We start from the raw sequence: 54,529 nt of genomic DNA, 5'->3' as shown, positions 1-54,529 counted from the left end.
GCGCTCCTTGGTTGGTCACGCGCGATCGAAGTGGCCGCGCTGCACACCTGAGGTGAACGTGGACCACTCCGAGGGGGTGAAGATCAGGGCCGGACCGGTCGGGTTCTTCGAATCACGAACCCCCACAGCATCATCGAGGAACGCAATCTCGACACAGTCTTTGCTCGCGCCTGAGAAGCTTGACTTGAACCACTTAGCCCCGGACAGGTCGTTGCTCACGGCGTGTGCTCCTTGATCAGTGCTACCGACTCGGCTTCGGTCAACGCTACACGATCTATCTCCCGGAGAGCCCGAGTATATTTCTGCAGCTCCGCCTCACGTTCCAGGTAAAGATCCCCGGCCCAACCTTCGACATAGACGATCGGAGGCGCGGAGAGCCCGGACAGCAAGACCGGAAACTCCAAGAGAGTGAACGAGCCGACGTACGCCCCAAGATGACTGGATGCGTTGAACGGAACGACTCGAACGGACACGTTGGGCATCTCGGCCAGTGCTGCGAGTTGCCCAAGCTGCTCCGCGATCACTGCCGGCCCTCCAACCTGTTCATGAAGGATGGCCTCGTACAGCAGCGCGGTGATTCGAAGATGCGGGTCTTTCAATCGTTCTTGGCGATGGGTCTGCCATTCGATTCGTCGTTCCAGTTGCTCACTGGGCATATCGGGTCGTTCTGCCCACCCCATCGCGCGTCGGTATGCAGGCGTTTGGAGAAGACCAGGCACGATGGTTGTTTTCCACAGCGTCAGACTGCTTGCAGCATCCTCCAACGCCAAGTAGTGGTTGAACCCGCTGTCCTGCGCGTCCGCATACGCCCTCCACCAGCTGGCCGTCACCTTCCCCTCTCGCGATGCGCGAATCTCCTTCACCAGATCCAGGCAGATGCGCCGCTCCTCATCGGTCGCCCCATAGCTGTCGCACAGTGCGTTCACTTGCAGGCTGGTGATCCGCGTCGTCTGGCCCTCTTCGATGCGGCCGATGGTCTGATGCGACGTTTCCGCGATGCGCGCGGCCTGGGATTGTCCCATTCCCTTGGCATTTCGCAACCGCCGCAGTTCACGCCCCAATGCTCGTTGCGCGAGTGTGCTCCCTGACCCCATTCGTTAGCTCCCCTATCGATTGTGTCCCGGTTTTCTGGACAGGTCCCCACTGGACAGGTTGCTGGTAGACGAGTTCAAACAATCGGTACGGCGACGAATACCCGAAATCCCCACCATTCGACTACAACTCGCGGCCGAGTCGATGCAACCTCAACGCCGACAACCACTTTCACATCGCAGGGGAAGTATCCACCATGGGACTGCTCAACCACGATCGAATGCCGATCATGACCGTCTCCTACGCGCACATCATCATGCAATTGCATATCGACTGCGCTTTGTGCGTATGCCCAGTCAAACAGCAGGCGAAGCAGCTGCTCATCGAGGCAAAACACCTCGTGCCGGATTCGGGTCGGGAGTGACGCGGATGTTCTGGGAATTCGTTCTGCTGATCAGTATTCCGCTGACGGTCATCGTGCTCGCGGTGTTCTGGCCCGAGCAGATTTCCAAGCCGGACACACGATATTCGGTGCGCGCCATTCTCGACCGCATCGCCGACGAAGACCGAGCGCGAAAGGCGAAATACCGTGACCGATACCGGGACTGACGAACACTTTCGCACGGTGGCCGGCCCATCGTCGGTGTGGTGGCGGGTCGGCGACCACGGCCGAATCGAGATCACCCACCTCGCCGATCGCGAAACACCCATCGATACCGCACGTTTCGCGCACCACGCGGCCACCCCCTACTCCTGCGACGGGGTGATGTTCACCGTCACGCCGACGCTCGCGCAGGCCCATTCACTCCTGCCGGAATACCACCCCCTGTGGTGCGCGGTGAGCGAGGAGTTCCGGCGTCGATTCGCCTCCTGACCGCCGGGCGTCTCATGCGGCCACGAATCCGCAAACCGAACTACAGTCCGGACACCTGTCCGAGATCTTGGGGCCGGGCATACACTGACCCATAGGTGAACCGGCACCCTCGACGCGTAAAGGAGATTCCATGTCCCAGAAGGTTCGCGGCGTCATCGCCCGCAGTGTGGGCGCCCCGGTCGAGATCGTCGATATCGTCATCCCCGATCCGGGCCCGCACGACGTGGTGGTGCGGGTGCAGGCCTGCGGGGTGTGCCATACCGATCTGACCTACCGCGAGGGCGGCATCAACGACGAATTCCCCTTCCTGCTCGGCCACGAGGCGGCCGGCGTGGTGGAAACGGTCGGCGACGCCGTCACCCACGTCCAGCCCGGCGACCACGTGCTGCTGAACTGGCGCGCGGTGTGCGGCCAGTGCCGGGCCTGCAAGCGCGGCAAGCCGTGGTACTGCTTCGACACCCACAACGCGAGCAAGCCGATGACGCTGGCCGACGGAACCGAGCTGACCCCGGCTCTGGGCATCGGCGCCTTCGCCGACAAGACCCTGGTGCACGAGGGACAGTGCACCGTGATCGACCCGGAGACCGATCCCGCCGTGGCCGGACTGCTCGGCTGCGGCGTGATGGCCGGACTGGGGGCGGCGATCAACACCGGCGGGGTGAGCTTCGGCGATTCGGTCGCGGTCATCGGCTGCGGCGGCGTCGGTGACGCGGCGATCGCGGGGGCCCGGCTGGCGGGCGCCACCACCATCATCGCCATCGACCGCGATCCGCGAAAGCTGGAGTGGGCCAAGGAACTCGGGGCCACCCACACCCTCGAGGCCGGTGATGACGTGGTCGAGCGGGTGCAGGAATTGACCGGCGGTTTCGGCGCCGACGTGGTGATCGACGCGGTCGGGCGGCCGGAAACCTGGAAGCAGGCCTTCTACGCGCGCGATCTGGCCGGCACGGTGGTGCTGGTCGGCGTGCCGACGCCGGATATGCAGCTGGAGATGCCGCTGATCGACTTCTTCTCGCACGGCGGCTCGCTGAAGTCCTCCTGGTACGGCGACTGCCTGCCGGAACGCGACTTCCCGATGCTGCTCGACCTCTACCGCCAGGGACGGCTGCCGCTGGAGCGGTTCGTGAGCGAGCGCGTGGCCCTCGACCAGGTCGAGCAGGCCTTCACCACCATGCACCACGGTGACGTGCTGCGATCGGTGGTGACGCTGTGAGGATCGATCGCGTCGTCACCTCCGGAAAGTTCGAATTGGACGGCGGCAGCTGGGATGTCGACAACAACGTCTGGGTCGTCGGCGACGACCGTGAGGCCGTTGTGATCGATGCCGCCCACCAGGCCGAGCCGATCATCGCGGCCGTCGGCGATCGCACGGTGCGCGCGATCCTCTGCACCCACGCCCACAACGACCACATCAACGTGGCCACCGAGCTGGCCGAGGCGCTGCGCGCCCCGATCCGGCTGCATCCGGCCGACGAGGTGCTGTGGAGTGCCCTCTACCCCGACACCCGCTACGAACCGCTGCACGATCGGGAGCGAATTCCGTTGGCGGGCAGTGAGATCGAGGTCCTGCACACACCGGGCCACTCCCCCGGCGCGGTGAGCCTGTACCTGGCCTCGGAGAAGACGGTCTTCACCGGTGACACCCTGTTCCAGGGCGGTCCCGGCGCGACGGGTCGCTCGTTCTCGAGCTTCCCCACGATCATCGAATCCATCCGCACCCGCCTGCTGAATCTGCCCGCGGATACCACGGTACTGACCGGACACGGCGACTCCACCACCATCGGCACGGAGGCACCGCACCTGTCGGAATGGATCAAACGCGGTCACTGAAAATCACTGCCGCACAGTCATTTGCGCGACGAGGGCCGCACGAGCGATCGTGCGGCCCTCGGTCGTGAACGCCCTTACCGCGGCGGCCTCACTCACCCCTTGACCAGCGGGACCAGGTAGAGGCGGGCGAAGGCGGCCAGTTCTTCGTCGTTGTGGAATTCCCCGGCGCAGTACGGCGCGAGGATGAGGGAATGCACTATGCGGCAGAGCAATTCGGCGCGGGTGAGCAGGTCGGGGGCGTCGGGCAGTAGCCCACGATCCACCGCGCGCTGCAAGACCGCCGCCGTCGCCGAGACGCACATGGCGAAGGTCGTGGCGCCCTCGGCGGTCAGCTTCATGATGACCCGCTCCGGCTCGAGGGCCATCATGCGCTCGACGAGCGGGTTGGTCCGCCAGCGGGTGAGAACGGTGACGAAGACGTCGGTGACGAGGTCCTCGACGGTGTCATGGCGCTCGGGAATCTCGGCGACATCGGTGAGCACGGCGGTGACTTCGCGGTTCACCACCGCCTGCACCACGTCGTCGCGGGAGCCCATGCGCCGGTAGACCGTGACCCGGTCGACGCCCGCTTCACGGGCGATGTCCTCGATGGTGGTCTTCTTGACGCCGACCTTCTGGAACCGGACCAATGCCGCGTCGAGGATGCGCGCTTCCACGCCATCGGCGACATTGTCCCGGGTAGAGGCCGTTTTCGACGCGCTGATCACACTGTCCACGCTAACAGAGGGACCACCCTTTGCAACATTCTCGAGGAAAATGTTGCGCGCAACATTGCAATAGAAAATGTTGCGCTGTACGTTCCGTGTATGGCTTCGACAGCTGGCGCGACGAGGCGCCCCTACCGCGACGAGGCGCATGCGATCAACGCGCGCGACGTGCACTTCGACTTCGCCACCGTGCCCATGCACTACATCCCCGGTGAGGCGCTGGCCACCCACATCGTCAACGTGATGCACCTGCTGCTGCCGGAAGGTGAGCGGGCGATGGCCCAGGCCCTCGCAGAGTCGTTGCCCTACATCGACGACGAACGGCTCCGCGAGGAGGTGACCGGATTCGTCGGACAGGAGACCATGCATGCCGCTACCCACGAGGCCGCTCGCACGCACCTGCGGTCGATCGGGCTGGACGTCGACTCCTACATCGGCGCGATCGGCTGGGCCGTCGATCGCATCCTCGGCGACCACGGACTGACCGGCCGCGCCAAAGAGGAATGGCTCAAGGAACGGCTCGGACTGTTCGCCGGCATGGAGCACTACACCGCCGTATTCGGCGAATGGTTGCTCAACGCCGAGGTGCTCGAGCAGAAGGGTATGCATCCGGCCATGCTCGATCTGGTGCGCTGGCACGGCGCCGAAGAGGTGGAGCACCGCAGCGTCGTGTACGACGCGTTCATGCACGTGGACGGCAGCTACGCCCGCAAAGCGCGGACGGCGCTCGTCGCGAGTGCGACGCTGCTGCCGCTGTTCGTGCTGTCGGCCGCGTACATGTATCGCAAGGACCCTTCGCCCGACAAGGGCCGGTTCTGGGGATGGCAATTCGTCAGCGCGACCCGTCGCAAGGTGATCCCGAGCTGGACGACGTTCTTCACCGAGATCCCGCGCTACCTGCGGCCGGGATTCCATCCCTCCCAGCTCGGCCCGATGGATACGGCGTTGCGCTACCTCGCACACTCGCCCGCGGCCAGGGCGGCACAGCGATGACCCGCGCGGCGACCAGCGTGCCCGCCGGGCTGCGGATGCTCGGCGGCGTCATCGACGTCTACAAACACGTGTTCGTCTCGGGACCGGCCGCCACGGTGTTGTCGCGGCCGAACCCGGTGCGGCGCAACGGTTTCGACCTGAACATGGTGGTCGAGTCCGTCGAGCGGGAAGCCGACGACGTGGCCTGCTTGACGCTGCGCGCGCCCGGCGGTGACGAGCTGCCGAGCTGGCGTCCCGGCTCACATCTGGACGTCTTCCTGCCGTCCGGCCGGCAGCGGCAGTATTCGCTGTGCGGCGACCCCGCCGACCGGAAGCGCTACCGCATCGCGGTCCGCCGCATCGCGGACGGGGAGGGCGGTTCCCGGGAGATCCACGAGACGCTGCGCGTGGGCGACCCACTGCGAATTCGCGGTCCGCGCAACGCCTTCCCCTTCGTGGAGGCGCCGTCCTACCTGTTCCTCGCGGGCGGCATCGGGATCACCCCGATCCTGCCGATGGCCACAGCGGCCGGCGCGCGCGGACAACTGATCTACACCGGCCGCACCCGCTCCGCCATGCCGTTCCTGGCCGAACTGCCGGCGCACGCGGAGATCCGGCCGGACGACGAGTGCGGCGTGCCCGTGGTCGCGGACCTGATCGCGCGGGCCGAGCCCGGCGCGGCTGTCTACGTCTGCGGGCCGCCGCCGATGCTCGCGGCCGCCCAGCGCTGCATGTTCGAGCTGAACCCCACCGGCTCCCTGCACACCGAACGGTTCTCGGCACTGCCCGTCACCGACGGGAAGCCGTTCCGGATCGAGCTGGCCCGCTCCCGCCGGACGGTGCGGGTGGAGGCGAACGAGACCGCGCTGAGCGCGATTCGGCGCGTGGCGCCGGACGTGACCTTCTCCTGCCGCCAAGGATTCTGCGGAACCTGCAAAACCGGCGTGCTCTCCGGCGCCGTGGACCACCGCGACCGCCTGCTGCCCGACGCCGAGCGCGGCGACCGGATGCTGATCTGCGTCTCCCGCGCGGCGGGCGACGATCTCGTGCTCGACCTCTGAGCGCTCGACGTCCGACACCGAGAAGGGACAACGTTGTCCGAACAAGCGCATGCCACGCCGATCGCGGTACTGCACGGAAGGAACCTGCGATGAACACACCTCGCGAGCACATCGGCATCGCCATCGTCGGCGCCGGATTCGGCGGTATCGGCCTGGCCGTCAAACTTCGTGAGGCCGGTTTCCACAATCTGGTGATCCTGGAACGCGCGGACGACCTCGGCGGCACCTGGCAGGCGAACACCTACCCCGGCTGCGCGTGCGACGTCCCCTCGCACCTGTACAGCTATTCGTTCGCCCCGAACCCCGACTGGTCGCGCACCTACGGCAAGCAGCCCGAGATTCTCGACTATCTCCGCTCGGTGGCGGAACGGTTCGATGTGGCCCGGCACATCCGGTTCGGCACCGAGGTGCTGGACGCCCGCTGGGACGAGGACGAGTCGGTCTGGCGGATCGAGACCTCCCGTGGCTCGCTCACGGCCAATTTCCTGCTGTCGGCCGCCGGGGTCTTCGCCGAAGCGAAGTATCCGGCGCTGCCGGGCCTGGAAACGTTCGCCGGCACCGCTTTTCACTCGCTGCACTGGGATCACGACCATGACCTCACCGGCGAACGGGTCGCGGTGATCGGCACGGGAGCGTCCGCGGTGCAATTCGTGCCCGAAATCCAGCCGAAAGTCGGCAAGCTGCTGCTCTTCCAGCGCTCCGCGCCGTGGATCGTGCCGCGAATGGACCGCGCCACGCTCGGCGCGGAGCGGCTGGTACTGCGCACGCTGCCGATGGCGCAGAAGGCGATTCGCGGCGGCTGGTACGCCACCATCGAGGCCTTCGGCCTGATCTCGCTGGTGGACAAGCGCTTTCGCCATCCCTACGAGGCCCTCTCCAAGTGGCATCTGCGGCGGCAGGTGCGCGACCCGGAGCTGCGCGCGAAACTGACCCCGGACTACGTGATCGGCTGCAAACGCGCGATCTTCTCCGACGCGTACTTCCCGGCGCTGGACCGGCCGAACGTCGAGGTGGTGACCGAGTCCATCGCGGAGGTCCGGCCGCACTCGATCGTGCTACGTGACGGCTCCGAGCACGAAGTGGACACCATCATCTTCGGCACCGGTTTCAAGCCGATCCCCTCGGTCTTCGAGCGCTACCACGGACGCGACGGGGTGACGATGGCGCAGCTGTATCATCAGCAGCCGCAAAGCTATCTGGGCATCGCACTGGCCGGATTCCCCAATTTCTTCTGCACGCTGGGCCCGTTCGGGGCGACGGGCAACCAGTCGGCGATCTACATGATCGAATCCCAGATCGCCTACATCGTCGACGCTCTGCGCACGATGCGCCGCAAGGGCGCGCGCCGGGTCGAACTGCGGCCGCAGGTCCAGGAGCGCTTCGTCGAGGAGATGCGGGAACGCAGCACCTCGACGGTCTGGCTCACCGGCGGATGCCAGACGTACTACACCACCCCCGACGGCCGCAACGCGGGCCTGTACCCCAACTGGAGTTTCGAATACCGCCGCCGCACAGCCGGTTTCGACGCCGAGTCCTACGCGGTGAACGCATGATCGGCCTCGGAAGACTGCTCGGGCCGGTCGGTCTCGGCGGCGAGCGCTACGACGTGAACGGACGGGTGGTGCTGATCACCGGCGCCGGCCAGGGCATCGGCCGGGAACTGGCCGCCATCCTGCACCGGCGCGGCGCGCGGATCGCGGTGGTGGACATCGATGCCGCCGCGGCCGAGACCGCCGCGCGTGATCTCGGCTCGCGCGCGCTCGGCGTGGGGGCCGACGTCGCCGACCGGGAGGGTATGGAGGCCGCTGTCGCCTGGGTGATCGACCATTTCGGCCGCCTGGACGTCGTGGTCGCCAACGCGGGGGTCGTGCCCGAGGCCGCGACCCTGCGGACGATGACCGGGCCCGCGTTCGACCGGGTGATGGCCATCAACCTCACCGGCGTGTACAACACCGTGCATCCCGCGCTGGATCAGATCGTCGCCAATCGAGGACACGTCGTGGTCGTCTCCTCGTGCGCGGCGTTCGCACCGGGGATGGCCGGATCGCCGTACATGATCAGCAAGGCCGCCGTCGAGCAGTTGGGCCGCGCCCTGCGGGTGGAACTGGCCGGGTTCGGCGCGAGCGCGGGCGTGTCGTATTTCGGCGTGGTGGAGACCGAGATGACGCGCAGCACTCTCGATCGCGATCCCCTCGGCCACGAACTGGACAGCCTGCTGCCGTGGCCGCTCAACGTCCGGATCAGCGCGACCGAGGCGGCCACCGTGATCGCCGACGGCATCGCCCGCCGCGCACCGCGCACCGTCGCGCCGCTCGGCTGGCAGCCCTACGCCCTGCTGCGCGGCGCGGTGAACGTCGTGCTCGACAGTCGACTGGCCAACGACGCGCGGATGCACGACCTGGTGCGGCGCGTCGAACAGCGGACCCGGCCATGACCGGCCGGAGCGGCGAAAACCGTTCCGAACACGAGGAATTCGCCACGGCCGGCCTGTTCCCGGGAGACCACACCGTCACCGCGGCGCCGGCCTCGCCCCCCGCTCGGGCACTGCGCCAGATCTCGGCACTGCTCGGGGTGGGCAACGTCCTCGCCGCCGTCCCGGTCGACCGGCGCACCCTCGCTGCCGCACGCCTGCTGCTCGAGCACGGTATGCGCGCGGCCGCGCCGGTGCTCGGCGGGACCGGCATCGACCCGGTGGACGACGGCCCGGTTCCGGGCGAATGGGTGCGCGGACCGCGTGCCACCCGCGACGACGCCGCTGTGCTCTACGTACACGGCGGCGGGTTCGTGGCCGGCTCGCCCCGGTCCTACCGCGGCGTCGCCTCGCGGCTATCCACGGCCACCCGGCTGCCGGTCTTCACGCCGGCCTACCGGCTCGCTCCCGAGTATCCGCATCCGGCCGCGCCGCAGGATGTCGCGGCGGCCTACCGATGGCTGCTGACCCAGGGCTACGATCCGGACCGCATCGTGCTGGCCGGCGATTCCGCGGGCGGCTATCTGGCCGCGGACTTCGCGATCACGCATGCGGCGCAGGGTAATTCGCGCCCTGCCTGCCTGCTGCTGTTCTCGCCGATGACCGATCTCTCCCTGGATACCGCCGCGCGCTCCGTCCATCGGGACACCGTGCTGGGCCCGGCCGTCGCCCGCGCGGCCGTCGCGCAGTTCACCGCGCGACCGCAGCGGCTGCGGCCGGTCGCGGGAACGGCTCTGCCGCCGACCCTGATTCACGTCGGCGGGGACGAGTTCTTCACCGCCGACGCCGTCGCCCTCGCCACGGCGCTGCGGGCCGCCGGCGCACACTGCTCGCTGCACACCTGGCCCGGGCAACTGCACGTGTTCCACGCGCTACCTGCCGTCGTGCCCGAATCCCGATCCGCCTACCGCGCCGCGGCCCGCTTCGTCGCCGCCCATCTCGATCCCGCCGGGGAGACAGCGGCGGCGACCGCCGCACCGGGCCGATCGGCGCGGTCAGTAGGCTGACTACTCCACGTCACCTCCGGGAAAGAGACCATGTCGCAGTTCGAGAACGTCAGCGTGGCCACGAAGGCCAATGTGTACTTCGACGGCAAATGCGTGAGCCACGACCTCACGCTGCCCGACGGCACCAGGAAGTCGGTCGGCGTGATCCTGCCGTCGACATTGACCTTCACCACCGGCGCTCCGGAGATCATGGAACTGGTGGAGGGCGAGTGCGCCGTGACACTGCCCGGCGCGACCGAGCCGACGACCTACCGCGGCGGCGAATCGTTCTCCGTGCCCGGCGACAGCTCGTTCGACATCGAGGTGCGGGAAACCCTGCACTACGTCTGCCACTTCGGCTGAACATCCGATAACCCCGCAGCCCCGAGAACCGCTGCCACGCAAGGGTTTACGAAGGAGGGCCGCACGAGCGATCGTGCGGCCCACCCGGCGGCACGGGCCGCCGATGCTCCCCTGCCACCCCGATGACCTTGTCCATTTCCCGCCGGATCGCCGTCGTTCACGACGGTAAGGTCCGGGCCATGACACCGGACAACAGGACCGTGGTTCAGGCTGCCTGGCGAGCCTTCGCCAGCCACGACGCCGAGCAGATCGCAGCATTCTTCACTCCGGACGCCGAATGGCTGGCGCCGGCCGGCAATGCCACCGCGGTCGCCTTGGACGCTCCCAGCCACATGATCGGACGCGAGGCCATCACGGAGTTCATCGCGAACGGTTTTCCCCGCCTGTTCGTCGCCGACGTCGCGCTAGATTTTCACGGCTTCTACGCCGAGGGCGACCGGGTGATCGTGGAGGAGACGATGACTGCCACGCTGGCGAACGGAAATCGCTACAGCAACGACTACTGTTTCGTGTTCGAATTGCGCGACGGAGTGATTCACCGGGTTCGCGAATACATGGACACCGCGCGCGGACACCGTGACGTCTTCGGTGAACCGGCGGTCACCGGCTGACAGCTTCGGTCACCGTTCCCGATCGTCGACGCCGACAAGCGCGAGGGCGCACCTCGGTGATGATCAAGGCCGGGTGTCGAGCAAGGGGCGGATCAGCTTCGCGCCCTTGGCGTCGAGCCAGTCCCGGAAGGTCATCAAGCCCGGGTGCAGTGCGCGCAGTTCGTCGACGTCGACGTCGGGGATGCTGCCGTCGCCGCTGTTGAGCAGTTCGTAGCCGCGGGCGAATCGTTCGTTGATGCGGCACAGTTCCTCGATCGGGCGCTGGATGTACGGGACCGGCCGCCCGAGGGCGGCGCCGACCTGCGCGGCGACCTCCGGCGGCGTGAGCACGTCGCCGACGAGTTCCAGTGTCCGGCCGCGATAGTCGTCCGGATTCCGCAGGGCGAGCGCGGTGAACGCGCCGATATCGTCGAGCGCGATGAATTGCTGACGCACGTGCGCGGCGGCGGCGGTGCGCAGCGCGCCGTCGCTTATCCCGACCGTCGCGGACTGCGTGATCAGATTCTCCATGAAGGAACTCGGCCGCAGCACCGTGGCCGAGACACCCGACGCGGCGATGTACTGCTCGATCTCCCATTTGGTCGGCTGGCCGCCGCGATCGGCACCCAGGCCAGAGCTGTAAACCAGGTGGGCCACACCATATTTCACCGCCGCGTCGGTGACGGCCTTACCTGCCTTCACCTCGTCCTGCTCCGGGGTCAGCGGCCCGGGATGCACGCTGTACACGCCGTAGGCGCCGTCGACGCAGCGGTCGATCGTCGCCGGGTCCTCCAGCGAGCCCGCGATCACCTGCGCGCCCGTTTGCGCCAAGCTTCGCGCCCTGTCGCTGTCGGGGCGACGAGTCAACACCCGCACCTGCCATCCGTCGGCAAGGAGACGATCGGCGACCGCCCCGCCTTGCTGCCCGGTCGCGCCGATGACGAAAACAACCTGTTCCATGAGCCCTCCGTAAGCGAATCTTCGGATCTACCGCGCCGCCGAGCCGCAGTAAACGGAGACCGTTCTCCGCTTCCGCTCACTATACGGAGAGGAGTCTCCGTTTAGCAACGGTGGCGGCTACGATCGAGCGATGGGTAAGGACGCGGGGCAGGTTGCCAAGCCACTGCGCGCCGACGCGCGCCGCAACCGGGACCAGGTACTGGCGGTCGCCCGGGAGATGCTCTCGGTGGACGGCTCGTCGGCGTCGTTCGACGAGATCGCGCGCCGAGCGGGCGTCGGCGTCGGCACCGTGTACCGGCATTTCCCCACGCGTTCCGCACTGTTCGAGGCGGTCGTCGTCGGCCGGGTGGAGGAGTTCACCGAACGAGCACGCCTGCTCGCCGGCACCGATACCGCGCCGGAGGACGCGTTCTTCGACTACTTCACCCACCTCGTCGGCGAGGTCGCCCTCAACCAGGCGCTGTGCGAAGCGCTGGATGACGACGGCGGCACGGCCGTAGCGATCCCCGACGAACTCCGGCACGACTTCATCCGGTCGTTCGACACCCTGCTCTCCCGGGCGAAAGAGGCAGGGGCCGTACGACCCGACATCGATGTCGCCGACGTGCTCGACCTGGTCATCGGCGCGGCGACGGTCGAACGCCGCGCCCGAGCGCGCAACGCGCCGAACCCTCTGATCGCCGTCGTGCTCGACGGCCTCCGCGCGCCCGATCACCGCGCGCCTGCGTGACCGACACCGGTTGCCGGACCACTGCGCCGGGAATGACGCTGGGCCACAACGCATGTCGCGCACACGACCGAGGGCCGCACGAATGATCGTGCGGCCCTCGGTTGTCCCCCAGCCCTTTTCCCCGGGTCTAGGAGTATTCGACCTGCCAGTGTTTGATGCCGTTGATCCAGCCCGAGCGCAGGCGCTGGGGGTCGGAGATCTGGTGCAGGTCGGGCATCACGTCGGCGATGGCGTTGAACATCAGGTCTATTTCCAGGCGGGCGAGGTTGGCGCCGACGCAGAAGTGGGCGCCCGTTCCGCCGAAGGCCAGATGCGGGTTGGGATCGCGCAGCACGTCGAAGTCGAACGGCTTGTCGAAGGCCGCCTCGTCGAAATTGGCCGAGCTGTAGAACAATCCGACCCGCTCACCGGCCTTGATCAGCTGCCCGCCCAATTCCACATCCTCGGTCGCGGTGCGCTGGAACGCGGTGACCGGAGTCGCCCAGCGCACGATTTCGTCGACCGCCGTGCGCGGACGCTGCTGCCGGTACACCTCCCACTGGTCCGGATGGTCGACGAAAGCCTTCATCCCGTGCGTGATCGCATTGCGGGTGGTTTCGTTTCCGGCGACGGCGAGGAGAATGACGAAGAATCCGAATTCGTCCGAACCCAATGCCTCGCCGTCGATATCGGCGCTGACCAGTTGGCTGACGATATCGCCCGACGGTTCCGACCGGCGCGCCTCGGCCATATTCCACGCGTAGCCCAGAATTTCGGCCGAGGCGACCGCGGAATCACCGTATTCCGGATCGTCGTAATTGAGCATCTGATTCGACCAGTCGAACAGCTTGTGGCGATCGTCCTGCGGGACGCCCAGCAGTTCGGCGATGGCCTGCAACGGCAATTCGCACGCCACCTGTTCGACGAAATCGCCGCCGCCGGATTCCTTGGCGGCGCGCACGATTCGCTCGGCCCGCTCGGTCAATGCCGCCCGCAGGCTCTCCACGGCGCGCGGGGTGAAACCCTTGGAGATGATGCGGCGGATCTTGGTGTGCTTGGGCGGATCCATGTTCACCAGCAGCGCACTGGTCACCGACAACTGCTCCGGCGTGGCGAAACCGGGCAGCCGGATGATGGAACCCTTCTTCTCCGAGGAGAAGACGTCCGAGCGGCGCGAGATCTCCTTGATGTCCTCGTGCCGGCTCACCACCCAGTAGCCGGCATCCTCGAACGGGTAGGACTGCTCCTCACTCTGGGCGTTCCACCAGACCGGCGCGGTGCGCCGCAATTCCGCGAATTCGGCGACCGGACTTCTCTCGGCCCACAGTCCCGGGTCGGTGAAATCGAATCCGGCCGGTATCGACGGAGCAGCCACAGTTCCTCCTCGTGTCCGCTGCACTGCGAATCATGGATTTTTCGAAACGTGTTCTTCCTTGATTAGAACACGTTGCATTGCAGCGGAAAAGAGCTGCGGATGCGCGCATTCCGGAAAAACAGAAGTTATGACAAAACTATTTCGAGCATACGAAAAACCGCCCGATCGGCGGGATTTCCCGATCGTCCGGACGCGCATCGCTCTACGCTATCGGTCTGTATCGCACTGTTCGGTCGGCGAAAACCCGAGGCACCCGGGAATTCAACGGCGGGTTTCGTTCATCCGCTCACCTCGGTTCTCCGGTCGCGATGCAGACGCGGCGCGGCCCGCCCCGCCGGCAGCGGCAGATCGAGATAGGTGCGCACGCCCGGTTCGGCCGCCACGACATAGGGGATCGCGTTCACACAGTTCAGCGCCGTGGCGACGATCGAGGGATTGCGCCGGGCCCCCTCGGCCGGATCGTGGGCGTGCAAGCCGGACAGCGTCAGCACACAGCCGGGGTCGCCGCGCACCTCGACCTCGAACCGCTGACCGTTCGGCCCGAAGCTCCACGCCGGGTCGAAGTTCCGCTCACCCATGAACCAGTTGACCGCCGCCGTGATCACCGGTTCGCCGTCGACCGTGCCTTCCCACCGAAAGCGCTGGGCCGCAACCTGTCCCGGCTCGATGACGCCGATCGGTGAGTCGATCGGCGCGGTGGCGACCGCGATGTCGTGCGTGGTGCGGATATCGGGATCCAGATCGAATCCCAGTTCGTCGGCAATCATCCACACCGACTGGCTGTAGCCGCCGGCCAGCATCGCCGCGACGGTGCTTCCCGCGGCCTTCTCCGGATCGGCGCCGAACATCATCCAGTGCCGCACCACATCCGGAGCGCCGTAGGTGCGGATATCGGAGAATTCCTCGGCTCGGACGCCGGTCACCGAACCCGACAGCGCGGAGACCACCAGCGGCAACCGTTCGGTGAGGCCGCCGGGGTGAATTCCGGTGCCGTGCAACGTGACTCCGCCCTCGGCGCAGACCGCGTCGAACTTCTCGCGGTCGCGCTGCCGGGGATAGAACCAGCCCAGCGGGGTCACGGCGTTCTTGCCCGAACGCAGGATCGCGCGCAGCACCGAGGTATCGGCGAAGACCGGGCTGTAGATCACGCAGTCGGCGTCGAGGGCGAGCAGGGCCTCGGCGTCGGTGGTGGCGGTGACGCCGATGGGCTCACGCCCCACCAGGGTGCCGAGATCGACGCCGTCCTTGTCGGGGCTGTGCACCCAGGCGCCCACCAGTTCCAGCTCCGGATGGTCGAGGACGCCTTCGATCGCGGCGCGACCCACTCCACCGGTCGCCCACTGGATCACCCTGATCACGAACGCTCCCCTTCCCGGACGGCCGCGCCCATCACTGGTCCCGCACGATCGAGAGCGCCTGGGTCGGGCAGTACCGCACCGCGTTCTCCACATCCGCGCGGTCGGCCTCGTCCACCTCGGGCCGCACGATTTCGACCTTGCCGTGTTTGGGCACGTCGAAGTAGTCCGGCGCCTCGGCCTGGCACATCGCGTGGCCCTGACACAGGTCCAGATCCACTTCGATACGCATCAGCTCTGTGCCTCCTTATCGGCCTGGTCCGGCTCGCGCAACGGGGCTTCCGGCTGCACCTCGACCAGCACCAGATGCGCGCCGCGCGGTGTGTTGACCACCGCGGCGATCGCGGCGGCGAGGTCGGAGGCGCGCAGGAAGAAGGGGTGGCGGGCGAAGCCCCATTTCACCCAGTCGTCGAGCAGTGGGCCGACCTGCTCGGGTGCGGCGTTCATCCCCATTCCGGTCTGGGTCGCGCCCGGCCGCACGATCGAGGCGCGAACACCGGTGCCCTCCAACTCCATTCGCAGCTGGCGGGCCATCGCCTCGAGTCCGGTCTTGGCGGCGTTGTAGGCGCCGTTGCGGGGGCGGACCTGGTCGGCGCAGTCGGAGCCGATGAAGACGAAATCGCCGCGGCGCCGGGAGATCATGCCCGGCAGGATGCGATGGGCCAGCCGTTGCGCACCCACCAGATGGACGTCGACCTGCTTCAGGAAGGTCTGCGGTTCCATTTCGTAGGCCAGACCGAATTCGATGTCCCCGGCGCCGGATACCGCGACCTCGATGGGCCCCAGCGCCTCCTCGGCCGCGGTGACGAAGGCGTCGACCGAGGCATCGTCGGTCACGTCGAGCGAACCCGCGAAGGCGGTGCCGCCGTTGGCGGTGATCTTGTCGGCCAGTTCGCGGCAGGTCTCCACCCGGCGCGCACCGAGCGCCACCGGGAATCCGGCCTCGGCCAGCATGATCGCGGTCGCGGCGCCGATTCCCGACGACGCCCCGGCGATGAGAACCGGTCGCACATCCGGGTGCGGATCGAAACGCGGCATACTATGAAACCTCCACGGTGACAGGGAGTTTCGCGAACCCCCGGACATTGGTCGAATGCACCCGCTCCATGGCGGACTCGTCGATCGAGTACTCCCGGACGCGGGAAGCGAACTCGCGCAGGGCGACAACCGTCTCCAGCCGGGCCAGATGCGCGCCCAGGCAGAAGTGCACGCCGCCGCCGAAACTGGCCAGCGCGCTCTTGTCGGTGCGTTCGATGTCGTAGCGATCGCCGTCGGTGAAGACCGCGTCGTCGCGATTGGCGGAGCCGATGAGCAACACCACCTTCGAACCGGCGGGGATCACCCCGTGTTCGAACGGCACATCGACGACCGAGGAGCGCGCCACCATCTGACTCGAATTGTCGTAGCGCAGCGTCTCCTCGACCCAGTCCGGCACCAGGTCGCCGTCGGCGACGACCTTGGCGAACTGTTCGGGGTTGCGGCCGGCCCAGTACAGCGCGTTGCCGAGCAGTTTGGTGGTGGTCTCGTTTCCGGCCACGACCATGAGGAACATGAAGCCGATGATCTCGTCGTCGGTGAGTTTGTCACCGTCGATCTCCGCGTCGAGCAGCGCCGAGGTCAGGTCCTCGGTGCGGCTGCGGCGGCGCTGGGCGACCATGTCGGAGTAGTAGACGACCAGATTCAGCGAGGCCTCGATGGCCGCCTCCGGCACGTCGAGCACACCCTCCTCGCGATGCACCACCAGGTCGGCCATCCGGCGGATCTCGGCGCGATCGGGTTCGGGCACGCCCATCATGTCGGAGATGACGTCCATGGGCAGCTTGCCCGCGAAATCCTCGATCCAGTCGAAACTGCCCTGCTCGAGCGCGGGTTCCAGGTGCTGCAACGTCAGTTCCCGGATCCGATCGCCCATACCTGCGATCCGGCGCGGCGTGAAGCCCTTGTTGACCAGCTGGCGCATGCGCAGGTGGCGCGGATCGTCCATGGCGAGAAAAGACATGGTCTTGTGCGCGTGCGGGCCCCACGCGGCCGGGTCCAGGGAGACGCCGTTGGCGCTGGACAGACGGGTGGCGTCGCGGAATGCGGCCGTCACGTCGGCGTGGCGCGACAGCGCCCAGAAGTCCAGGTCCGGGTTGTAGTACAGCGGCGCCTCCGTGCGCAGCCGCCGATACACCGGATACGGATCCTCGTGGAAGCGGTAGTCGTAGGGATCGAATACGACCGGTTGCGCAGATGCCACAGTCATCACACCCACCTCTCGAAATATAACGCGTTCACATGAAGCCTCATCCGCACACCGCCAACCGAGACACAGGACTGGACATGTGTCTGGACGCTACCACCGGACCGGAATCCGGACAATGGGCGAGCTCGAGCGCCACCATCGGCTTCACGATCCCTCGCCGAACAGCGGCCGCAGCTCGGCCACCGACCACGGCGGAGTTTCCGCATGGTCGCGATAACCGATCGACTCGAGCTTCGGCCGGGCGAAGCGACCGACGAATCCGCCTGCCGCAACGAAGATCTCGCCCGTCGCGGTGGCGAGGTCGGAGGCGAGATAGACATACAGCGCGGCCGCGTAATCGGGCGGCGGCGCGTCCAGCGACGACTGCGCGGTGAACTCGTCGAGCAGCCCCCGCTCGCGCAGCTCGGCGATCTTCGCCTCGTATTCCGGTCCGGTGGACAGTCGCGTCCTGGCCCCCGGACAGATCGCGTTCACCCGGATACCGTGCTCTTTCAGCTCCGCGGCCATGGCCAGCGTCAGGCTCGCGACCGCGCCTTTTCCGGCCGGATAGCCGGTACCGCCGTAGTCGCCGAGATAGGCGAACGAGCCGGTGTTGACGATCGAGCCGGCGCCACGAGCCACCATCAGCGGCGCCACCGCGCGGCAGGTGTTGAACACCGTGGTCAGGTGGGAATCGAGCTGGGCTCGCCAGTCCGCGGTGGAGATATCGAGGATCGAGGAGTGCGCGGGTTCGGCGATGCCGGCACAGTTGACGAGAACGTCGACGGCACCGCAACTTTCGACGCACCGGCTCACCAGCGCGTCCGCGATCGTTTCGTCCGCGGCCGAGCCCGCGACCGCGACGGCACGACCGCCCGCCGCGCGAATGTCGTCCACCACCGCGGCCACCGCCGCCTCGCTCCGGGAATTGACCACCACCCCCGCGCCCTGGCGCGCCAGTTCGACGGCGACGGCCCGGCCGATGCCGCTGCCGCCGCCCACCACGATCGCCGCCTTACCGGCCACCGCCGCATCTCCGGTCATCGCCGGTACCGCCTCTCGCCGATTCGATCGGTCTGCAACACGTTCTTGTATTCACAGCTCCGTCCAAACTATATTCCGTACAGGTGTCCAGACAGCCCTATCGGAGAGGCGAATGACGAAACTGCTCCCCCCAGGCGAGGGATCCCGGCTTCTGATCGACGGCAAACTGGTCGCCGGCGGCGCGGGGGTGTTCGCGACGGTCAATCCGGCGACCGAGGAGATCCTCGGCCAGGCCGCCAATGCCGACGCCGCCGATATGGACGCGGCCATCGCCGCCGCCCGCGCGGCCTTCGACAACACCGAGTGGTCGCGCGATCACGCGTTCCGCGCCCGGTGCCTGCGGCAACTGCGCGACGCGCTGCGCGACAACATCGAGGAACTGCGCGAGATCACCATCGCCGAGGTGGGCGCCCCGCGCATGCTCACCAGCGGCCCGCAACTGGAGGGCCCGATCGGTGACCTCGGCTATTTCGCCGACCTGGCCGAAAGTTACGAGTGGGTCAGCGATCTCGGCGTCGCGAAGCCGATGGGAATCCCGACGGCGCGCACGCTGCGCCGGGAGCCGATCGGCGTGGTCGGCGCCATCACGCCGTGGAATTTCCCGCATCAGATCAACTTCGCCAAACTCGGCCCCGCGCTGGCGGCCGGGTGCACCGTGGTGCTCAAACCGGCTCCCGACACCCCGTGGGTCGCCGCGCTGGTCGGCACGGTGATCGCCGAACACACCGACATTCCGGCCGGCGTGATCAATATCGTCACCTCCGACGACCATCAGCTCGGCGCCCAGCTGGTCACCGATCCGCGGGTGGACATGATCTCGTTCACCGGATCGACGCAGACGGGCCGGACCATCATGGCCGGTGCGGCGCAGAGCTTGAAGAAGGTCTTTCTCGAACTCGGCGGGAAGTCGGCCTTCATCGTTCTGGACGACACCGATGTGGCCGCCGCGGCGAGCTACGCGGGGTTCACAGTCTGCGTCCACGCCGGCCAGGGTTGCGCGCTCACCACTCGCCTGCTGGTTCCGCGCGAGCAGTACGACACGGCGGTCGCCGCGGCGGCGAAGTCGATGGGCGGCATCGTCCCGGGTGATCCGAACGAGCCGGGCACCGTCTGCGGGCCGGTCATCTCGGCGCGGCAGCGCGACCGCGTGCAGCGCTACATCGATATCGCACGCGCCGAGGGCGGCACCATCGTCACCGGCGGGGGCAGTCCCGATCGCGACCGCGGGTTCTTCATCGAACCCACCCTGATCAGCGGACTGTCCAACACCTCGACCGCGGCGCAGGAGGAGATCTTCGGCCCGGTGCTGGTGGTGATCCCGCACGACGGCGACGACGACGCCATCCGGCTGGCCAACGAATCGCCCTACGGGCTCTCGGGCGAGGTGTGGGGCACCGACCAGGCGCGAATCGACCACGTGGTCAACGGTGTCCGGACCGGAACCCTGGGCGTCAACGGCGGTATCTGGTACAGCGCCGACGCCCCGTTCGGCGGATACAAGCAGTCCGGCATCGGCCGCGAACTGGGTGTCGCCGGATTCGAGGAGTACCTCGAAACCAAGCTCGTCGCCACCGCCCAGAAATAGACAGCACGCGACCTCGTCGCGAATTATCGACAGGAGAAGACAACTCATGGCTCGTTTCACCGATCGCGTCGCGATCGTCACCGGCGCGGCCCAGGGCATCGGCGCCGAATACGCGAGGGCACTGGCCGGCGAGGGCGCCACCGTCGTCGTCGCGGATCTCAACGAGGACAAGGGAAAACAGGTCGCCGAGGAGATCAGCAGCGGCGGCGCCACCGCGGTCTTCCATCCGGTCGACGTCTCCGATCCCGAATCGGTCACCACCCTGGCCGACTACACGCAGAACGAGTTCGGCGCGATCAACCATCTGGTCAACAACGCCGCCATCTACGGCGGGATGAAGTTGGACCTGCTGCTGACGGTGCCGTGGGACTACTACAAGAAGTTCATGAGCGTGAATCTCGACGGCGCGCTGAACATGACCCGCGCGGTGTGGCAGCACATGTCGAAGGGCGGCGGCGGATCCATCGTGAACCAGTCCTCCACCGCCGCATGGGTGTATTCGAACTTCTACGGCCTCGCCAAGGCGGGGGTCAACAGCCTCACCCAGCAGCTGGCGGTCGAACTCGGCGGATCCAACATCCGCATCAACGCCATCGCGCCGGGACCGATCAACACCGAGGCGACGCAGACCGTCACCCCGGGCTCGATCGTGAACGACATGGTGAATCGCCTGCCGCTCAAGCGGATCGGCACCCCGCAGGATCTGGTGGGGGCATGCCTGTATCTCCTGTCCGACGACGCGGCGTGGGTCACCGGGCACATCCTCAACGTGGACGGCGGGCAGATCATCCGGTAGCAGGCGACGCCCGTCCCCTCGACGGGCGTTCCAGCGGGCCGGTGGCAGCGGTCGGTGCGGTGAACCGGGACGGGCCGCTTCACCTTTCGCGATCAGAGGTCGGCGCTGCCGTGACGGACGGTGACCGGCTCGGCCAGGCGCTTCTCATCGCAGACCTGCTGCAGAGTCTCCAGGGTTTCGTCGAGTCCGGGGCCCAGCCGCGGGCCGGGTGTGAACGTGGCCGGCAGATGGCGCATGCCCTGGATCACGCCGATCGTGTCGTAGTGCACCGCGCCGCCGGGATCGCACCGGAAATCCGGCAACCGATCGAGCACCGCGACCAGCATGCGCTTGAACACCGTGCGCGCCACATTGGAACCGATGCAGCGGTGGACGCCCAGACCGAAGCTGAAGTGGCGGTTGCCCTTCCGATCCAGGTCGACGGTGTTCGGGTCCGGGAACAGTTCCGGGTCGCGGTTGGCCATCGCCCACGACAGCCACAGCCGCTCCCCTTCCTCGAGCCGGATGCCCGCATATTCGCAATCCGCGGCGATGGTGCGGCCGTCACCGGGTGCGGGAGTGAAGTACCGGAGGAATTCCTCGGTCGCCGAGTTCAGCAGCAGGTCGCGTTCGGCGCTGAGGATCGCCCGCTGATCCGGATGCTCCGAGAGCCATTCCAGCGCATGGGCCGTCAGCGCGGTGGTGGTGTCGAAACCGCCACCGATCAGCAGGCCCAGCATGCCCAGGATTTCGATATCCGGCGGCGCGGCGCCGTCGATCTCCAGACGCGTCAGCGCCTCGATGATTCCCGGACGCGGATTCTCGCGCACCTGGGTGAGGTTGATCAGCAGATCCAGGCCCATCGCCTCGTGCTGGCGCCGAACCCGTTCGATATCGGGCGAATTCGGTGGGGTGTACACCGAGGCGTGCGCGGGTTCGCAGTACAACTGCCATTTGCGCAGCGGGATGCCCAGCATCGCCAGGGTGAGGACGGCCGGCACGATATTGGCCAGGTCGTCGACGAAATCGATACGGCCGCTCTCGATCCGATCGTCGAGACTCGCCCGGACCACCTCGTCGACGAACGGCACCCAGCGCTGCACCGCGGCCGGCGACAGATACGGATTGAGCGCCTGACGCCACAGCCGCTGCTCGGGCGGATCCATTTCGAGGATGCCGTTGCGGATGACATTCCCGGTCTCGGGAAACGGAATGGTGATGCCGCGGTAGCCGCGGCGCTCCCCGTTCGGATCGTGGTCGCTCGACACGTGTTCCGAGCGCGCGAGGCTGAACACCTCGCGGCTGCCGGCCGCCACCCAGTGCCCGCCGTAGGTCGGCGACCACGCGAGCGGACACTGCCGGTGCATCTCGGTGGTGATCGCGTCGAAATTGTCGCGGTACTGCGGCGCATGCCGATCGAAGTCGTAGCGCGGCTGTCTGTGGTCGTCGGCGTGCACGGTCACGATGCTGTCCTCTCGGGCGTCCCCGGCCTCAGGCTCCAAGCACACAGAATACGGCGAACGGCAATATTGCTCTCCAAATTTGAGAATGCTATTTCAGGCAATATCGACGTCGTAGGTATGCGCTACAGTGGCTCGCCGATACGATTCACAGCACGGACGGGGGCACGGTCGATGTCGACACCGACCACGACACAGCGCATTTCGACGAGCCGGGCGCGGTAGGCGATGGCCACCGACGATCGTTCGGATTCCCCGCAGCAGCCGCCGTCCGGCGAGCCGGGCCCACCCCCGGCGCCGCCGACCCGGGCCTACCCCGGCGGCGTGCCGGATCCGGGCGCACAGCCCGGCGGGCCCGGCCAGCAGCAACCGGCTCCGCCGACCCAGGCCTACCCGGGACAGCCCGCCCCGCCGACCCAGGCCTACCCCGGGCAGCCGGCGCCGCCGACCCAGGCCTATCCCGGCGGGCAACCGGGGCCGCCGCCCGGTTCCCAGGATCCCACCGTGCATGCGGGACAGGGATATCCCGCCGGCGTGCCGTATCCCGGGGACCCGAATCAGCCCCCGATGTACGGACAGGCATATCCGCCGGGCGGCTACCCCGAAGGCGGATATCCGGGCGCGCAACCGTATCCGCAGCCGTATCCCGACCCGCAGTACGGCGGCGCGCAGCCCTACCCCTATCCGGGTGCGCCGCAACCGAATTCGGGTGGCGGCAAGGTGCTGGCAATCGTCGCGGCAGTGGTCGTGGCGGTCCTGGTCCTGGGCGCGGTCGTCGCGGTGATCGTGGTGCACAACCACAACAAGAACAACGATACCGATGCGGCCGCCGACCGGTCCACGAGCGCCGGCCCCTCGCCGACGTATTCGACCTCGACCGCGCCCACGACCCGCGAGACCACCCGCAACGCTCCCCCGCCGCCTCCGCCGACCCCGGCCGACGTCTGGATCGCCGCGGGCTACGACGTCGATACCGGCAAGGTGACCTGGGCGCGCAGCACGGTCAGCTCCGACGACGCCACCAACCAGGTCCAAACCCGTTGCCCCGGTTGCGCACAGCCGGCCGCGTGGGCGCGCAACGCCTGCGTGGCGGTGGTGGTCGGCCAGAACAACGGCTGGGCCTCCACCTGGGGCACCACCGCCGAAGAGGCCGAATCCAAGGCCATCAGCAGCGCACAGGACAACTACGGGGTGTCGGGACCGTTCAACAAATGGTCCAAATGCGCGACGGAGTAGGAACGGCACGGATCTCTTCCCAGCAACGGGAGTAAAGCCTCCCGACGCCACCCTTATGCTTCCGGCAGTGATGTCGGTGGGCACCACCGGGTCGGCGCCGGCGGCGCACACGAAATACCGTGTCGCCGAAGGTCGACGACCTCCCTCCCGTTCCGGGAAGTCCGGTCACCGACGCGTGTCGACTCTGCCTGGTTGAGAGCGAGGCCCCGATGAGCTCCGATGGCACCAGCCGACTGGGCGATCTGCACGAGCTCCCGGACTGTGCGCCGGCGGGCTTGAAAGCGCTTTTCAGCGCCGCGGAAGGGGTTATCCAGGAACAGGTTCGGCTGCTCGGTTCGGGCACGCCGTCGAAGGCGCCCGACCTGCGCGGAATGTTGCGCGGCCAGGGAATCGCCAATCCCGAGGACGAGTCGGCGATGATCGACAAGTACAGCGATCACAAGAGCCAGATGCACACGGCGACGTCCGGCATCCAGCGCAAGGACGCGGGCATCGTGGTGCGAACCGCGGGCATCGGCGATGCCGTGACCGAGGCTTACGGGGCCGTCGATACCGCGGTGGGAGAACTCAACACGAAGATCGACGCCTCCTTCAAATCCGTGCGGACGGTGAAGGACAAGGACGGCACCTCCCACAAGGAATTGCCCAGGGACATCATCGACGGCCTGTTCAAGGGCGTGTGGGAGACCGTCGGCACGACATACGACAAAGTCCACGGTGTCTCCGACCAGGCCGCGGCCGCGGCGCTGAAGATCAAGAGCGACGCCCCGCCGTCCTCCACCGGCAATCCGATACCGGCTGTGTCGCCCGGTTCGAGTCCCTCCGCGGGAGCCACTCCGGCGGGATACAACGGAAGCACTCCGTGGAGCGGCCAGTCCGGATCCATGGGTACCGCGATCATTCCGACCACGGAAAAGCCCACCGCGATGGCGATGATGAAGTACCTCATCGATACCTACCACTTCACACCGGCGCAGGCCGCCGGCATCGTCGCCAACGCGAAATTCGAGTCGGGATTCGACGTTTCCGCCACCGGCGACAACGGATCGGCAAAGGGCCTGTTCCAGTGGCGTTTCAACCGGCTTTCCGGCCTCCAGGCCTTCGCGCAGAGGCCCGGTGAGAATATCGGCGACTGGCATACCCATCTGGATTACATGGTTCAGGAACTGCGCGGTGGCGACTATCAGCAGGCGAACAATGCCGTCACCGCGAACCCCAACGACGCCCGGACCGTGGCCGAGGCCTTCGACAGGTACTACGAGAAGAGCGCGGGCCTTTCGACCAACGACCGGCGCAATTACGCGGCAGGGCTGCTCGAGGAGTACAACAAGTCGGCGCTCGCCGTGTGAGTGCGGCGGCGGGGGGCGGCCGAGGCGACATCACTGCTCCCGGCGTTCGGCGCGCTACTGCTTCGAGTAGTCGGTGCTCAGCCACCGTTCGGGCCGCATCCGGATCACCACCGAGTCCGGGCCGAGGTTCTGCTCGGCGAATGCGGCCCCCTCCTCGGGTCCCAGATAGCGCACCGCGATCGCGCGGACCACCTCGGGCGACGCCGCGTCGATCGCGGTGACCGAGCCCTCGGCGGTGACATACCGGTACGGCGGCTGTTCCACCTGCGCGGTGATCGAGAACCGCCCGGCGGCCCGGATGAGCCGCTCCTTCAGCGTCCCGGCGTCGGTCCACAGCACGACCTCCCCGCCGGGCTCGTACCCGTACCAGATCGGCACCGCCAGCGGCGCCCGATCGGGCCGCTCGACGGCGATCACCCCCACGTGCAATTCGGCGAGGAACTTCTCACGCTCGGTACGGGTCATGGTCGGCATCGACGGTCCTTTCGCGAGTCGGGTCTGTGTTCGCGACAACCCGTGGCGACGGGTGTCCTATTCCGCACCGCGAATGAGCAGCGGCAGGGTGGTGTGGCGGCGCACGAGGATGCTCGGGGTCCACTGCGGCGGTGCGGCGAGGCGGATGTCGGTGCTGCGGTCGAGGAGGGTCGTGATCGCGGTGCGGGCTTCCAGTTTCGCCAGGGCCGAGCCGACGCAGAAGTGGAGCCCGCGGCCGAAGGCGGTGTGCGACTTGATATTCGGACGGTGCAGCTCGACAGCGGCCGGTTCCGGGAAGATCGCCGGATCGCGATTGGCCGCGCCCCACAACAGCAGGAGATGGCTTCCGGCGGGCAGGGACACCTCCCCGAGACGGGTATCGATGGTGACGTGGCGGTAGTGGCCGCGAAACGGGGATTCGAGGCGCAGCACCTCGTCCAGGAAGGCGGGAATCAGGTGCGGTTCGGCGCGCAGCCGGTGCTGAATATCGCTGCGGGTGGCCAGAATTCGGGCCGCGGAGGCGATCAGGCCGGCGGTGGATTCGCCGCCGGCGCCGACCAGTTGAACGAGAATCAGCACCGCGACCTCCTCGGTGAGCGTGCCGGCGCGGCACGCGCGGGCCAGCGCGTCGAGCACGGTGCGTGGCGGACCGTCGGGTTCCGCCGCGCCCCGCGTCCGCCGCAGCTGTTCGGCGAGGTAGCCGGCGAGCAGTGCCGCCGACTGCACCAGTCGCGGGAGACGGTGCGCGTCCACCACGGCACCGAGCATTTCGGTGCTGTCGTAGGCCCATTCGAGCAGTTGTGGCACATCGTCGCCGGGCAGCCCGATCACTGCCGCGACGAGGGCGAGCGGCAGGCGGTCGGCCATCTCGGCGGCCCAATCGATGCGGCCGTCGCGCACGTGTTCCGACCAGAGCCGGTCGACCAGATCGTCGGCCATCGGCGCGAGTTCCCGGATGCGTCCGGCCAGCACACTCGAGACGAGTTTGCGGTGAACGGCGTGGGACGGATCGTCGGCCGTGGCGAGAACATGCACCGCGCGACCGCCGCCGTCGAGATCGAAGGCGGTGGCGGCGGCTCCCGGATGACGCAGCAGTACCGCGGTGAGGTGGGAGGAGAACTCGGTGGTGCGGGCGGCCGCTTCGGTCACGAGATCCCACGACGACACCAGGTGAAAGCCGGTGCCGGGCACCCGGTAGACCGGCGCCTCGTCGCGCAGGCGGTCGTAGAGCGGGTACGGATCGTCGAGACGGGCGGACAGGAACAGTTCGGATCCGTCCGGCACTGTGATGGTCATCGGTGAACTCCCTCCGGGAACGGGTGCGCTCACCGTGCGCGCGGTGGAGACGAGTGTCAATCGGTGTCGCACAGTGAGACGCGGAAGGCCGCCTCCGCGCGTTCGCCGACAAGCCCGAACACGTGGACCGCCGTTGTCTACGCACTTCACAGGCATATACCGAGAGAAGGCAAACGTGAGACAATAGCGCTATATCGTCTCGTCTCGAGACGCCGCAGAGTGAAGGGATCGTATCCGGCGATGCGAACCACCGAGGTGGACTGGCTTGCGGGCGGGGTCCGGCGCACCGTCGCCCGCTCGCGCATCGAGGCGGCGGCCGCCGACCTCTTCCTGGAACGCGGAATAGAGCGAGTGAGCATCGACGACGTGGCCGAACGCGTGGGCTGCTCCCGGGCCACCGTGTACCGGCACGTCGGCGGTAAGCCGGAACTGGTCCGGATCGTGACGGCCTCGGCGGCGCGGGATATCGCCGAACGCGTGGCGGCGACCGTGGCACCGCTGCGCGGCCCGCGGCGCGTGGTGGAGGCCGTCCTCGCCTCCCTCGCGGCGATCCGCGCCGAACCCACCCTGTCGGCGTTCCTGGCCGGTGCGGGCGCCACCGGCGACCAGGTGGTGGCCACGCCCGAACTGCGCGGCATCGCCACCGCGCTCACCGGAATCGCCGCGGACGACGATGCCGCACAGTGGATCGTAAGGGTGGTGTTGTCGCTGCTCACCTGGCCGCTGCCCGACGCCGCCGCGGAACGCCGGACGGTGGAGCGGTTCGTCGGCCCGCTCATGATGCGTCCGGCCGCACTGGCGCGGAAGGGATGAGATGAACGTCCCCCTCTTCGTCGGTCTCACCACCGTCGACCTCGCCTACGCCGTCGACGCCTATCCGGCCGAGGACACCAAAACCCGTGCGCGCGACCAATTTCTGGGCGCCGGCGGACCGGCCGCCAATGCCGCGGTGGCGTGCGCGATACTGACCGGCGGGGCCCGGCTGCTCACCGCCGTCGGCCGGCATCCGCTCACCGCGCTGATCCGCGACGATCTGCGGTCCCACGGCGTGGACCTCGTCGACACCACGGCGCGGCGCACCGATCCGCCGCCGATCTCGTCCATCGTGGTCGCGGCCGGTGCCGGGACGAGAACCATTGTCTCGCTGGACGGTTCGGGGATCGAGGCGCCGTTCGACCACGCATTCGCCGATCTCGTCCGGGAGGCGCCGGTGGTGCTCGTCGACGGGCATCACATCGAACTGGCCCTCGGCATCGCACGGGTGGCGCGCGACGCGGGAGTTCCGGTGGTGCTCGACGGGGGACGCTGGAAGCCCGAACACGCGCAACTGCTGCCGCTGGTCGACATCGCGATCTGCTCGGCCTCGTTCGCGCCGCCGGGCGCCGAGGACGTCTTCGACCACCTGCACCGGATCGGGGTCCGGGCGGTGGCCGTCACTCGCGGACAGCAACCGATCCTACACTCCGCCAATGGGATTCGGGGCGAGATCGCGGTGGGCGAGGTGGACGGCGCGGATACGCTCGGCGCCGGGGACATTCTGCACGGCGCGTTCTGCGCCTACCACTCGCGCGGCCACGACTTCGCCGACGCGCTCACCCGCGCCGCCGCGGTCGCCACCCTGTCGTGCCGGTTCTTCGGCACCCGCGCATGGGGAGACCGGCTCGGTGAGCCGCGCACCCCGGGACAGGCTCACCGACCCGGGCGAATGAGGTAGCCGCCCGAGACCGCGCGCAGCACGAGGTCGGCTCGGTCCGCGGTCCGCGCGATGAGACGGGCATTCGGCAGATCGCTGCCGGCCACCATGGCTTCTGCCCGATCCGGCGATTTACCGCCGCGCAGATGCCGGCGCAGCAGGCGCTGTTCGATGACCGCTTCCTCGGCATCGAGGTACCAGACCTCGTCGAGATATTCCCGCACCTCCCGCCATCCCGGCCGATCCAGCAGAAGGTAGTTCCCTTCCACGATCGCGACCCGTTCGCCGGTGAAGACCACCGCATCCGCGACCGGGTCGTGGCGGGCCCGATCGTAGACCGGCCACGGCACCGGCACGCCGATCGCACTGTCGCGCAACCGCCGCAGCCGGGCGACGAACGACGCCACATCGAAGGTATCGGGCTGCCCTTTGCGGGCGAGCGCGCCGGCATCTCGCAGCAGTGCCGAGCTCAGATGGAATCCGTCCATCCCCGCCACCTCTGCGGACACTCCCGACCTCCGCACCGCATCCACCAAAGCCTGTGCCAGCGTGGACTTTCCCGCTCCCGGCGGTCCGGCGACACCGACCAGGTACCGGCGTCCGCCCGCATCATCCGCCGCGCGCACGATCCGCGCCGCCAGCTCACCCGGCCCCGTCACCTTCACGATGTTCCCGCCCCTCATTCGACCAGGACGACGATCAACCGCCGGGGCCCGTGCACGCCCTGCACGCGGGTCATCTCGATATCCACGGTCGCCGACGGACCGCTGATCCAGGTGGTCGGGCGGCGCGGGTCGAGACGCGGAACAACCTCCGGCAGCGCGGATTTCACCTGCTCCGCGTGAACCACGCACATGTGACAGTCGGGCACGAGCGTGGGCGCGCGGCGGCCCTGGCCGGCGTCGCCGTCGAGCACGATCGTGCCCGATTGCGCGATCGCCGCGGCGCAGGTGGTCACGACCGCGTCGATCTCGCCCAGCTCGGGCGTGGTCAAGGGCGGGTCGTCGATCACGACCCGGTGCTCGGAGCGGTCCGCCCACAGTGCCGTCCACATGTCCGGCAGTCCGGGTGGCGTCAGCACCACATGGGCCGACGCACGCCGCAGTTCCCGATCCACGGCCGTCGCGATCCCTGCCGGCGTGGTCCGATGAACCTGCGCCCCATACCGTTGCAGTCGCTGTTCGAACAGGTCCAGGATCGCGGCGCGATCGTCGGGGTCGACGCCCGGCGCGGTCCGCAGGTAGTCACGCGGCACGGTGACCGCGTCCGCCGGTTCGCCGATGGCCTCGCGGATGCGCCGCAGAATCGTCTCGCGCGCATTCACGACCGGCCCCCGTCCTCGTTCGCGGTGTCGCGCGGCCCGGGTCCGTCGCCGTGGCGGCCGCCCTCGGTGCGCGCCCACCAGCGGCGGAACGATTCGGCCGGAATATCGGGTATCCGCCGGCTGTCGGTCCACCCGCTCAGCGGACCGGGCAGATGCCGCTTCGGGACCGCGACGCCGATGCGCGCCGCCGACCGCACGGCCGCGCCCCACAGCGCCGGATGGCTCATGACTCCCGCCATCGCGGCGAAGGCCACCCGTTCGACGCGATGTTTCACCGCCGCCTCACCCTCGGCCACCCGGTGGCGCAGGGCCAGCAGATTCCCGGTGATATCGATGCCGACCGGGCAGACGTCGTCGCAGGCCCCGCACAGCGCGGAGGCATACGGCAGCGCGGCGGTCTGCGGATCGTCGGCACCCTTCAGCAACGGGTTGAGGATGGCGCCGATCGGCCCCGGATAAACCGACCCGTAGGCCTGTCCGCCGGTGCGTTCGTAGACCGGGCAGATATTCATGCAGGCGCCACACCGGATGCAGCGCAACGCTTCCCGCCCGAGTTCGTCGCGCAGGGCGCGGGTGCGCCCGTTGTCGACCAGGACCAGGTGGAAGGCCGAGGGACCGTCCTGCGCGGTGACGCCGGTCCAGGTCGACACATACGGCGACATCCGCTCCCCGGTCGCGCTGCGGGCCAGCAACTCCAGATAGATCTCCAGGTCGCGCCAGCTCGGAATCACCTTCTCGATGCCGGCCACCGTGATCAGCGTCTCCGGCAGGGTCAGGCACATCCGCCCGTTGCCCTCCGACTCCACCATCACCACCGTTCCGGTATCGGCGACAAGGAAATTCGCGCCGGTGATGCCGACCTTCGCGCGCAGGAACTTCTCCCGCAGGTGCAGCCGCGACGCATCGGCGAGCGCCTGCGGATCGTCCGTCAGATCGTCCGGCGCGGGGCGGCCGTGCTTGCCCATCTCGCGGCGGAAGATGTCGCGAATCCGGCTGCGGTTCAGGTGCATCGACGGCACCACGATATGGGAGGGCAGATCGTCGCCCAGTTGCAGGATGATCTCGGCGAGATCGGTTTCGCGGGTGTCGATTCCGGCCGCGGCAAGCGCCTCGTCCAGCCCGATCTCCTCCGACAGCATGGATTTGGCCTTGACGATCTCGGTTTCACCGGTGGCCAGGACCAATTCGGTGACGACGGCATTGGCCTCGGCCGCATCCGTCGCCCAATGCACCACTCCCCCAGCGCCTTCCACCGCAGCCGCCAATCGCTCCAGATAGGTGTCGAGACGGCGCAGCACATCGTCCTTGACCGCGGCGGCGGCAGTGCGCAGTTCCTCCCAGTCCGGGCGTTCGGCCACCAGGGCGTCGCGCTTGGCGCGGATGGTGTGGGTGGCACGGTGCACAGTGGCACGTAGCTGTTCGTCCGCGGTCGCGGTGCGCGCGGCCTGCGGGAACGGGGGCCAGCCCACGAAATTCTTACTCACGAGCGGGCTCCCGCGGCCACCGGCAGCCCGGGCATCGGCCCGTCGGCCTTCGTGCGCGCCAGGATTTCCACCAGATGCAGATCGCGCACCGGCGTCGCGTCGGCGGCCAGGCGCCCGCCGATATTCATCAGGCACGAATTGTCCACGGCCGTAACCACACTCGCGCCCGTCTCGCGCACGTGGGCGGCCTTGTCGGCGTTCATCGCGCCGGAGGCGGCGGCGTTCTTCACCGAAAACGTGCCACCGAATCCGCAGCATTCGTCGGCCGCGGGCAATTCGATCAGCTCCAATCCGGCCACCGCCCGCAACAATCGGTACGGCCGGTCGCCGATGCGCTGCACGCGCAGCGAATGGCAGGTCGGATGGTAGGTCACCCGATGCGGGAAATAGGCGCCCACGTCGACGACATCCAGGTCGTCGGTGAGGAATTCGGTCAGCTCCCGGATTCTGGGGAGCAGCGCCTCGGCATCGCGAGCCAGCCCGGAGTCACCGACCTGCTCGGCCACCACCCGGTAGAACTCGCGCGGCGCGGCGCCGCACGAGGCGGACGGCACGACGATCCGGTCGTAGTCACCGAACACCGAGACGAAATGCCGGGCCATTTTCGCGGTGTCGGCCCGATACCCGGTGTTGGCATGCATCTGGCCGCAACAACTCTGGGCCATCGGGAATTCGACCTCGACGCCGAGCCGGCGCAGCAAGGCCACCGCCGCCCGGCCGGTTCCCGGATACATGACGTCGTTGACGCAGGTGATGAACAATGCCGTACGCGCCGACATGCGGCCCCTCTCGTCACCGATGCCGCGGGCCGGGCACTGTTTCTGGAGCGGCACCTCGATACGGATACTCGCGAACGATCCCGGCCAGAATACGCCGCACGCACCGCGGCGAGACGGATCTGCGGGCCGTGTGCACCCGCGGATCCGCCTCGCCGGCGGCGTCGGTCAGCTCATCGCCTCCGCCCCGGTGAGCGGCGGCGGCTCGGAATCGAGTTCGGCCACTTCGTCATCGGTGAGCAGCCGGGACCGGATCAGGAACCGCACCCCCTCGGGAGCTTCGAGCGAGAATCCGCTCCCCCGCCCGGACACCACATCGACGGTGAGAAACGTGTGCTTCCAGTACTCGTACTGATCGGCGCTCATCCAGAACGGAGTATCGGCGCCGACCCGGCCGAGCAGCACATCCGAGGCGCCCACGCGGAATTCCCCGCGCGGGAAGCACATCGGCGCGCTACCGTCGCAACAGCCACCCGACTGATGGAACATGACCGGGCCGTGCTGTCGAATCAGGTTGTCCAGCAACGACTCCGCGGCCTCGGTCAGGTCGACGCGGGTACCCATCAGAAGAAGCCGAGTTTGTTCGGTGAGTAGCTGACCAGCAGGTTCTTGGTCTGCTGGTAGTGGTCGAGCATCATGCGGTGGTTCTCGCGGCCGATGCCGGACTTCTTGTAGCCGCCGAAGGCGGCGTGTGCGGGGTAGGCGTGGTAGCAGTTGGTCCATACCCGGCCGGCTTTGATGCCGCGGCCGAGCCGGTAGGCGGTGTTGCCGTCGCGGCTCCATACTCCGGCGCCGAGGCCGTAGAGGGTGTCGTTGGCGATCGCGAGGGCTTCCTCGGTCGAGTCGAAGGTGGTGACCGCGACGACGGGGCCGAAGATCTCCTCCTGGAAGACCCGCATGTCGTTGGTGCCCTTCAAGATGGTCGGCTCGACGTAGAACCCGCCCGGCAGGCCGTCGACCTTGCGCTGGCTGCCGCCGGTGAGGACCTCGGCGCCCTCTTTGCGGCCGATGTCGATGTAGGACAGGATCTTTTCGTACTGGTCGTTGCTGGCCTGGGCGCCGATCATGGTGTCGCTGTCGAGCGGGCTGCCGCTGACGATGGCCTTGGTCCGTTCCAGGCAGCGTGCCATGAACTCGTCGTAGATCGAGGAGTGGATCAGCGCGCGCGAGGGGCAGGTGCACACCTCGCCCTGGTTGAGCGCGAACATCACGAAGCCCTCGACCGCTTTGTCGAGGAACGCGTCGTCGGCGGCCATCACGTCGGGCAGGAAGATGTTGGGGCTCTTGCCGCCCAGTTCGAGGGTGACGGGGATGATGTTCTCGCTGGCGTACTGCATGATCAGCCGGCCGGTGGTGGTTTCACCGGTGAACGCGACCTTGGCCACGCGGGGGCTGGATGCCAGCGGCTTGCCGGTTTCGACGCCGAAACCGTTGACCACGTTGAGAACTCCCGGCGGGAGCAGATCGGCGATCAGCTCGACCACCTTCATGATCGAGGCCGGGGTCTGCTCGGCGGGCTTGAGCACGACCGCGTTGCCGGCGGCCAGTGCCGGGGCCAGCTTCCAGGTCGCCATCAGGATCGGGAAGTTCCACGGGATGATCTGGCCGACCACGCCGAGGGGTTCGTGGAAGTGGTAGGCGATGGTGTCGGCGTCGATTTCGCTGACACCGCCTTCCTGGGCGCGGATGGCGCCGGCGAAGTAGCGGAAGTGATCGACCGCCAAAGGCAGGTCCGCGGCCAGGGTTTCGCGGACCGGTTTGCCGTTGTCCCAGGTTTCGGCGACGGCGAGCCGGTCGAGATTCGCCTCGATCCGATCGGCGATCTTGTTCAAGATGTTGGCGCGATCGGCGGCCGAGGTCGCACCCCACGCGTCGGCGGCGCCGTGCGCGGCATCCAACGCCAACTCCACATCGGCAGCCGACGACCGGGCCACCTCACAGAAGGTCTCCCCGTCGACCGGCGACGGATTCTCGAAGTATCTGCCCTCGACCGGTGCCGTCCATTCGCCACCGATGAAATTGTCGTAGCGGTCGGCGTAGGAGACGATGCTGCCTTCGGCGCCGGGCTTGGCGTAGATCATGACGGGTGCTCCTCGATGAGTCACGAAGGGTCGCATCACGACAGGGGACGTCGTGATGTGGACCACTATGAGCCCCGAGGGTTGGCACAAGGTTGAATGCCGCGGGGCGCGTCGCCATCAGCTTCGCAGTGCGCTGTGCAAGCGCGCGACGGCAACCGCGCGGCGCGCGTCGCGAGCGGGCAGCAGCCGCAGCGCGTGTTCGTGGATCTCGATGTCACCGGGCGCTTTGGCGCCGTAGTCCAGCGCGTATTCGGCCTCGCCGGCCGAGAGCACCGCGGTGCGGATACCGACCTCCAGATATTCGCGCCATTCGACGACGCCCGGGGTCTGCGAGCCCGGCAGCAGCGGGCCGCGATACAGCCGCACGGCGGTGGCGGTATCCCCGGCGGCCAGGGCGGCGAGCATATCGGTCGCATCGCAGGACACCGGTGTGGTCAGCCGATAGACCCGATTGCTGATATCGCCGCCGGTGGCGCGGCGCAGATGCGAGACGTCGGCCTTGAGTGTGCTGGAACCGGTGGGCCGGTCGCCGTAGACGGCCAGCTGCAACCGTTCCGGTGTGTAGCCGTCGGGCTCGAGGGCGAGCAGGGTGAGGATCTCGAGCAACCGGCGGCGCAGGCGCAGCGGCCGCCCGCCCCGGGTCAGCGCGGCGCCGCCGAGACATTCCAGTCGCACCCCGGGTGCCGTATTCGCCACGCCGCCTTGCAGTTTCGCCTCCACCGCCGCGGTGAGCGACAGCACCGTGGACATGGCCAGCGGGTGCGAGCGATCCCAGGTGGTGGACAGATCCAGCACACCGAGCTGGCGGCCGTCGGCAGCGCGGATCGGCGCGCAGTAGCAGACCCAGCCGTGCAGTGCCTCGACCAGATGTTCGGCGGAGAACACGCTGCTCGGGCGGCCGGTGTGCAACGCCAGGGACAGCGCGTTGGTGCCCATGTGGTTCTCGTCCCAGCGACCGCCGGGCGTGAAACCGACCCGCTCGGCGCGGCGGCGCATCACCTGGCCGCCGTCGGACCACAGGATGGTTCCCGCTTCGTCGGTGACGGCGGCGACGAATCCGGCGTCGTGGGTGATGCTGTGCAGCTGATCGGAGAGTTCGGCGATGGGGCCGCGCAGCGGCGAATCGGCCCATTTCGACGCGACATCGCCGGCCACGGCGGGCGCGCAGTCGGTGGCCGGATCGACGAACGCGCGCGAGCGCACCCAGGACTGCGCCACATCGGCCCGGGGCTGCGCCGCCTCGGCATCGGGGGCGTCGGCATCCGGTGCGTCGGAGGCGGCGGGGCCGGATTCGAGAGGACAGACGGCCGGGCTCGCCGGGAGATCGCGCGGGCTCGGAACCCAACGCGCCCACTGCCGTTCCAGTGCCGCGCGTCGCCGCAGCAGAGCACTGTCGTGTCCTGATCGCATCCGCATCTCACCCGTCGCCGCTCGGTCCGCACCGTGCGTTCCGGCGGCGCCTGGGGCCGGGCCGCACATCGTCGGCTCGGCCCCATTGTCCAGCAGGTCGGCTCGTCGCGGGAGCGAAACCGGCCGGTGCGGACGATCGAACCCGGCTCAGATGGGCGTCAGTTCGAACAGCCGGAACCGGCGCGCGCCCGCCAGCCGCTGCTCCATGGTGTATCCGGGCCAATAGGCCACCGCGCGGGCCCACGCCTCCTCGCGTTCGGCGCCGCTCAGCTGCCGGACCCGCACCTTGATTCGCTTACCGCCGCTGTGGATTTCGGCATCGGAGGCCGCGGCGAGATTCGCCGACCAGGACGGATGCTCCGGCCGCCCCCAGTTGGACCCGATCAGCAGATACCGCTCGGGCCCATCCGGGACGTACAGCAGCGACACCGTCCGCGGCAACCCGGATTTACGTCCGCGCACCGTCAACTCCATCGACGGCAGACCCGCCAGATCGAGCACTCCGTGCCGGCCGCCGGTGAGCCGGCGGATGATGCGTTCCAGGACGACGACGACCGGACCGGTGCGCATCACCCACGGGATCCGCGCGATCGCCCGTCCGAGAGCGGACAGCGGGTTGCCGATACGTGAGTGACGGGTGCGATCCGACATGACGGCCTACTGCGAGGTCGCGGCGCGCTTGGGCAGCTTCCAGCCCGGCCGTGGGAAGTGGCAGGTGTAGCCCTCCGGATAGCGCTGCAGGTAATCCTGATGCTCGGGTTCGGCCTCCCAGAAATCGGACGCCGGGGTCACCTCGGTGACCACCTTGCCCGGCCACAGACCGGAGGCATCCACATCGGCGATGGTGTCGAGCGCGATCGCCTTCTGCTCGTCGTCGAGATAGAAGATCGCGGACCGATAGCTGCTGCCGATGTCGTTGCCCTGGCGGTCCTTCGTCGACGGATCGTGGATCTGGAAGAAGAACTCGAGCAGCGCCCGGTAGTCGGTGCGCGCGGGGTCGTAGACGATCTCCACGGCCTCGGCGTGGCCCGGATGGTTGCGGTAGGTGGGGTGATCGTTGCGCCCGCCGGTGTATCCGACGCGCGTGGAAATCACACCCGGCTGCTTGCGGATCAGCTCCTGCATACCCCAGAAGCATCCGCCTGCCAGAATCGCCTTGCGCGTGTCGGTCACGCTTCCTCCTTCGGATCGGGTCCCCGCCCCCAGTCTCGCACCGGTACAACCCGGGTGCGGGCCCGAAAAGTCCCGCCGCGGCGCTCGCCTCGGCCGCCTTCCGTATTCCGCATACCCGCTCTCCTGGCGGATTAACGGACTATCCCCGGTCGCGCCCTGCGGTCGTCTCCGAACGCGTTGGCGCCGAAGCGATTTCGGCGCGCATCGCGACACGGGTCCCGTCGGCGCCGGTGGTGATCTCGACGTCGCGCACCAGGGCGCGCATGATCGCCAGTCCCCGCCCGCGCACGGGATCCGGAACCTCGGCACGGGGTTCCCAGCTGCCGTGGTCCACGATGGTCAGGTACAGGTCCGAGCCGCTGATCTCAGCACGCAGCCCGACCATGCCGGTGGCGTCGCGGTAGCCGTGTTCCACGGCGTTCGTGCACGCCTCGTCCACCGCCAGCAACAGGTCGTAGATCTGTTCCGAGCCGACTCCCTCGCGCTCGAGCCAGGCCCGCAGATCGTGGCGCACCTCGGCGATCCGGTCGGCCTGCGACGGGAAATTCGCCTCGAAGGGGGCCACCTGTAGCGGGTGCGGCTCGCGTATCGCGGGCCCTGGGGCGGGGTCGCCCGGGGGATCTGGAAATCCGCTCATGTCCTCATTCCGATCGCAACCGATGATCTCCACTCGATGATCTCCTCGGCATCCGCGATACCCCCTTTCCCGTACGCCATGCGGCGCCGTCGGCCTACCTCAGTCGCGCAGCGCCTTCTCGCGCAACTGTTTGAGCGTTCTGGTCAGGATCCGCGAGACCTGCATCTGGGAACAGCCGAGTTCGTGCGCGATCTGTTCCTGCGTCATTCCGCCGAAGAAACGCATGGTCAGCACGTACCGCTCCTTCTCCGGCAGGGCGTCGATGAGCGGCTTCACGGTCAGAGTGTCATCGATCGCACCGAAGGTCGGATCGACGTCGCCCAGAGTGTCGAGGATCGCATTCCCGGAGCGACTGTCGTCGTCGGAGGTCGGCGTGTCCAGCGACTGGGTCTGGTAGGCGTTGCGGGCGATCAGTGCCTGCGTCACCTCACCCAGATCGGCGTCCATCTCCTCGGCGATCTCGCGCGCCCGCGGCATCCGGCCCAGCCGTTGCGACAGCGACTCCACGGTCGGGCCCAGCGCGGTCTGGATCTCCTTGATCCGCCGGGGCACGCGCAGCGCCCAGGTGTGATCGCGGAAGTGGCGGCGCACCTCGCCCATCACCGTCGGCACCGCGAAGGCGAGGAACGGCGACCCCTGCGAGGGATCGAACCGGTCGACGGCCGCGACCAGGCCGACCCGGGCGATCTGCAGGAGATCCTCGAAGTTCTCGCCGCGCCCGCTGAACTTGCGCGCGATGTGCTCGGCCAGCGGCAGGCAGCGGTTGATGATTCGTTCGCGCAGCCGGTCGCGCTCCGGATCGTCTTCGGGCAGGGCGGCGAGCTCGACGAACAGCGGTGCGACGTCGTCGTAACCGTCGGGGTGGCGGGCGGTGCCGGTACCGTTCTCAGTCGACATCTGTTCCGCCACGTGCCCAGCGGAACTCGACGACGGTCGGGTGCCCGCCCACGGCTGCGTCGTAGTCCGAACTCTCGGTCTTCACCCATTGGGTGAGAGTCGAGACGATGTGCCAGCCGAAGCTGTTGGTGTCCGGGCCACCGGCGGCCGTGGTGACGGCGGCGACGCGCACGTCCATGGTGTTCTCGCCCGCGGTGAATGCGCAATCGATCACGGAACCGGCGGCCGCGTCCACGATCAGCGCGCTGACCACCTCGTCGACGGCGAGACGAATATCGGTGGCCTCGTCGATACCGAAATCGGCGACCAGAGCGACGGTTTCGGTCAACGCCCGGACCATCATCAATTGCGCCGCATCGGCCGGCACCTGGAATCCGACCGCAGTGGTCCCCGCGTCCGGGGACACTTTCTCGACCATGCCCATTCCTTGCTCCCAAATATCGTGCCGCGAGACGATTTCACAGCGTACGCGAGCGCCCGCCGGACGCCCTCCGATCGCGGTGACGGCCCCCGTTCGGATCGCGCCGAAACGGGTATGTTGGTCAGCGGCGAATCGTCGCCACGCCGCGGACAGCGGCGCAGATCGGAATACGCCGGAGGTATCGAAGTGGCGAAATGCGGTACGAATCGCCTCGCGCTGGGGTCGGCCCGATGAGCGGCGAGCGGGTGTCACCGCTGCTGCGCACCGAGCAGCGCACGGAAGGTTCGGCCGTGGTCGTGACCGTGGCCGGTGAGGTGGACATGAATTCCGCGCCGGAGTTGCAATCGGCTCTCGACCGGGCGCTGCAGGCCGAGCCCACCGCCGTGGTGCTCGATATGACCGAGGTCGGTTTCCTCGGATCGGCCGGGCTGAGCGTGCTGCTGGCCACTTCCCAGTCCACCGCGACGGGCGGTCTGCGAGTGGTCGCGTCGCCCGCGGTGCGCCGCCCGATCGAGGTGACCGCGCTGGACGCGTTGCTGCGTCTGTTCCCGACCGTCGCGGACGCGCTGGCCGCGCCGGAGCAGACCACCTCGGCCTGATCCGGCGCCCGCCCGGCGCGTTCCTCGCCGCCGGCGTCATCGCTGTCGTGGCAACCGGACGACCTGAACGAAGAATTCGTCGATGTGCTTGATCGCGGCGATGAATTGATCCAGGTCGACCGGTTTGGTCACGTAGGCGTTCGCGTGCAGTCGATAACTGCGCAGAATGTCCTCTTCGGCTGCCGACGTGGTGAGTACGACCACCGGAATATGGCTGAGGTCCGGATCGGATTTGATCTTTTCCAGAACCTGGCGGCCGTCGTATTTCGGCAGGTTCAGATCGAGCAGAATCAGATCGGGCCGCGGCGCCTGCGCGAATTCCCCCTGCCGGTAGAGGAAGTCGAGCGCTTCCTGACCGTCGTGGGCGACGTGCAGCGTATTGCCGATCTTGTTGTCCTCGAACGCCTCCCGGGTCATCAACTCGTCGCCGGGGTCGTCCTCCACGAGCAGGATGTCGATGGGCTGGCTCACCGGTGCGGTCATGCGTCGGCTCCTTCGGATACGGGTTCGAGCGGTGCGAGCGTGGCGGCCTGGGTCGCCAGGGTGAAACGGAACCGGGCGCCGCCGGTGTATTCGGTGTCGATCCACAGATTGCCACCGTGGTACTCGACGATCTTCTTGCACAGCGCCAGGCCGATGCCGGTGCCGCTGTAGTCCTCCCGATTGTGCAGGCGCTGGAAGATCACGAAGATCTTGTCCGCGAATTCCGGCGGGATGCCGATGCCGTTGTCGGACACCGAGAATTGCCATTCGTCCAGGTGATCGCCCGGCTCGCACTCGATGCGCACGACCGGCGCGGTACCGGGGGTGTGGAATTTCACGGCATTGCCGATGAGGTTCTGCCACAACATCGTCAGCAGCGTCGGCTGGCCCGCGACTTCGGGCAACTGCTCCGGACGCTCGATCACCGCGCCGGATTCCTCGATCGCGCCGGACAGATTGTCCAGCGCCGAATTCAGCGTCGAGTCCAGGGCGACGAGCTCGTTGCCCTCGATCACCCGGCCCACGCGCGAGAACGTCAGCAGATCGTTGATCAGCCGCTGCATCCGCTTGGCGCCGTCGACGGCGTAGTCGATGTACTGTTTGGCCCGCTCGTCGAGCTGATCGCCGTAACGCTTCTCCAGCAACTGACAGAACGCGGCGACCTTGCGCAACGGCTCCTGCAGGTCGTGGGAGGCGACGTAGGCGAACTGCTCGAGTTCGGCGTTCGAGCGGCGTAGTTGGACCGTCTGGCGATCCAGATCGTCGGCCTGCCGGGCGAGCTGCACCTCCTGCGCCCGCGAGGACCCCAGTTCGGAGACGATGCGCACGCGCATCTCCTCGACCGCGTCGGCGACCGTGGCCAGGTCGGCCGGGCCGTGCGCCTCGATGTGATGATCGAATTCGCCGGCCGAGACCCGCCGGGACGCCTCGGTGAGCTCGTCGAGCGGGCGAGCGACCAGCCGCCGGATCAGCACGGTCAGTGCCAGGCCGGTGAGCAGGATGAGGACCACCACCGCGATCAGCACGCTGTCGCGCACGGTGCGCGCGTGATCGAGGTCGCGGCGGTCGTTGGCGATCGCGGCCGCGGAATCCGCGTTCTGCGCGGCGAACTTCTTTCGCAACTCGTCGAACAGCGCCTTGCCGCGGGTGACCAGGGCGGCGGATTCGGCCGGCGATACATGGCCCGCCGCCGCGATCATCGGCTGCACGTATTCGGAACGCCAGCGCTGAGCCGCGGCCTCGACGGCGTCCAGATCGTCGAGCAGTGTGGTGCGGCCGGCGGCCAGCTCACGCAGGCGGCCCGCGGCGGTGGTCTCGTCGGCGACACCCTGGTTGTAGGGCTGCATGAACTGCTCATCGGCCGAGATCGCGTAGCCGCGCAGGCCGGTTTCCTGGTTGACCAGGGCGGCCTGCAGCCGATAGGCCTCGGTCGCGGCCGGCTGGGCGCGATCGAGCAGCCGGTCTTCGATGGCGTCGGTATGGGCGATCATTTGCCTGGCGGCGATCGCACCGGCGATCACCACCACGAGCATCAGGGCGAGGACCAGCTGAAACCACATCTGTGCGGTGAGCCGGCCGACGATCCCCTCGCGGGGTCGGACGTCTTTCACCGGACCCACTCACCCCCGTGCCAGCGCAGATAGACGATCGCCAGATCGTCGTCGAGTCCGCCGGCCGGGGCGGCCGCGGATTCGACCTGGCCCAGTAGTTCGTCCAGATAACGGGCGGGCTGTTCGACCGACACCCCTTGCGCCATCGCCAGCAGGCCGTCCTCGCCCAGCCAGTCGCCCGCACCGGTACGCACCTCGAACAGGCCGTCGGTGAACAGCACCAGCCCGGTACCGGCCGGCACGGCCACCTCCGTGACCGGCCAGTCCGTCCGGCCCGGCATGAAGCCCAGGGCCGGTCCGCCGGGCACCTCCAGCCATTCGGTGCCGGTCGGCGAGTGGACGAGCATGCCCGGGTGACCAGCGCGGATCACCTCGACGGCGCCGCGACCGGGCGGGGCGTACAGCGTGGTGAGGGTGGCGAAGGTCTGTGGTCCGGTGCGTTCGGCGACCAGCACCTCCTCCAGCAGTTGCAGCTGCCGGGGCCCGGTGATGCCGCTGAATACCAGTGTGCGCCAAGCCAACCGCAGACCCACGCCGATCGCGGCCTCGTCCGGGCCGTGGCCGGCCACATCGCCGATCAGCGCGTGCACCGTGCCGTCGGCCTCCTGGACGACGTCGTAGAAATCGCCGCCGAGCAGCGAATGCGCGCGTCCGGGCCGATAGCGCGAGACCACATCGACGATGGGCGCACCGCGCAGCAGTGGCTTGGGGAGCAGCCCGCGTTCCAGGCGGGCGTTCTCCTGGGCGCGCATGGTGCTCGCGCGCAGCGCCGCGGTGGTGCGCTCGGCCTGTTTGCGCTGAATCGCATAGCGCACGGCCCGGCCGAACCACTCCGGCTCGACCCGGCCCTTCACCAGATAGTCCTGCGCGCCGGCCGCCATCGCGGCCAGGCCGGTCTGTTCCTCGTCCAGGCCGGTCATCACCACGACCGCGACCTGGTCGGTGTACTCGCGCAACTGCGCGAGCGCGTCCAAGCCGTGGGAGTCGGGCAGGTTCAGATCGAGCAGCACACAGTCGGGCAGGCCCGCGGCCAGCCACGCGCCCGCTTCCGCGAGTGAGCGCACATGTTCCAGGCGCACACCGGGGGCACCGTCGGCAACGAGTTCCTCGACCAGCAGGGCATCACCGGGGTCGTCCTCGACCAGCAGGATCGTCTGCCCGAGCGGGGAGGCGGTGCCCAGCGGCGTGACGCCGTCGAGGGGCGGGCGCACGGTGGAACCGCGGCCGTCGTCTCGAACGGATGCGGAAGTGGGACCCTCGGACGAGTGGCCCGCGGAACGGCCGGATACATCGCGAAACCGCGGGGACTGTTCCATCACCGCGGCCGGGCGGGGCCGCGGGGTCGCGTCGCCGATGCGACGAGGTCGCACGATGTCGGCCCGCAGCGCACCGGCTGCATCGGACCGCGACGAGGGAACAGCAACCGTGCCTGGGACGGCACGCTTCGACAATGCTGCCTCCGATCAACGAAGTGGCGGCCCGAGCGCACGCCGACTTGCTCAGCGGCGCGTTTTTCGACCGTGAGGCTTGCCGATCCTATCGGAACCCGGCCGACCACGCTGCGCGCACCATGGGGCAGGCCACGATCAGGACGTCGCGTCGGCACCTGCCCGAGATCGGAGGAGAGGCTGGTGCACCACGGTTTTCGCTAGGAGAGGCGCCCCCGCGCGGATGGCGTCCGAGGTGCGCCGAAGGCGCAATTTCGCCGTCCACACCGCGACCACCGCCGCGTACACCGCAATGACGATCAGTGATACCGAGCCGATCACCATGAGCAACGCAACCACGACTGATCCCGGTCCTCTCCGAGTTGGATGTCCTGTGTACCGACGGAAAGATGCCCCGAAACCCTCATACCAAACAGAAAGCGTGCGCGGGGCACGTCACATCCCGTCCGACCTGGTGTAACAACCGAGCGCAATACAGCGGATACTGTGGAACGTGAGTACGGAACAGTCGCCACGCATCGCGCCGCTCGATCCCCTGACGAGCGTGCTCGGCGCCCAGTCCTGCGATCACGTCGGCTGGTTCCGATTCTGGTTCGCCGATCAGCGCTGGGAATGGTCGGACGAAGTGGCGCAGATGTACGGGTATCAGGGCGCCGATACCCAACCCACCACCGAACTGCTCATATCGCACAAACATCCGGACGACCGCGAGGAGCTGGCGGCCAGCATCGCGACGTCGGTGAAAACCGGCGACCCGATCTGCGGCCAGCACCGCATCGTCGACGCCGACGGGGACACCCACGACATCATCGTCGTCGGCGAACAACTCACCGACGACGACGGCGCGGTGGTCGGGGCCAGCGGATATTTCGTCGACGTCACCGAGACGATCGCCGAGGAGCGCAACGACGCGCTGTCGGAGGTGCTGCCCGAGGTGATCGAGTCCCGCGCGGTGATCGAACAGGCGAAGGGCGCGCTGACGCTGGCCTACGGCATCAGCCCCGAACAGGCGTTCCGGGTGCTGAGCTGGCGTTCGCAGGAGACCAACACCAAGCTGCGGGACCTGGCCGCGCAGTTCGTGCAGGAGTTCCGCCGCCTGAACGGGGAGAACACCGCCCTGCGCAGCCGCGTCGACCACATCGTCCTGACCGCCCACCGCCTGATCCCGCACGACTGAGGCGCCGGTCGGTGCGGTCAGGAGACCGCGTCGGCGACGACGATCTCGCGGGTGGGGCCGGTGCCGACGGCCGTGGCGTGGGCGTCGATGCGCACCTCGGTGCGGCCGCGGATCGCGCGATCACAGCGCTCGGCCAGGTCGTGGCGGTCGGTGCCCGGTTCCTCGATCGGCAGCAGGACGAGTTCGGCGACGATGCCCTTGGCACGCAGGATGCGACGGGCCGAGTCGAGGAAGGTGTCCACGCCGACGAAGCCGGGGACCGTCGATGTCTCGCCGGCGCCGTTCAGATAGCGCAGCCGGATCGGCTGTACCGGCGTGGCGGTGTCGACCGCGGCCTGGAACAGCGCGGGTCGCATCCGGCCGTGCGCCCGGCCACACCAGGTGGTGCCCTCGGGGAACAGGCCCACCCGCTCCCCCGCCGCCAGCCGTGCCGACATCGCCGCGATCACCTCGGGCAGCTGCCGCAACCGATCCCGATCGATCGGGATCACTCGCATGAGCCGGGCCAGCTGCCCCAGCACCGGCCACGACACCAGATCGCCGCGGGCCACGAAGCCCATCGGCGAGACCGCCGCCAACGCCAGCACATCGGACCATCCGACGTGCGCGGCCACCACCAGCAGGCCGCGCCCGGAATCACCCGGAGAGCCACCGCCGCGCACCGCACCCTCGTCGACCGCGCCCCGCTCGTCGACGACGCGCAAAGCGATTCCGCAGCAGCGCAAGACGGCCCGTGCGTACCGGCGATGCAAGCCCGTCCGCCGGGCAGCCGGCGTCACCACGTTCACCACCGGAAACGCCACCAGCAACCCCACCACACCCGCGATCCGCGCAACAGTCCGCACCGCGCCCGCGGTGTCGGGCACGGCCACACAGCCGGCGCCGCACGGACTCGCGGGCATCCATGCGTGAACCGCCGGTTCCGCCACGGGCCGAGGATCGAACGGCGTCTCCGCTGCCGTGCCGGCGGGCGCGGCCGCGGTCCGGCCGACAGTGTCCGCGCCGCTTCGTAAATCGGTTGTCTCGGTCATCGTGCTCCTCCGCCCGTATCGCGGGCCCGCGCGGCATCGGCTTGCGACGCGCGAGCGTCTGTGCCTTCCGACGCGCGGGCGTCTGTGCCTTCCGACGCGCGGGCGTCTGTGCCTTCCGACGCGCGGGCGTCCATGGCTCCCGCAGCGCTCTGCAGGCGTTCCAGGTAGCGGGTGTTGATCGTTTCCAGGCCGAGGAGGGCGACGAAATCCGCGACGCCGAAATCCGGGTCGTGGGCCGGTTCACCGCAGATCTCGGCGCCCAGGCGCAGATAACCGCGCAGCAGCGGGGGAAGTTTCGGCCGGGCCGGGGCGGCCAGTTCGTCGAGCCCGCGGCCGTCGACCACGACCGGGCGGTACGGGCGCACGCGGCGGGCCGGATCACCGGCGTGCTTGCTCAGCAACAGATCCCGGACCGCGGCCACGTTCGCGCCGGGCGGATCGGCGGGGGTGTCGCGCATCGGCACCGAGACGCAACCCATCACCCAGTCGTAGCCGGTGAGCTGGATGTAGTGCAGGATCCCGGCCCACATCAGCGTCAGCACCGAGCCGTTGCGATGGTCCGGAACCACGCAGGCGCGGCCCATTTCGACGATCCGGCGCCCTTCGGGATCCATGGCGCTCAGATCGAATTCGGTGGCCGTGTAGTACCCGCCGGCGGCGCGCACCTTGTCCGGCGGCAGCATCCGGTAGCAGCCGACGAATTCGCCGGAGGCCTCGTCGCGGACCAGCAGATGATCGCAGTGCTCGTCGAACCGGTCGGCGTCCAGGCCCTCGGCGCTGAAGGGAATGTCGAATCCGGGTTCGCCGGCGAACACCCGGTAGCGCAGCCGCTGCGCGGCCCGGCGATGGTCGAGATCGGAGGACACAACCAGGGAGTACTGTGGCGCCGCCACCCCTGGGCCTGTCGTGCGGGTCGGGTTCAGCACGGACGATGGCGTCATGGTGTCGATGAAGCCAGGCCGATTCGGCGAGGCGGCGACGTTCGAGTGTCGAGCGAATGCCAGTCCGGTGAACGAGATCCCCGTCACACCGAACGTTCACTGCGTCGTTCCCCCGAGTTGGCCCACACGCCCGAAACCGCCACGTCGGACGCACCGGCGTGGCGGTAACGAGTAGCGGTCAGGCGTTCTCGCGGGCGAAGCTGCGGGCGCCGACCACCATCAGCAGTACGGCCACCGCAACCGTCAGCCCGGTGCCGAGATAGACCTCGGTGACCGCGAAATCACCGCGGAACAATGCCCGCGCGGCCTCGACGGTGTGCTGGAACGGATTGATGTCGGCGATGATCCGTAGCCAGTGCGGCGCCAGGCTCATCGGCAGCAGGATGCCCGACAGCAGCATCAGCGGCACCGCGACGCTGTTGAGCACCGACGCCAAGGTGTCCTCCGAACGCGCCCACAGCGCCAGCGCATACGACCCCGAGGCCAGCCCGGCCGCCATCACCGAAATCAGCAGCACCGAGGCGATCAGCCCGAAAGCGCTGGGCCGCAAAGAGAATGCCGCCATCGCGACCGCGACCAGGACCAGCGCCTGCACGATCAGCACGACCATATCCTTGAGCACCCGGCCCACCAGCAGTGCGCCGCGGTGGGCCGGGGTGACGCGCTGGCGTTCGATCACGCCGGCCCGCAGTTCCTGCACCATCGCGAATCCCGCGAACATGGAACCGAACAATCCGACCTGGATGACCAGGGCGGGCGTCAGCACCTTCCAGGGGTCGGTATCGGCGCCCAGCGCGGGTGCGATCGCCTTCACCAGCGGACCGAACAACACCAGATACAGCACGGGCTGACTCAATCCGATGATCGCCCACACCGGATTGCGCAGCTGCGTGCGCAGTTGCGACCAGAACACCAGCCCGGTCTCCCGCAGAAAACTCATTTTCCCTCCCGCAGCGAACGCCCGGTGACGGTGAGGAACACGTCGTCGAGGCTCGGTCGTTTCACGGTCAGCGCGCCGGGCACGATGCCGTGCTCGTCCAGTGCGCGCAGCAGCGGCACCACGGCGGCATCGCCGCGCGCCACCGTCAGATGCACCAGTCCGTCGGCGCGCAGCTTCGAGCGCAACTCCAGCACCGAGTCGGCGATCTCGATCGCGAGATCGGCCTGTGCGTCGGCGATGTCGAGGCTGATCACATCGCCGGAGATCCGCTGTTTCAACTCGTCCGGCGTGCCGGAGGCGACGATGCCGCCGTGATCCATGACCAGGATCCGGTCGCACAGCGCGTCGGCTTCCTCCAGGTAGTGCGTGGTGAGCACGATCGTCGTGCCCTCGGACCGCAACCGCCGCACATGTTCCCAGAGGTTCGCGCGGCTCTGCGGGTCCAGCCCGGTCGTCGGCTCGTCCAGGTAGACCAGTCGCGGACGATGCACCAGGCCGAGCGCGATATCGACGCGGCGGCGCTGCCCGCCGGACAGCTCGCGGCAGCGCCGACGGCCCATTCCGTCCAGTTCCAGCGTCCGCAGGAGGTGTTCGGCACTCGCCGTCGCCTCGGCCTTGCTCAGCCCGAAAAGCCTTGCCTGCAGGACCAATTGGTCGATCACCAGCTCGTCGTCGTTGGTCATGCCGCCCTGGGCGACGTACCCGATGCGAGCCCGCACCTCGCGCGGCGCCTCGCGGAGATCGGCGTCGGCGATCCGCGCCTGGCCCGCGGTCGGCGCGAGCAGCGTCGCGATCATCCGCAGGGTGGTGGTCTTACCGGCGCCGTTGGGACCGAGCAGTCCCACGATCTCGCCCTCGCGGACCTCGAAGTCCAAGCCGTTCACGGCCTGCACCGGTCCCGTTTTCGTCGTGAACGTCCGTGCCAGCCCCCGCACTCGGATCGCCAAGGTGCGGGTGCGGTCACGAACGGTAGCCGTCGTTTCCATACCGCACACGGTAGGAACGACGGCTCAAATAGTCAAGCTTTACTATTCAGTCTTGATCAACTGCGGCTCCGGCGTCGTCCCGCGGATGCTCGAAGAGGGTGTACGGCGCCGAGGACCAGACATCCAGCTCGCCGTTCTCGATGCGCCGCAAGGTTTTTCGCGACCACTCCAAGTCGGCGCGGGTATGGGCGGCGGCCAGCGCGATCGCGTCGGCCACGTGATACGGCTCGGTTTCGGTCGGATCGCCGCTGCCGGACAGGATCCGCTGCTCCTCCCGCTCGAAATAGCCCAGATCGGCCTCGAACTTCAGAATGCGGCTGCGCAACGCCGCGATCACATCGCCGCGCGGCGCGAACGGGAACAGCGCCACCGCGGCGTGATACGGATGTTTCGGCTGCTCGGCCGACCACAGACCCTCCCGGATCAGATCGGCGAGCACCTTCTCCCCCTCCGACGTCAGCCGATACGAGGTCCGTTCCGGGCGCGCGCCGTCCTGGCCCACGCCCTCGACGGCGATGAGCCCGTCGCGCTGCAGCGTGTTCAGCGCGCCGTAGACCGATCCGGGTTTGACGTTGGCCCAGTCGTCGGCATGCCAGGACAGCAGCTCACGCCGCACGTCGTAACCGTGCACGGGTTGCAGCAGCCGCACCAGGGCCAGCACCAGCAGTCGAGTCGTCGGAACAGCCATATCGAAAATTCTGCCCCCGCCGCCCGGTACCCGCCGCCGCGACCCGGCCGATCACAGCGGGTTGTTCGGATCCCGTTCCGGCAGTGGGCGTTCGGTGATCACCGGGCGGCCCAGCGGATTGCGGACCCGGCGCTTGGCGGCCTGATAGACCTGAATCGTCTCCGCGGCCACCACATCCCAGGCGAAATCGGCGGTCAGCCGCGCGTGGGCCGCGTACGCACGCTGCTGCGCCGCGATCGGATCGTCGAGGACGGCCGTCACCGCCTCGACCAGTCCGGTCACATCCGCCGGTTCGAACGAAGCGCCGGTGACTCCGTCGACGACCAGCTCACCGAGCCCGCCGGCGGTGGAGGTCACCAGCGGCGTTCCGGCCGCGGCGGCCTCGAGGGCGACGATGCCGAACGGTTCGTAGCGGCTGGGCAGCACGATCGCGTCGGCGCCGTGCAGCCAGCCCAGTAGTTCGGCGTGGTCCAGGCGGCCGGCGAAATTCACCGCGCGGGCCACCCGATGGACCCGCGCGCGCTCGCGCAGCCATTCGAACTGCGTGCCCACCCCCGCGATGGTCAGCGTGGCGCCGGGATGCGCGCGACGGATCCGCGGCAGTGCGGCGATCGCGTCCTGGACGCCCTTCTCGTATTCGAGCCGGCCCACGTACAGCAGCCGGGGCGGACCCGAACGCGGCGCGCGGTCGCGAAATGTCCACGCCCCCACGTCGATTCCGTTGCGGATCACCGTCACCGGCACCAGTTCGGGGCCGTAGAGCTTTTCCACCTCGTCCTGCATCGAGGTCGAACAGGTGATGAGGGCATCGGATTCGCGGGCGAGCCACCACTCGACCGAATGGACCTGCTTGTTGACCCGGCCCGAAACCCAGCCGCTGTGGCGGCCCGCCTCGGTGGCATGAATGGTCGAGACCAGCGGCACGTCGTAGTACTCGGCCAGGGCGATCGCCGAATGCGCGACCAGCCAGTCGTGGGCGTGCACCACATCCGGCGTCCAGCCCTCGGCGATACCCGGTTTGCTCAACGCGATACCGGCGCGGACCATCGCATGCCCCATGGCGAGGGTCCAGGCGAGCATGTCCTCGCCGAAGTCGAAGGCGGGCGGATCCTCGGCGACGGCGACCACCAGCACCCGATCCTCGATGAAGGTGTGGGTGGGGTGCGTCGTGGCGTCGGTGCCCATCGGCCGGCGCGCCAGCACCACGACCTCGTGACCGGCGGCCGCCAGTTCGACGGCCAGATGATGGACGTGCCGGCCGAGCCCACCGACAACTACCGGTGGGTACTCCCACGACACCATCAAGATCTTCATGCCGGTCCTTCTGTTGCTCCCGCCGAGCGGTGACCGACTGCGGGGATGTCCGTACCTCGTGCGTCGAGTCGGCGCGCGTCGAGAGCGGGGAAGAATCCGTCGGCCGCGTACCATCCTGCCGCCAACTGCCGTGCTTTGGCGAGTTGGCCCGCGGTGACGGCCCCGGCGATCTCGCGGACGGCGTGCGCGTGCTGATGCGCGCGGTCGCGGGCATAGCCGGCCGCGGAGTCCTTGCTGACCATGAACGCCCAGTCGCTGGAGACGGCCAGAATCGCCTCGCGCAGCAGCTGATCGGCGACCGGATCACGCAGACCGTCGGACTGCGCGGCCATCTTGTCCAGGGTGTCCAGGGCCGCACGCACGATCTCGGCGTTGAGTTCGACCAGGTCGCGGACCTGATCGCCGGCCCACACCCGCCAGTCCTTACCCGAACCCCACGAGGAATCGGCCAGCTCGACGGGTTCGCCGACGAATCCGTCCGCCCGCGCGTCGGCGAGGGTGCCCACGGTGACCCCGGCCTCGGGCAGGGCGCGCAACACCTGTTCCAGCCACTGCGGCCCCTCGTGCCACCAGTGGCCGAACAGTTCGGTGTCGAAGGCCGCCACCACCAGCGCCGGCCGGCCGATCCGCTCGGATTCGGTGATCAGCCGTTCGCGCACGGTCGCCACGAAATCGGCCACATCGCGTTCGATCGCCGCCGCGGCGGCCGCGGGATCGTAGGGCGCCTTGTCCGGACCCGCGACCTGCTTGCCGGTGACGCGGGACGGTTTGAGACCGGTCTCGTGGTCGTAGTGATGGAAGTCGCGGTAGTGGGCCTGGCCCGGATATCCGGATTTCGGCGACCACACGCGATAGCTGACCTGCAGATCCCGCCCGAACGCGACCACATCGCTGTCCCAGACGGGCCGGCCGAGGGTGGTGTCGCCGCGCAGCGCCGGACCGTCGACCATGAAATGCGTCACACCCGCTGCGGCATAGCCGCTTTCCATCCCCGGTGTGAAGCCACATTCCGGCGCCCAGATCCCCGCCGGGGTGCGCCCCCAGCGATGCCGCGCGTCGGCCAGGCCTTCGCGCAACTGGAAGTCACGCAGGCGCGCGTCGAGCAGCGGCTGGAACGGATGCGCCAGCGGACCGCCCAGCAGTTCGATCGCCTCGGCGTCGATCAGCTCCCGCCACACCGGCGAACCGCCGTGCCGCCACCGCTGCTCGAAATCGGCGAGGGCCTCGGCGGCCAGTGCGTGTTCGTAGCCGCCGAGCTCGCGCTTGCCGGCCATCGATGCCTCGTCGGCGCGCATCTGCCAGTTCCCCAGCCAGTGGTGCATGGCCGCCAGCGCGTGCGGATCGTCGAGCTGGGCGGCCAGCACCGGCGTGATGCCGAAGCTGAGCAGATGCGAACGGCCTTCCGCGGCAAGGGCTCTCAGCACCCGGGCGACCGGCAGATAGGACGCCGCCCACGATTGATACAGCCATTCCTCACCCACCGGCCAGCGGCCGTGATGGACCAGCCACGGCAGATGAGAATGCAGGACCAGGCTGAACCGGCCCGGCACCGCCCGCGAATCGCTCACGGCTTCACCGCGATGGCGACCAGATCGAGGCTGGCATCGATCTCCGGATCCCACGCCGGGACGGCCGAACCGGGGGCCGGGCGCAGTTCGAAATCGCCGGTGCGCACACCGGCCACCGCCGCGGTCAGTTCGGCGGGCCAGGGTTTCCCGGCCAGCGCCCGCTCGATCTGCGCGTCGATGAACGAGCCGCCCCACTGTTCGTCGAGAGCGACCAGCGCCGGGCCGTGATGGACACCGGCCATGACGTCGACGCGGAATCCGGCCTGCTCCAGCAGTTCCGCGAGTTCGGCGGCGTTCAGCTCGCGAGTGTGAAAGGGGTTCAAGGGTGTATCGCGACCGGGCGAGAAGGTGATCCGGTTCGGCGTGCTGATCAGCAGCTGCCCGCCGGGGCGCAGCACCCGCAGGCATTCGCGCAGGAATTGGCCCTGGTCCCAGAGATGTTCGATGACCTGGAAGTTCACCACCACATCGACCGAGGCGTCGTCGAGCGGCAGGTCGGCGAGATTGCCCTGGATCATCTCGACCCGGGGGTAGGCCGCGCGCACATGCTCCACCGCGCTGGTGTCGTAGTCCAGGCCGATCACCCGGGTGGCGACGTCGGCGATCATGTTCGCGCCGTAGCCCTCGCCGGAGCCCGCCTCCAGAACCGTTGCCCCGGCGCATCGTTCGAGCAGGCGCGCGTAGACGATCTCGTGTCGGCGGAACCAGTAGTTCTCCTCCGCGATACCCGGCACGGTCCGTTCGCCGGTCAGTGGCAGCGACTCCACCCCGGCAGACTCCCCGCTCACCGGGGAGACGACAGCCTCACTCATTGGATCGACGTTAGCGGTTGCCTGTATCACACCGGCGCCCGGACCGGCCATGGAGAACATCACACCCTAAGTTACCCGTGAGTAACTTAATGTAGGGTAATCTCCCGGACGGAGCTTTAGATGTGACGGAGCTTTTCACGTGGACGTACGGCCACCCGATCGTGCGACCCCACCTCACGTGCCACCAGAACAGGAGGTCGACGAAGACCAATGCCGAACATCGTCGTACTGATCAAGCAGGTTCCCGACACCTGGTCCGAGCGCAAGCTCAGCGATGGTGACTACACCCTCGACCGGGAGGCCGCCGACGCGATCCTGGACGAGATCAACGAGCGTGCCGTCGAAGAGGCTCTGCTGATCAAGGAAGCCCAGGGCGGCGAGGTCACCGTTCTCGCCATGGGCCCCGAGCGCGCCACCGAGGCCATCCGCAAGGCGCTGTCCATGGGTGCCGACAAGGCCATCCACGTCAAGGACGACGCCATCCACGGTTCCGACGCCGTGCAGACCGCGTGGGTGCTCGCCGGTGCGCTGGGCCAGATCGAAGGCATCGAGCTCGTCATCGCCGGTAACGAGGCCACCGACGGCCGCGCCGGCGCCGTGCCGGCCATCATCGCCGAGTACCTGGGTATCCCGCAGCTCACCCACCTGCGCAAGCTGACCGTCGACGGCGACAAGATCTCCGGCGAGCGCGAGACCGACGAGGGCGTGTTCAAGCTCGAGGCGAACCTGCCCGCCATCGTCTCGGTCACCGAGAAGATCAACGAACCCCGCTTCCCCTCCTTCAAGGGCATCATGGCCGCGAAGAAGAAGGAAGTGCAGACGTTCACGCTGGCCGACCTGGGCATCGACCCGTCGACCGTCGGCGTGGGCAATGCCGGCACCGCAGTCTCCGGTGTCACCCCGAAGCCGCCGCGCACCGCGGGCGAGAAGGTCGTCGACGAGGGCGAGGGCGGCAACCAGGTCGCGCAGTACCTCATCGGCCAGAAGATCATCTGAGCCCACCGAGCGCAATCACCACAGACTTCAGGAGAAGCAACATGGCAGAAGTACTCGTGCTCGTCGAGCACGCCGAAGGTGCCCCCAAGAAGGTCACTACCGAACTCCTCACCGCCGCCCGCACGCTGGGCACCCCGGCCGCGGTCGTGCTGGGTGCGCCCGGCACCGCCGACAAGCTGGCCGACGCGCTGACCTCGGCCGGTGCCGAGAAGATCTACGTCGCCGAGTCCGACGACGTCGAGGGCTTCCTGGTCACCCCGAAGGTCGACGTGCTCGCCGGTCTGGTCGAGTCGGCGTCGCCGGCCGCCGTGCTGGTCGCCGCGTCCGCCGAGGGCAAGGAGGTGTCGGGTCGCCTGGCCGCCCGCATCGGCTCCGGCCTGCTGGTCGACGTCATCGACGTCAAGTCCGACGGCACCGCGGTCCACTCCATCTTCGGTGGCGCGTTCACCGTGGACGCCAAGGCCACCGGCGACGTGCCGGTGATCTCGGTGCGCCCGGGTGCGATCGAGGCGGCTCCGCAGGCCGGCGCCGGTGAGAAGGTGACCGTCGAGGTTCCGGCTCAGGAAGAGGGCGTCACCAAGGTGACCTCCCGCGAGCCCGTCGTCGGTGGCGACCGTCCGGAACTCACCGAGGCCACCATCGTGGTCTCCGGTGGTCGCGGCGTCGGCAGCGAGGACAACTTCCACAAGGTCGTCGAGCCGCTGGCCGACGCGCTGGGTGCCGCGGTCGGCGCCTCGCGTGCCGCCGTCGACTCGGGCTACTACCCGGGCCAGTTCCAGGTCGGCCAGACCGGTAAGACCGTGTCGCCGCAGCTGTATGTGGCCCTGGGCATTTCGGGCGCGATCCAGCACCGCGCCGGCATGCAGACCTCGAAGACCATCGTCGCCGTCAACAAGGACGAAGAGGCGCCGATCTTCGAGATCAGCGACTACGGCATCGTGGGCGACCTGTTCAACGTCGCGCCGCAGCTGACCGAGGCGGTCAAGACCCACAAGGGCTGATCGAGACCCCTGCAGGGAGTACGGCTCGCCGAATCGGTACCTCGCGGTATCGGTTCGGCGAGCCGTCTGCGTTCCGTCCGCGTGCTCGGTCCGCGCTGTTCAGTCCGGTGGCCGCTGCGCCTGGTTCCCGCCGACGGTGATACCGATGACGGTCGGTATGCACAACGCCAGCCCCCACGGCACCGCGACCCAGAACGGCCAGAAGTACCCGGCGCCGGTGGCCAGCCAGATCACGACGCACAGGATGTTGACGAAGATCCACGGCGTCCACATGATCAGCACCCACGGCGGCACCCGCCCGGGCCGCTCGGC

General features: G+C 68.3%; 60 protein-coding genes (1 of these 60 cut by a window edge). 23 read left to right on the top strand and 37 right to left on the bottom strand.

Annotated elements, in window-relative coordinates; genetic code table 11:
• Nucleotides 1-15: 15 nt before the first annotated feature.
• Together A5780_RS32040 and A5780_RS32035 are read right to left on the bottom strand one after the other, a co-directional pair.
• The gene (locus A5780_RS32040; RefSeq protein WP_064903733.1) at nucleotides 16-219 is read right to left on the bottom strand and encodes a DUF397 domain-containing protein; all 204 of its coding nucleotides are present in this window, start codon (nucleotides 217-219) and stop codon (nucleotides 16-18) included.
• On the bottom strand, nucleotides 216-1,094 hold the full coding sequence (locus tag A5780_RS32035; RefSeq protein WP_064903735.1) for a helix-turn-helix transcriptional regulator: 879 nt from the start codon (nucleotides 1,092-1,094) through the stop codon (nucleotides 216-218). Before A5780_RS32035 ends, A5780_RS32040 begins: the two co-directional genes overlap by 4 nt.
• Nucleotides 1,095-1,288: 194 nt before the next feature.
• Between A5780_RS32035 and A5780_RS40435 the strand changes: the two genes are divergently transcribed.
• From A5780_RS40435 to A5780_RS32015, 5 genes are all read left to right on the top strand, one after another.
• Entirely contained in the window at nucleotides 1,289-1,456 is a 168-nt protein-coding gene (locus A5780_RS40435) for a hypothetical protein (protein ID WP_156747619.1), read from the top strand.
• Between the two features lie 5 nt (nucleotides 1,457-1,461).
• Nucleotides 1,462-1,641 carry a hypothetical protein gene (locus tag A5780_RS32030; protein ID WP_146102118.1) on the top strand — a complete coding sequence of 60 codons (180 nt, stop codon included), beginning with the start codon at nucleotides 1,462-1,464 and terminating at the stop codon, nucleotides 1,639-1,641.
• Nucleotides 1,622-1,906 (top strand): hypothetical protein, encoded by a 285-nt coding sequence (locus A5780_RS32025; protein ID WP_064910874.1) that lies wholly within the window; start codon nucleotides 1,622-1,624, stop codon nucleotides 1,904-1,906. The genes A5780_RS32030 and A5780_RS32025 overlap by 20 nt, the downstream gene beginning before the upstream one ends.
• Before the next feature lie 130 nt (nucleotides 1,907-2,036).
• The gene (locus tag A5780_RS32020) at nucleotides 2,037-3,119 is read left to right on the top strand and encodes an S-(hydroxymethyl)mycothiol dehydrogenase (RefSeq protein WP_064910872.1); all 1,083 of its coding nucleotides are present in this window, start codon (nucleotides 2,037-2,039) and stop codon (nucleotides 3,117-3,119) included.
• The gene (locus tag A5780_RS32015; RefSeq protein WP_231983167.1) at nucleotides 3,116-3,736 is read left to right on the top strand and encodes an MBL fold metallo-hydrolase; all 621 of its coding nucleotides are present in this window, start codon (nucleotides 3,116-3,118) and stop codon (nucleotides 3,734-3,736) included. Before A5780_RS32020 ends, A5780_RS32015 begins: the two co-directional genes overlap by 4 nt.
• A gap of 92 nt (nucleotides 3,737-3,828) precedes the next feature.
• Here A5780_RS32015 and A5780_RS32010 read toward each other — a convergent pair whose 3' ends face one another.
• Nucleotides 3,829-4,443 (bottom strand): TetR/AcrR family transcriptional regulator, encoded by a 615-nt coding sequence (locus A5780_RS32010; RefSeq protein WP_082976844.1) that lies wholly within the window; start codon nucleotides 4,441-4,443, stop codon nucleotides 3,829-3,831.
• Nucleotides 4,444-4,542: 99 nt separating this feature from the next.
• Here A5780_RS32010 and A5780_RS32005 point away from each other — a divergent pair, with 99 nt between their 5' ends.
• From A5780_RS32005 to A5780_RS31975, 7 genes are all read left to right on the top strand, one after another.
• Nucleotides 4,543-5,436 (top strand): metal-dependent hydrolase, encoded by an 894-nt coding sequence (locus A5780_RS32005; RefSeq protein ID WP_064910868.1) that lies wholly within the window; start codon nucleotides 4,543-4,545, stop codon nucleotides 5,434-5,436.
• A complete protein-coding gene (locus A5780_RS32000; protein ID WP_064910866.1) occupies nucleotides 5,433-6,476 on the top strand; it encodes a PDR/VanB family oxidoreductase in 1,044 nt (347 codons plus the stop codon). Before A5780_RS32005 ends, A5780_RS32000 begins: the two co-directional genes overlap by 4 nt.
• 89 nt (nucleotides 6,477-6,565) lie before the next feature.
• Nucleotides 6,566-8,029, top strand: a complete 1,464-nt coding sequence (locus tag A5780_RS31995) for an NAD(P)/FAD-dependent oxidoreductase (RefSeq protein ID WP_064910864.1) — start codon at nucleotides 6,566-6,568, stop codon at nucleotides 8,027-8,029.
• A complete protein-coding gene (locus A5780_RS31990; protein WP_064910862.1) occupies nucleotides 8,026-8,910 on the top strand; it encodes a short-chain dehydrogenase/reductase in 885 nt (294 codons plus the stop codon). Before A5780_RS31995 ends, A5780_RS31990 begins: the two co-directional genes overlap by 4 nt.
• Nucleotides 8,907-9,953, top strand: coding sequence for an alpha/beta hydrolase (locus A5780_RS31985; protein WP_064910860.1), 1,047 nt, complete (start codon nucleotides 8,907-8,909; stop codon nucleotides 9,951-9,953). Before A5780_RS31990 ends, A5780_RS31985 begins: the two co-directional genes overlap by 4 nt.
• A 30-nt stretch (nucleotides 9,954-9,983) precedes the next feature.
• A complete protein-coding gene (locus A5780_RS31980) occupies nucleotides 9,984-10,295 on the top strand; it encodes a pyrimidine/purine nucleoside phosphorylase (protein WP_063014479.1) in 312 nt (103 codons plus the stop codon).
• Between the two features lie 179 nt (nucleotides 10,296-10,474).
• On the top strand, nucleotides 10,475-10,906 hold the full coding sequence (locus A5780_RS31975; RefSeq protein WP_064910910.1) for a nuclear transport factor 2 family protein: 432 nt from the start codon (nucleotides 10,475-10,477) through the stop codon (nucleotides 10,904-10,906).
• A gap of 63 nt (nucleotides 10,907-10,969) precedes the next feature.
• On the opposite strand, the gene A5780_RS31970 is transcribed toward A5780_RS31975, so the two are convergent.
• A complete protein-coding gene (locus A5780_RS31970; protein WP_064910858.1) occupies nucleotides 10,970-11,845 on the bottom strand; it encodes an NmrA/HSCARG family protein in 876 nt (291 codons plus the stop codon).
• Nucleotides 11,846-11,975: 130 nt separating this feature from the next.
• Here A5780_RS31970 and A5780_RS31965 point away from each other — a divergent pair, with 130 nt between their 5' ends.
• Nucleotides 11,976-12,575: a TetR/AcrR family transcriptional regulator gene (locus A5780_RS31965; RefSeq protein ID WP_063014475.1), complete on the top strand. Its 600-nt coding sequence runs from the start codon at nucleotides 11,976-11,978 to the stop codon at nucleotides 12,573-12,575.
• A gap of 127 nt (nucleotides 12,576-12,702) precedes the next feature.
• On the opposite strand, the gene A5780_RS31960 is transcribed toward A5780_RS31965, so the two are convergent.
• The 6 genes from A5780_RS31960 to A5780_RS31935 form a co-directional block, all read right to left on the bottom strand.
• Nucleotides 12,703-13,929, bottom strand: coding sequence for a cytochrome P450 (locus A5780_RS31960; protein WP_063014473.1), 1,227 nt, complete (start codon nucleotides 13,927-13,929; stop codon nucleotides 12,703-12,705).
• Nucleotides 13,930-14,207: 278 nt separating this feature from the next.
• Nucleotides 14,208-15,287 carry a dihydrodipicolinate reductase gene (locus A5780_RS31955; RefSeq protein ID WP_064910856.1) on the bottom strand — a complete coding sequence of 360 codons (1,080 nt, stop codon included), beginning with the start codon at nucleotides 15,285-15,287 and terminating at the stop codon, nucleotides 14,208-14,210.
• Between the two features lie 31 nt (nucleotides 15,288-15,318).
• A complete protein-coding gene (locus tag A5780_RS31950; protein WP_030515738.1) occupies nucleotides 15,319-15,516 on the bottom strand; it encodes a ferredoxin in 198 nt (65 codons plus the stop codon).
• Nucleotides 15,516-16,322, bottom strand: coding sequence for an SDR family oxidoreductase (locus A5780_RS31945; protein ID WP_064903753.1), 807 nt, complete (start codon nucleotides 16,320-16,322; stop codon nucleotides 15,516-15,518). The genes A5780_RS31950 and A5780_RS31945 overlap by 1 nt, the downstream gene beginning before the upstream one ends.
• Nucleotide 16,323: 1 nt before the next feature.
• Nucleotides 16,324-17,529, bottom strand: coding sequence for a cytochrome P450 (locus A5780_RS31940; RefSeq protein WP_063014570.1), 1,206 nt, complete (start codon nucleotides 17,527-17,529; stop codon nucleotides 16,324-16,326).
• A gap of 144 nt (nucleotides 17,530-17,673) precedes the next feature.
• Nucleotides 17,674-18,552 (bottom strand): SDR family NAD(P)-dependent oxidoreductase, encoded by an 879-nt coding sequence (locus A5780_RS31935; RefSeq protein ID WP_064910854.1) that lies wholly within the window; start codon nucleotides 18,550-18,552, stop codon nucleotides 17,674-17,676.
• 112 nt (nucleotides 18,553-18,664) lie between these two features.
• Between A5780_RS31935 and A5780_RS31930 the strand changes: the two genes are divergently transcribed.
• Nucleotides 18,665-20,137, top strand: coding sequence for an aldehyde dehydrogenase (locus A5780_RS31930; RefSeq protein WP_064903757.1), 1,473 nt, complete (start codon nucleotides 18,665-18,667; stop codon nucleotides 20,135-20,137).
• Between the two features lie 46 nt (nucleotides 20,138-20,183).
• Nucleotides 20,184-20,933, top strand: coding sequence for an SDR family oxidoreductase (locus A5780_RS31925; RefSeq protein WP_030515733.1), 750 nt, complete (start codon nucleotides 20,184-20,186; stop codon nucleotides 20,931-20,933).
• A gap of 92 nt (nucleotides 20,934-21,025) precedes the next feature.
• On the opposite strand, the gene A5780_RS31920 is transcribed toward A5780_RS31925, so the two are convergent.
• On the bottom strand, nucleotides 21,026-22,378 hold the full coding sequence (locus tag A5780_RS31920; protein WP_064903775.1) for a cytochrome P450: 1,353 nt from the start codon (nucleotides 22,376-22,378) through the stop codon (nucleotides 21,026-21,028).
• Between the two features lie 222 nt (nucleotides 22,379-22,600).
• Here A5780_RS31920 and A5780_RS31915 point away from each other — a divergent pair, with 222 nt between their 5' ends.
• Both A5780_RS31915 and A5780_RS31910 read left to right on the top strand, forming a co-directional pair.
• The gene (locus A5780_RS31915) at nucleotides 22,601-23,608 is read left to right on the top strand and encodes a DUF4189 domain-containing protein (protein WP_064910852.1); all 1,008 of its coding nucleotides are present in this window, start codon (nucleotides 22,601-22,603) and stop codon (nucleotides 23,606-23,608) included.
• A gap of 209 nt (nucleotides 23,609-23,817) precedes the next feature.
• Nucleotides 23,818-24,957, top strand: coding sequence for a phage tail tip lysozyme (locus tag A5780_RS31910; RefSeq protein WP_063014461.1), 1,140 nt, complete (start codon nucleotides 23,818-23,820; stop codon nucleotides 24,955-24,957).
• 54 nt (nucleotides 24,958-25,011) lie between these two features.
• Here A5780_RS31910 and A5780_RS31905 read toward each other — a convergent pair whose 3' ends face one another.
• A complete protein-coding gene (locus A5780_RS31905; RefSeq protein ID WP_174554977.1) occupies nucleotides 25,012-25,431 on the bottom strand; it encodes a pyridoxamine 5'-phosphate oxidase family protein in 420 nt (139 codons plus the stop codon).
• Between the two features lie 57 nt (nucleotides 25,432-25,488).
• Nucleotides 25,489-26,727: a cytochrome P450 gene (locus A5780_RS31900; RefSeq protein ID WP_064910848.1), complete on the bottom strand. Its 1,239-nt coding sequence runs from the start codon at nucleotides 26,725-26,727 to the stop codon at nucleotides 25,489-25,491.
• A 240-nt stretch (nucleotides 26,728-26,967) separates the two neighbouring features.
• On the opposite strand from A5780_RS31900, the gene A5780_RS31895 reads away from it, so the two are divergent.
• Nucleotides 26,968-27,540 (top strand): TetR/AcrR family transcriptional regulator, encoded by a 573-nt coding sequence (locus tag A5780_RS31895; protein ID WP_064910908.1) that lies wholly within the window; start codon nucleotides 26,968-26,970, stop codon nucleotides 27,538-27,540.
• Nucleotide 27,541: 1 nt separating this feature from the next.
• On the top strand, nucleotides 27,542-28,441 hold the full coding sequence (locus tag A5780_RS31890) for a PfkB family carbohydrate kinase (RefSeq protein ID WP_064910845.1): 900 nt from the start codon (nucleotides 27,542-27,544) through the stop codon (nucleotides 28,439-28,441).
• Here the strand turns inward: A5780_RS31890 and A5780_RS31885 are convergent.
• The 12 genes from A5780_RS31885 to A5780_RS31830 form a co-directional block, all read right to left on the bottom strand.
• A complete protein-coding gene (locus tag A5780_RS31885; protein WP_064910844.1) occupies nucleotides 28,417-29,103 on the bottom strand; it encodes a nucleoside/nucleotide kinase family protein in 687 nt (228 codons plus the stop codon). The genes A5780_RS31890 and A5780_RS31885 overlap by 25 nt on opposite strands.
• Entirely contained in the window at nucleotides 29,100-29,744 is a 645-nt protein-coding gene (locus A5780_RS31880; RefSeq protein WP_064910842.1) for an LUD domain-containing protein, read from the bottom strand. The genes A5780_RS31885 and A5780_RS31880 overlap by 4 nt, the downstream gene beginning before the upstream one ends.
• Complete coding sequence (locus A5780_RS31875; protein ID WP_064910840.1) at nucleotides 29,741-31,228, bottom strand: lactate utilization protein B; 1,488 nt, start codon at nucleotides 31,226-31,228, stop codon at nucleotides 29,741-29,743. Before A5780_RS31875 ends, A5780_RS31880 begins: the two co-directional genes overlap by 4 nt.
• Nucleotides 31,225-32,007, bottom strand: a complete 783-nt coding sequence (locus tag A5780_RS31870; protein ID WP_063014448.1) for a (Fe-S)-binding protein — start codon at nucleotides 32,005-32,007, stop codon at nucleotides 31,225-31,227. Before A5780_RS31870 ends, A5780_RS31875 begins: the two co-directional genes overlap by 4 nt.
• 165 nt (nucleotides 32,008-32,172) lie before the next feature.
• A complete protein-coding gene (locus tag A5780_RS31865; protein ID WP_063014446.1) occupies nucleotides 32,173-32,568 on the bottom strand; it encodes a DUF779 domain-containing protein in 396 nt (131 codons plus the stop codon).
• Nucleotides 32,568-34,085 carry an aldehyde dehydrogenase gene (gene adh, locus A5780_RS31860; protein WP_064903770.1) on the bottom strand — a complete coding sequence of 506 codons (1,518 nt, stop codon included), beginning with the start codon at nucleotides 34,083-34,085 and terminating at the stop codon, nucleotides 32,568-32,570. The genes A5780_RS31865 and adh overlap by 1 nt, the downstream gene beginning before the upstream one ends.
• Before the next feature lie 117 nt (nucleotides 34,086-34,202).
• Nucleotides 34,203-35,495 carry a transcriptional regulator gene (locus A5780_RS31855; protein ID WP_082976843.1) on the bottom strand — a complete coding sequence of 431 codons (1,293 nt, stop codon included), beginning with the start codon at nucleotides 35,493-35,495 and terminating at the stop codon, nucleotides 34,203-34,205.
• 147 nt (nucleotides 35,496-35,642) lie between these two features.
• Nucleotides 35,643-36,146, bottom strand: coding sequence for a nitroreductase family deazaflavin-dependent oxidoreductase (locus A5780_RS31850; RefSeq protein ID WP_064910838.1), 504 nt, complete (start codon nucleotides 36,144-36,146; stop codon nucleotides 35,643-35,645).
• A gap of 6 nt (nucleotides 36,147-36,152) precedes the next feature.
• Nucleotides 36,153-36,620: a peptide-methionine (S)-S-oxide reductase MsrA gene (gene msrA / locus A5780_RS31845; protein WP_228794851.1), complete on the bottom strand. Its 468-nt coding sequence runs from the start codon at nucleotides 36,618-36,620 to the stop codon at nucleotides 36,153-36,155.
• A 187-nt stretch (nucleotides 36,621-36,807) separates the two neighbouring features.
• On the bottom strand, nucleotides 36,808-37,305 hold the full coding sequence (locus A5780_RS31840; protein WP_146098653.1) for an ATP-binding protein: 498 nt from the start codon (nucleotides 37,303-37,305) through the stop codon (nucleotides 36,808-36,810).
• Nucleotides 37,306-37,404: 99 nt separating this feature from the next.
• A complete protein-coding gene (locus A5780_RS31835; RefSeq protein WP_063014558.1) occupies nucleotides 37,405-38,202 on the bottom strand; it encodes an RNA polymerase sigma factor SigF in 798 nt (265 codons plus the stop codon).
• Nucleotides 38,192-38,620 carry a hypothetical protein gene (locus tag A5780_RS31830; RefSeq protein WP_064910907.1) on the bottom strand — a complete coding sequence of 143 codons (429 nt, stop codon included), beginning with the start codon at nucleotides 38,618-38,620 and terminating at the stop codon, nucleotides 38,192-38,194. The genes A5780_RS31835 and A5780_RS31830 overlap by 11 nt, the downstream gene beginning before the upstream one ends.
• Nucleotides 38,621-38,853: 233 nt before the next feature.
• Between A5780_RS31830 and A5780_RS31820 the strand changes: the two genes are divergently transcribed.
• Entirely contained in the window at nucleotides 38,854-39,222 is a 369-nt protein-coding gene (locus A5780_RS31820; protein ID WP_062963217.1) for an STAS domain-containing protein, read from the top strand.
• A 36-nt stretch (nucleotides 39,223-39,258) separates the two neighbouring features.
• On the opposite strand, the gene A5780_RS31815 is transcribed toward A5780_RS31820, so the two are convergent.
• Genes A5780_RS31815 through A5780_RS31805 form a run of 3 tightly spaced genes read right to left on the bottom strand, consistent with a single transcriptional unit; the run spans nucleotide 39,259 to nucleotide 42,526 of the window.
• A complete protein-coding gene (locus A5780_RS31815) occupies nucleotides 39,259-39,705 on the bottom strand; it encodes a response regulator (RefSeq protein ID WP_030515710.1) in 447 nt (148 codons plus the stop codon).
• A complete protein-coding gene (locus tag A5780_RS31810) occupies nucleotides 39,702-41,264 on the bottom strand; it encodes a CHASE3 domain-containing protein (RefSeq protein ID WP_064910905.1) in 1,563 nt (520 codons plus the stop codon). The genes A5780_RS31815 and A5780_RS31810 overlap by 4 nt, the downstream gene beginning before the upstream one ends.
• Before the next feature lie 47 nt (nucleotides 41,265-41,311).
• Nucleotides 41,312-42,526, bottom strand: a complete 1,215-nt coding sequence (locus A5780_RS31805; protein ID WP_227463000.1) for a PP2C family protein-serine/threonine phosphatase — start codon at nucleotides 42,524-42,526, stop codon at nucleotides 41,312-41,314.
• Nucleotides 42,527-43,256: 730 nt separating this feature from the next.
• Here A5780_RS31805 and A5780_RS31795 point away from each other — a divergent pair.
• Nucleotides 43,257-43,940, top strand: coding sequence for a PAS and ANTAR domain-containing protein (locus A5780_RS31795; protein ID WP_227463001.1), 684 nt, complete (start codon nucleotides 43,257-43,259; stop codon nucleotides 43,938-43,940).
• Between the two features lie 17 nt (nucleotides 43,941-43,957).
• On the opposite strand, the gene A5780_RS31790 is transcribed toward A5780_RS31795, so the two are convergent.
• The 8 genes from A5780_RS31790 to A5780_RS31755 form a co-directional block, all read right to left on the bottom strand.
• Nucleotides 43,958-44,971 carry a 1-acyl-sn-glycerol-3-phosphate acyltransferase gene (locus A5780_RS31790; RefSeq protein WP_231983165.1) on the bottom strand — a complete coding sequence of 338 codons (1,014 nt, stop codon included), beginning with the start codon at nucleotides 44,969-44,971 and terminating at the stop codon, nucleotides 43,958-43,960.
• Nucleotides 44,968-45,912 carry a GNAT family N-acetyltransferase gene (locus tag A5780_RS31785; protein ID WP_082976842.1) on the bottom strand — a complete coding sequence of 315 codons (945 nt, stop codon included), beginning with the start codon at nucleotides 45,910-45,912 and terminating at the stop codon, nucleotides 44,968-44,970. The genes A5780_RS31790 and A5780_RS31785 overlap by 4 nt, the downstream gene beginning before the upstream one ends.
• A 178-nt stretch (nucleotides 45,913-46,090) precedes the next feature.
• A complete protein-coding gene (locus tag A5780_RS31780) occupies nucleotides 46,091-46,852 on the bottom strand; it encodes an ABC transporter permease (protein ID WP_064910837.1) in 762 nt (253 codons plus the stop codon).
• Complete coding sequence (locus A5780_RS31775; protein WP_064910836.1) at nucleotides 46,849-47,838, bottom strand: ATP-binding cassette domain-containing protein; 990 nt, start codon at nucleotides 47,836-47,838, stop codon at nucleotides 46,849-46,851. Before A5780_RS31775 ends, A5780_RS31780 begins: the two co-directional genes overlap by 4 nt.
• Before the next feature lie 46 nt (nucleotides 47,839-47,884).
• Complete coding sequence (locus A5780_RS31770; RefSeq protein WP_064910835.1) at nucleotides 47,885-48,526, bottom strand: PadR family transcriptional regulator; 642 nt, start codon at nucleotides 48,524-48,526, stop codon at nucleotides 47,885-47,887.
• Nucleotides 48,527-48,577: 51 nt separating this feature from the next.
• A complete protein-coding gene (locus A5780_RS31765; protein ID WP_030515700.1) occupies nucleotides 48,578-49,840 on the bottom strand; it encodes a glycosyltransferase family 4 protein in 1,263 nt (420 codons plus the stop codon).
• Nucleotides 49,837-51,408, bottom strand: coding sequence for a glycoside hydrolase family 57 protein (locus A5780_RS31760; protein WP_064910834.1), 1,572 nt, complete (start codon nucleotides 51,406-51,408; stop codon nucleotides 49,837-49,839). Before A5780_RS31760 ends, A5780_RS31765 begins: the two co-directional genes overlap by 4 nt.
• The gene (locus tag A5780_RS31755; protein WP_064910833.1) at nucleotides 51,405-52,220 is read right to left on the bottom strand and encodes a bifunctional 2-polyprenyl-6-hydroxyphenol methylase/3-demethylubiquinol 3-O-methyltransferase UbiG; all 816 of its coding nucleotides are present in this window, start codon (nucleotides 52,218-52,220) and stop codon (nucleotides 51,405-51,407) included. The genes A5780_RS31760 and A5780_RS31755 overlap by 4 nt, the downstream gene beginning before the upstream one ends.
• A 210-nt stretch (nucleotides 52,221-52,430) precedes the next feature.
• On the opposite strand from A5780_RS31755, the gene A5780_RS31750 reads away from it, so the two are divergent.
• Entirely contained in the window at nucleotides 52,431-53,216 is a 786-nt protein-coding gene (locus tag A5780_RS31750; RefSeq protein ID WP_030515697.1) for an electron transfer flavoprotein subunit beta/FixA family protein, read from the top strand.
• 41 nt (nucleotides 53,217-53,257) lie between these two features.
• Complete coding sequence (locus A5780_RS31745) at nucleotides 53,258-54,217, top strand: electron transfer flavoprotein subunit alpha/FixB family protein (protein ID WP_030515696.1); 960 nt, start codon at nucleotides 53,258-53,260, stop codon at nucleotides 54,215-54,217.
• 99 nt (nucleotides 54,218-54,316) lie between these two features.
• Here A5780_RS31745 and A5780_RS31740 read toward each other — a convergent pair whose 3' ends face one another.
• On the bottom strand, nucleotides 54,317-54,529 hold the 3' portion of the coding sequence (locus A5780_RS31740; protein WP_064910832.1) for a DUF1707 domain-containing protein. Its footprint extends 195 nt past the window's final position; only the last 213 of its 408 coding nucleotides appear in the window; its start codon lies off the right edge, out of view; its stop codon occupies nucleotides 54,317-54,319.

It is taken from the genome of Nocardia sp. 852002-20019_SCH5090214 (assembly GCF_001665865.1).
GTDB classification, from domain to species: Bacteria; Actinomycetota; Actinomycetes; order Mycobacteriales; family Mycobacteriaceae; genus Nocardia; species Nocardia nova.
This window is presented reverse-complemented; position numbering and strand designations above follow the sequence as displayed.

What these genes read in the sequence shown, in the direction of transcription:
- A5780_RS32030 (WP_146102118.1), top strand. Translation starts at nt 1,462, where the DNA reads ATGTTCTGGGAATTCGTTCTGCTGATCAGTATTCCGCTGACGGTCATC.
- A5780_RS32005 (WP_064910868.1), top strand. Translation starts at nt 4,543, where the DNA reads ATGGCTTCGACAGCTGGCGCGACGAGGCGCCCCTACCGCGACGAGGCG.
- A5780_RS31975 (WP_064910910.1), top strand. Translation starts at nt 10,475, where the DNA reads ATGACACCGGACAACAGGACCGTGGTTCAGGCTGCCTGGCGAGCCTTC.
- A5780_RS31865 (WP_063014446.1), bottom strand. Translation starts at nt 32,568, where the DNA reads ATGGGTACCCGCGTCGACCTGACCGAGGCCGCGGAGTCGTTGCTGGAC.
- A5780_RS31810 (WP_064910905.1), bottom strand. Translation starts at nt 41,264, where the DNA reads ATGTGGTTTCAGCTGGTCCTCGCCCTGATGCTCGTGGTGGTGATCGCC.
- A5780_RS31965 (WP_063014475.1), top strand. Translation starts at nt 11,976, where the DNA reads ATGGGTAAGGACGCGGGGCAGGTTGCCAAGCCACTGCGCGCCGACGCG.
- A5780_RS31820 (WP_062963217.1), top strand. Translation starts at nt 38,854, where the DNA reads ATGAGCGGCGAGCGGGTGTCACCGCTGCTGCGCACCGAGCAGCGCACG.
- A5780_RS31830 (WP_064910907.1), bottom strand. Translation starts at nt 38,620, where the DNA reads ATGGTCGAGAAAGTGTCCCCGGACGCGGGGACCACTGCGGTCGGATTC.
- A5780_RS32000 (WP_064910866.1), top strand. Translation starts at nt 5,433, where the DNA reads ATGACCCGCGCGGCGACCAGCGTGCCCGCCGGGCTGCGGATGCTCGGC.
- A5780_RS31790 (WP_231983165.1), bottom strand. Translation starts at nt 44,971, where the DNA reads ATGACCGAGACAACCGATTTACGAAGCGGCGCGGACACTGTCGGCCGG.
- A5780_RS31775 (WP_064910836.1), bottom strand. Translation starts at nt 47,838, where the DNA reads ATGGAAACGACGGCTACCGTTCGTGACCGCACCCGCACCTTGGCGATC.
- A5780_RS31910 (WP_063014461.1), top strand. Translation starts at nt 23,818, where the DNA reads ATGAGCTCCGATGGCACCAGCCGACTGGGCGATCTGCACGAGCTCCCG.
- A5780_RS31815 (WP_030515710.1), bottom strand. Translation starts at nt 39,705, where the DNA reads ATGACCGCACCGGTGAGCCAGCCCATCGACATCCTGCTCGTGGAGGAC.
- A5780_RS31840 (WP_146098653.1), bottom strand. Translation starts at nt 37,305, where the DNA reads ATGAGCGGATTTCCAGATCCCCCGGGCGACCCCGCCCCAGGGCCCGCG.
- A5780_RS31980 (WP_063014479.1), top strand. Translation starts at nt 9,984, where the DNA reads ATGTCGCAGTTCGAGAACGTCAGCGTGGCCACGAAGGCCAATGTGTAC.
- A5780_RS40435 (WP_156747619.1), top strand. Translation starts at nt 1,289, where the DNA reads ATGGGACTGCTCAACCACGATCGAATGCCGATCATGACCGTCTCCTAC.
- A5780_RS31850 (WP_064910838.1), bottom strand. Translation starts at nt 36,146, where the DNA reads ATGTCGGATCGCACCCGTCACTCACGTATCGGCAACCCGCTGTCCGCT.
- A5780_RS31750 (WP_030515697.1), top strand. Translation starts at nt 52,431, where the DNA reads ATGCCGAACATCGTCGTACTGATCAAGCAGGTTCCCGACACCTGGTCC.
- A5780_RS31755 (WP_064910833.1), bottom strand. Translation starts at nt 52,220, where the DNA reads ATGAGTGAGGCTGTCGTCTCCCCGGTGAGCGGGGAGTCTGCCGGGGTG.
- A5780_RS31945 (WP_064903753.1), bottom strand. Translation starts at nt 16,322, where the DNA reads ATGCCGCGTTTCGATCCGCACCCGGATGTGCGACCGGTTCTCATCGCC.
- A5780_RS32035 (WP_064903735.1), bottom strand. Translation starts at nt 1,094, where the DNA reads ATGGGGTCAGGGAGCACACTCGCGCAACGAGCATTGGGGCGTGAACTG.
- msrA (WP_228794851.1), bottom strand. Translation starts at nt 36,620, where the DNA reads ATGCAGGAGCTGATCCGCAAGCAGCCGGGTGTGATTTCCACGCGCGTC.
- A5780_RS31925 (WP_030515733.1), top strand. Translation starts at nt 20,184, where the DNA reads ATGGCTCGTTTCACCGATCGCGTCGCGATCGTCACCGGCGCGGCCCAG.
- A5780_RS31935 (WP_064910854.1), bottom strand. Translation starts at nt 18,552, where the DNA reads ATGACCGGAGATGCGGCGGTGGCCGGTAAGGCGGCGATCGTGGTGGGC.
- A5780_RS31765 (WP_030515700.1), bottom strand. Translation starts at nt 49,840, where the DNA reads ATGAAGATCTTGATGGTGTCGTGGGAGTACCCACCGGTAGTTGTCGGT.
- A5780_RS31930 (WP_064903757.1), top strand. Translation starts at nt 18,665, where the DNA reads ATGACGAAACTGCTCCCCCCAGGCGAGGGATCCCGGCTTCTGATCGAC.
- A5780_RS31905 (WP_174554977.1), bottom strand. Translation starts at nt 25,431, where the DNA reads ATGCCGACCATGACCCGTACCGAGCGTGAGAAGTTCCTCGCCGAATTG.
- A5780_RS31780 (WP_064910837.1), bottom strand. Translation starts at nt 46,852, where the DNA reads ATGAGTTTTCTGCGGGAGACCGGGCTGGTGTTCTGGTCGCAACTGCGC.
- A5780_RS31890 (WP_064910845.1), top strand. Translation starts at nt 27,542, where the DNA reads ATGAACGTCCCCCTCTTCGTCGGTCTCACCACCGTCGACCTCGCCTAC.
- A5780_RS31885 (WP_064910844.1), bottom strand. Translation starts at nt 29,103, where the DNA reads ATGAGGGGCGGGAACATCGTGAAGGTGACGGGGCCGGGTGAGCTGGCG.
- A5780_RS31950 (WP_030515738.1), bottom strand. Translation starts at nt 15,516, where the DNA reads ATGCGTATCGAAGTGGATCTGGACCTGTGTCAGGGCCACGCGATGTGC.
- A5780_RS31990 (WP_064910862.1), top strand. Translation starts at nt 8,026, where the DNA reads ATGATCGGCCTCGGAAGACTGCTCGGGCCGGTCGGTCTCGGCGGCGAG.
- A5780_RS31915 (WP_064910852.1), top strand. Translation starts at nt 22,601, where the DNA reads ATGGCCACCGACGATCGTTCGGATTCCCCGCAGCAGCCGCCGTCCGGC.
- A5780_RS31995 (WP_064910864.1), top strand. Translation starts at nt 6,566, where the DNA reads ATGAACACACCTCGCGAGCACATCGGCATCGCCATCGTCGGCGCCGGA.
- A5780_RS31970 (WP_064910858.1), bottom strand. Translation starts at nt 11,845, where the DNA reads ATGGAACAGGTTGTTTTCGTCATCGGCGCGACCGGGCAGCAAGGCGGG.
- A5780_RS31895 (WP_064910908.1), top strand. Translation starts at nt 26,968, where the DNA reads ATGCGAACCACCGAGGTGGACTGGCTTGCGGGCGGGGTCCGGCGCACC.
- A5780_RS31985 (WP_064910860.1), top strand. Translation starts at nt 8,907, where the DNA reads ATGACCGGCCGGAGCGGCGAAAACCGTTCCGAACACGAGGAATTCGCC.
- A5780_RS31855 (WP_082976843.1), bottom strand. Translation starts at nt 35,495, where the DNA reads ATGCGATCAGGACACGACAGTGCTCTGCTGCGGCGACGCGCGGCACTG.
- A5780_RS31785 (WP_082976842.1), bottom strand. Translation starts at nt 45,912, where the DNA reads ATGACGCCATCGTCCGTGCTGAACCCGACCCGCACGACAGGCCCAGGG.
- A5780_RS31745 (WP_030515696.1), top strand. Translation starts at nt 53,258, where the DNA reads ATGGCAGAAGTACTCGTGCTCGTCGAGCACGCCGAAGGTGCCCCCAAG.
- A5780_RS31870 (WP_063014448.1), bottom strand. Translation starts at nt 32,007, where the DNA reads ATGTCGGCGCGTACGGCATTGTTCATCACCTGCGTCAACGACGTCATG.
- A5780_RS31835 (WP_063014558.1), bottom strand. Translation starts at nt 38,202, where the DNA reads ATGTCGACTGAGAACGGTACCGGCACCGCCCGCCACCCCGACGGTTAC.
- A5780_RS32020 (WP_064910872.1), top strand. Translation starts at nt 2,037, where the DNA reads ATGTCCCAGAAGGTTCGCGGCGTCATCGCCCGCAGTGTGGGCGCCCCG.
- A5780_RS31900 (WP_064910848.1), bottom strand. Translation starts at nt 26,727, where the DNA reads ATGACCATCACAGTGCCGGACGGATCCGAACTGTTCCTGTCCGCCCGT.
- A5780_RS31770 (WP_064910835.1), bottom strand. Translation starts at nt 48,526, where the DNA reads ATGGCTGTTCCGACGACTCGACTGCTGGTGCTGGCCCTGGTGCGGCTG.
- adh (WP_064903770.1), bottom strand. Translation starts at nt 34,085, where the DNA reads ATGATCTACGCCAAGCCCGGCGCCGAAGGCAGCATCGTCTCCTACGCC.
- A5780_RS31940 (WP_063014570.1), bottom strand. Translation starts at nt 17,529, where the DNA reads ATGACTGTGGCATCTGCGCAACCGGTCGTATTCGATCCCTACGACTAC.